The following is a 51,749-nucleotide window of genomic DNA, read 5'->3' as shown; positions in this document are numbered from 1 at the left end:
GTTGATAGGCCAGATGTGGAAGCCCGGTAACGGGTGGAGCTGACTGGTACTAATAGGCCGAGGGCTTGTCCTCAGTTGCTCGCGTCCACTGTGTTAGTTCTGAAATAACGAACGGCCGTGTTTTGTTCCGGTGTTGGTTAATTTCATAGTGTTTCGGTGGTCATTGCGTTAGGGAAACGCCCGGTTACATTCCGAACCCGGAAGCTAAGCCTTTCAGCGCCGATGGTACTGCAGGGGGGACCCTGTGGGAGAGTAGGACGCCGCCGAACTCCTTTTGATAGTTAAGCCCCGTGCCCTTGTGGCACGGGGCTTTTCTGCGTTCCGACCGTTTAAGGTCATGACATGCGCTACGAACTGGTCATCTTCGACAACGACGGTGTGCTCGTGGACAGCGAGCCGATCGCCAACACCATCCTGGCCGGCTACCTCACAGAGCTCGGACACCCCACCTCGTACGAGGAGTCCCTCCGCGACTACATGGGCTCGGCCGTGCACCGGGTGCACGACCTCGTCGAGGAGCGGGGCGGCGAGAAGCTGCCCGCGGACTTCGACGACACGCTCCACTCACGGATCTTCGCCGCGTTCCAGCGGGAGCTGGAACCCGTTCCCGGTGTGGAGGAGGTACTGGGGGAGCTCGTCGCCGAGGGGATTCCCTACTGTGTCGCCTCCTCCGGCAGCCACGAGCGGATCCGGGTCAGCCACCGCAAGACGGGGCTGGACCAGTGGTTCGAGGAGGAGTGGATCTTCTCCGCGGAGGACGTGGGCCGTGGGAAGCCGGCGCCCGATCTGTTTCTCCTCGCCGCCGAACGGATGGGCGTGGCTCCCGAGCGGTGCGTCGTCATCGAGGACAGCCCGCTCGGGGTGGAGGCAGCCAGGGCCGCGGGTATGGATGTGTACGGGTTCACGTCGATGATGCCGGCGGACCGGCTGGCCGGGGTGACCGGGCATTTTTCCGACATGGGACAGCTTCGGGAATTGCTTGCCTGACGTCTCTACCCATGGGTAGAGACTGGCTCTACGCTCGCGCACATGACAGATGCACGTTTGCGGCACGGCAGAGCTTCCCTTGCGTTGAGCTTCTTCGTGCAGGGCGTCACCTTCGCTCTCCTCGTCACCCGGATCCCCGCGATTCAGGACCGGTACGGGATATCCGACGGCCTGCTGCCCGTGTTCCTCGCCGCCGTGCCGATCCTGGCGGGCGTGGGCAGCGTGGTCACCGAGAAGGTGGTCGCGCGCGTACGCCCGAGGGTGGTCCTGCGGTGGGCGCAGCCGGTCGTGCTGCTGGCGCTGCTCGGCGTCGGCGCCGGGAGCGAGCTGTGGGAAGCGGCCCTGGCGCTCGGTGTGTTCGGGCTGTCGGTCGGTGCGCTGGACGCCTCCATGAACATGATGGGGGTCAGTCTCCAGCGGGCGTACGGGCGCTCCATCATGCTGGGCTTCCATGCCGCGTACAGCCTGGGCGGGATCGCCGGGGCGTCCATGGCGTGGGCCGGGGCGCACTGGGATCTGTCGCTGCTGGTCTCCTACCTTCCGGTGGTTGTGGTGCTGCTGCCCGTCGCGTTCGCCGGGAGCCGGTGGTACGTGGAGGGGAAGCAGGAGGAGGAGCTGGGCGCGGAGCGGGGCAAGGCCGGCTCGGTCTCCTTCAAGCTGCTGATGCCGCTCTGTCTGGTGATGTGCTTCGCGTACATCGGGGATTCGACGGTCTCCAACTGGAGCGCGAAGTATCTGCAGGATGTGCTGGGAAGCTCGGAGCAGCTCTCGACCGTCCCGTACAACGTCTACATGGTGACGACGCTGCTGGGGCGGACCGTGGGGGACTTCGGGGTGCGGCGGTTCGGCGCCGTGGCTGTGGTGCGGTCCGGGAGCGTGCTGGCCGCGGCCGGGTTCGGGGTGGTGGCCGTCGCGGGCGGGGCCTGGGTGGGGATGCTCGGGTTCACGATGCTGGGGCTCGGCCTCTGTGTGATCGTGCCGCAGACGTTCGCGGCCGCGGGGCGGATGTTCCCCGGGGCGAGCGACACCGCGATCGCCCGGCTGAACATCTTCAACTACGTGGGATTCCTGGTCGGCTCGCCGCTGGTGGGGGCTCTCGGGGACGCGTGGAGCTACCGGGGCGCGATGCTCGTCCCGATGGTGCTGGTGCTCGCGACGCTCTTGTACGCCAAGTCGTTCGGCGCGGAGCCTGCCCGATACGGTGGCGGGCATGAGCGGCCGCGCACAGTTGATGTGGGATGACGCAGTAACGGGATACGACTTCGGGGACAGTCATCCCATGGACCCGGTCAGGCTCGCCCTGACGATGGGGTTGGTGCGGGCCTTCGGCCTCGACCGGGCTGTGGACGTCGTGGCGGCCAAGGTGGCCGGGGACTCGACGCTGCGGCTGGTGCACCGGTCGGACTACGTGGCGGCCGTGCGGGCCGCGTCCGCCGATCCGCGGGCCGCGGACCAGAGCTACGGGATCGGCACGACGGACGATCCGGCGTTCGCCGGTATGCACGAGGTGTCGGCGCTGATCGCCGGGCAGTCGGTGGCGGCGGCCGAGGCAGTGTGGCGGGGTGAGACCGGGCATGCCGTGAATTTCGCCGGCGGGCTCCATCACGCCATGCCCGGCGGGGCTGCGGGTTTCTGCATCTACAACGATCCGGCGCTCGCCATCGCGCGGCTGCTGGAGCTGGGGGCGGAGCGCGTCGCGTACGTCGATGTGGACGTGCACCACGGTGACGGGGTGCAGGCGGCCTTCTGGGAGGACCCGCGGGTCCTGACCGTCTCGCTGCACGAGCACCCCAGGACGCTCTTCCCGCAGACCGGCTGGCCCGAGGAGACCGGGGCGGGGGCCGGTGAGGGCGGTGCGGTCAATGTGGCGCTGCCGGCCGGGACGGGCGACGCGGGGTGGCTGCGGGCGTTCCACGCGGTGGTGCCCGAGCTGCTGGCGGACTTCCGGCCGCAGGTGCTGGTGACGCAGCACGGGGCCGATACGCACTTCGAGGACCCGCTGGCCCATCTGGCGGTGTCGCTGGACGCGCAGCGGGCCGTGATGGCCGCCTGCCACGACCTGGCGCACGAGTACGCGGACGGTGGGCGATGGGTGGCGCTCGGCGGGGGCGGTTATGCGGTGGTGGACGTGGTGCCGCGGTCCTGGACGCATCTGGTCGGGATCGCCGCGCACGCGCCGGTGGACCCCGAGTCGGTGATCCCGTCGTCGTGGCGGGACGAAGTCTACGCCCGGACCCGGCAGCTCGGGCCGGCCCGGATGACGGACGGGCGCACCCCGTCGTGGAAGGCCTGGGAGGACGGTTACGACCCCGCGGACCGGCTGGACCAGGCGGTGCTTGCGACCAGGCGCGCGGTGTTTCCGCTGCGGGGGCTGCTGACCTGAGGCCGGTCCGGGTACTGGTGTTGCGCCCGGGGTTACGCCAACTGTGGGGCGTAACCCGGGTTTTGGTCCCTGGGGGCGGCCGGTCGGGCAGCATCGGCAGGGTGTTGAGTACCGGAGCGCTGCGTGCGCATCTGCTGGCGGCCCGGCTGGCCGGGCCTGTGGCCACTTCGCGGGAACTGAGTCTGCGGAGCTATCGGCTGTTCGCGGCCAGGGATCCGCGGGTGACGCTCGGCCTTGATCCCGGACGGGTGTGGGGGGAGCGGGACCTGCTGCGGCTCATGGCCGACAAGTGCGGGGTCTCGGACGATCCCGCGCATGTATCGGGTCCCGATGTGATCGATCCGGAGCGGACGCTGGCGGGGCTGGAGGCGTTTGCCGAGCGGTTGTCCGAAGCCGCGGTGCGGCGGGCGCCGGTGCTGTTCGGAACGGGGCATCCGCACCGTCTGCTCGGTTTCTACGCTGCGTTGGCAGACGCCTTGTCGGCGGTGGGGTGCACCGTGCTCACTCCCGCGCAGGGGCGACGTATCGACATAACGACCCGGTTCGGCGTACGCACGTACAGCCTCGACTACGTACGGGGAGTTGCGATGGTGCGCGAACCCGGCGTGCGGGTGCCCGGTGGTGGCACCGGCGCACACACCCACTCGCCGCTCCCGCTGAGGGTGGCGCTGGAGGCTGCCGCGAATGCCCGGGGGCCGTTGCCGGAACTCGTCGTGGGGGACCACGGCTGGGTCTGCGGGGCAGGTCAGCTGGGCATCGAGGCGATCGGGCTGGCCGATACGGACGATCCGGCGCTGTTCGTCGGGGAGGCGGAGGGCCGGGTGGCGGTGGCCGTTCCGCTCGACGACGCCGTGCAGTCCGCGTACTACCTGCCGCTGACGCGCTATGTACTCAATCGGGCGTGTCTGTCACAGTAGGCGGCCGATCGTCTCTCCTCTTCCCCACTCGCATCACCCGCCCCTAATCTGGGGAGTGAGCGCACAACGACGAAGAGTCACCGGAGGGGAAGCCGGTGCGCGTCTCGTGCGGAAGGTACAGGTGGGTCATGGCTGCTGACAGCGAGAGGCCTCTCAACGAGGTCAAGTTTCTGACTGTGGCGGAAGTTGCCTCGGTCATGCGAGTGTCGAAGATGACCGTGTACCGCTTGGTGCACAGTGGTCATCTGCCGGCGATCCGGGTGGGCAGGTCCTTCCGGGTGCCGGAGCAAGCGGTTCACGAGTATCTCCGCGAGTCCTTCGTGGGGGTGGGGACGGCCTGACGTTCCCCTCGGATTACGTACCTCACCCGGTGGCGGGTAGGCTAGGCCGACGTAGGTCGTGTGGGCCCAGACGCCCCGCACCAGTGAAGAAGAAGTGAGCGAGGGTAGTCGTGGGCTCTGTTATCAAGAAGCGGCGTAAGCGGATGGCCAAGAAGAAGCACCGCAAGCTGCTCAAGCGCACGCGCGTTCAGCGTCGCAACAAGAAGTAAGCGAACGCAGTTCGTGAAATCCGCAGCCCTCCCGCCGATCAGGCGGGAGGGCTGCGGTGCTGTACGGGGGGTGTGCGTGAAGGTTGCGCACATTCGGGCCAAGACGCGGGAGAAGGCCGCCGCGCAGTCGCCACGGGGCGGCATCCACCCGCTACGGTGACGACCGGGGGAGTGCCCTTCGGCGGGCGCCCCTTTCACTCACCTCACTCACCTCACTCACCTCACGGGAGACCGACGGAAGGCGCTGATCTTGGGGAAGGTCGTGCTCGTCACGGGAGCTGCCCGGCAGCTGGGCGGCCGGTTCGTGCGGCATATCCAGCGTGATCCGGAAGTGGACCGGGTGATCGCCGTCGACGCGGTCGCGCCCGGGCACCAGTTGGGTGACGCCGTCTTCGTCCGCGCGGACATCCGCCAGCCCGCCATCGCCAGGGTCCTCGCCGAGCACGCGGTCGACACGGTCGTCCACCTGGACGTCAGCGCCAAGACGCTCGGGGCCCAGGGGCGTACCGCGGTCAAGGAGACCAACGTCATCGGCACCATGCAGCTGCTCGGCGCCTGTCAGAAGGCGCCGTCGGTCCGGCGGATGGTGGTCAAGTCCAGTACGGGGGTGTACGGCTCCGCGCCCCGTGACCCGGCGGTCTTCCACGAGACGACTCCGCCCAAGTCCCTGCCCGGCGGGGGCTTCGCGAAGGACGCGGTGGAGGTCGAGGGGTACGTACGGGGCTTCGCGCGCCGCCGGCCGGACGTGGCCGTGTGCGTGCTGAGGTTCGCGAACATCCTGGGGCCCGATCCCGACTCGCCGCTGGCCGACTATCTGTCGCTGCCGGTGCTGCCGACGGTGTTCGGGTACGACCCGCGGCTCCAGTTCGTCCACGAGGACGACGTCATCGACGTGCTGGGCATCGCGGCGAGCGAACCGCGGCGCGGGACGCTGAACAGCGGCACGTTCAACATCGCGGGGGACGGGGTGCTGCTGCTGTCGCAGTGTTCGCGGCGGCTGGGGCGGCCCACGATGCCGCTGCTGCTGCCCGCGGTCACCTGGGTCGGGCAGGCGCTGCGTACCGTCGGCATGACGGACTTCTCGCCGGAACAGATCCGGCTGCTCACCCATGGCAGGGTGGTCTCCACGGTCCAGATGCGCGAGACCCTGGGCTTCCGTCCGCGGTTCTCCACGGCGGAGACCTTCGCCGAGTTCGCGCGCAGCCGCGGGCCGGGGCTGCTGCCGCCCGCGGCGGTGGGCCGGGCCGTCGACAGACTGGCCGCGATGCCGTTCGCCGGTGGGGCCACCGGGGACGGCGGCGGCACACACCCGACTCCGAGCGTCAGGTAGAGGAGCGCACCGACGATGGCGGATGCCAAGGTCATTCCGTTCGACGACGACCGTTCGCGGTCGGGGGGTATGTCGCGCGCCGCGCGCCGACGGCCCTCGGGACGCGGCACAGGGTCCGTCAGCGCCCTGCCGGGGCAGCCGACGGCAGGGCTGCCGCCGGAGGGGCAGGAGGAGGCCGTGGTGGCCGCTGAGGACGCGGGAGGCGGTGGCTGGGACCGGCGGATCGCGGGCGGGCTCGCGTTCCTGCGGCGCCGGGTCACGGGCGATTACGAAGTCGACGAGTTCGGCTACGACGAGGAGCTCACCGACCAGGTCCTGATGTCGATGCTGCGGCCGGTGTACGAGAAGTACTTCCGGGTCGAGGTGAAGGGCATCGAGAACATCCCGGCGGACGGCGGTGCGCTCATCGTGTCCAACCACTCGGGGACGCTGCCGCTCGACGGGCTGATGCTCCAGGTCGCGGTGCACGACAACCATCCGGCGGGGCGGCATCTGCGGCTGCTCGCCGCGGACCTGGTCTTCATGCTGCCGGTCGTGAACGAGCTGGCCCGCAAGGCCGGGCACACGCTGGCCTGCGCGGAGGACGCGGAGCGGCTGCTGCGGCAGGGCGAGGTCGTCGGGGTGATGCCGGAGGGCTTCAAGGGCATCGGCAAGCCGTTCGGCGAGCGGTACAAGCTGCAGCGCTTCGGGCGGGGCGGGTTCGTCTCGACCGCGTTGCGTGCCGGGGTGCCGATCGTGCCGTGCTCGATCGTGGGCGCGGAGGAGATCTACCCGATGATCGGCAACTCGAAGACGTTGGCGCGGCTGCTGGGTGTCCCGTACTTCCCGATCACGCCGACGTTTCCCTGGCTGGGGCCGTTGGGCGCGGTGCCGTTGCCGACGAAGTGGACGATCCAGTTCGGTGAGCCGATTCCCACGGACGGGTATCCGCTGGAGGCGGCGGAGGATCCGATGCTGATGTTCAACCTGACGGATCAGGTGCGGGAGCAGATCCAGCACACGCTGTACAAGCTGCTGGTGCAGCGGAGGTCGGTGTTCTTCTGAGCCGGGCCGGGGCGCCCCTGGCTGGTGTTCTGTCCTCAATGGCCGGACGGGCCCGGGTCTGCCCGTCCGGCGATCGCGTCAGTTCCTGTCGTCCTCGGCGTCGATTCCGAGGCCGCCGATCAGGCCGGGGATCAGGGGCGGAAGGGTGATGTCCGGCGACGGGGTGGCGCTCGGTGTTTCCTGTGCCGGCGTGGTGGTGCCGGGCGACGGCGGGTCGAAGAGCCCGTCCGTGCCGCCGTTGATCAGGCCGTCCGCCGGGGTGCTGCCCGAGCCCGACGGCTCGGGCCGGGAGCTGGTGCCCGTACTGCTGTCCTGCGTGCCTGAGGGGGACGAGGGCGACGGGGCCTGCGAACGGGCGGACGGGGCGGAGCCGGCGCCGGTGCCCGAACCGGTGGTGCCGGACTCCTGGGATCCGTTGCTCGTCTCCGGGGTGCGGGGGAGCAGCGACTGCAGCGGCCCGACCTCTTCGTCTATGGCGGCGAAGACCGAGCTCACCTGGTCGCCGACGTCGGTCAGCTGCAGGGGGAGGCGGTCGCGGAGGCTGCTCCAGCTCTCGCGGTGCGCGCGGGAGAAGGTGTCGAGGGTCTGGATGGGGCCGATCGCGCCGTCCCGTTCGTAGGCGGCGTGGAGGAGGCGGTGGCCCTCGGTGGCGTCGTGGGTCATGCCGTTGAGCGTGCGTCTCACCTCGCCGAGCTGCTCGTGGTCCAGGTCGCCGGAGCGCGCACGCTCCATCAGCCTGCGGGCTTCGCTGAGCCGGGTCGAGGCCTGGTCCAGGTAGACCTCGCCGCGGTCCGCGTCACCGTCGGCCAGGCCGAGGTGGATGTCCTCCATGCCGCGCTTCAGCCCGTAGAGGGAGTCACCCGGCAGGGCGTCGGAGCTGGCAGCCGCCACTCCGCCGAAGGCCCCGGCGGCCACACCGACGGTGAGCCCGCCGGCTGCGAGGCCCTTCGTCCAGCGCGATCTGGGGCGCAGTTTCCGGAGTGGCGAGGCCCGGTGGGCCCCCTTGCCCCGTTGTTCGGGCACCGTAGGGTCCGCGGCTGCGCCGCCCTCGGCGAACATGGCCTCCATGGCGGCGACGAGCTGGGCTCGCTGCACCACTTTGACCTCGGGATCCAACTCCGGCTTCGGTAGCTCACCGAGGCCGTTCGCCAGGGCCAACAGCGGTCCGGGGACGGCCTGTTCGGCCGGGTCCTCGGGCTGTACGGCCGCCGCACCGTGGAGCGACTGCTCCTCCAGGGCCTGGGCGAAGGCGTTCGCCCGCCGGTGTGCCGAAACGTTTGCGATCACTGGCGGCACCTCCTCTCGTCATGACGGTCGACTCCCCTGTGGGTCCGGAAGGTTGCACACCTTGAGCGCATCCACACGAATGAGTGAGTGTCAGCGGACAGGGGGTGACGACAGGGGGCCTGCAACCGGCACAACGAGCGGTGCGGCACTTGGGTTACGCACGAAGGATGATCGGACCAGTGGGTGATGAACATATCGCCGGGAGTAGGGGTGGGGTCAGCGGGCATCGTCCGGAAGGAGCCGGGCAAGGGTGCGGACGGCGCGGTACTGCAGGGTCTTGATCGCGCCCTCGTTCTTGCCCATCGCCCGGGCGGTCTCGGCGACCGAGAGGCCCTGCAGGAAGCGCAGGGTCACGCACTCCTGCTGCTGCGGGTTGAGTCGGCGCACGGCTTGGAGCAGTGCGGCATTGGAGAGGGACTCCAGGACGGAGTCCTCGGGGCTGCGCTCGACCTCGTTGGCGTCGAGCATTTCGCCGGTGGTCACTTCCAGTCGGAAGCGACTGGATTTGAAATGGTCGGCGACCAGGTTGCGAGCGATGGTGACCAGCCAGGCGCCGAAGTCGCGGCCCTGCCAGGTGAACGTGGAGATGCGCCGCAGGGCGCGCAGGAAGGTCTCACTCGTGAGGTCCTCCGCCGTCGCCTTGCCGCCCACCCGGTAGTAGATGTAGCGGTACACGGTGTCGCTGTACTGGTCATAGAGGCGGCCGAAGGCGTCAGCCTCACCGGCCTGTGCGCGCTCGACGAGATCCATCATGCGCGCGCTGTCGCTGTCGGCGGTCGGCCGACGAACGGTGGACGTGGTCGTTGCGCCGCGGTTGCTGCGTCTTCCGACCGCCGCGCTACGTTCAGCCAGGGCGTAGCAGGGGCCGGCAGGTGCAGGGGTGGCAAAGGCGGGTACGGCGTACGCGGTGGGGACGAAGCCGCGCAAGCGGTCGGCGACCGTTGCGCGCAGCGTAGCCAGGCCCGAGGCGTCAACCCCGACGTGTGGGTACACGGGACTCCCAGAGGCAGAGCTTCCATCACGTGCAGTGCGAAACCGTCACTCGTCGTAGTGAGTGGTGGGTTCCGGAATGCGTCTGAGGAGAATAACGCTTCGTACAGGCAGTGCTACACCCAGTTGCTCAAATCACCGATTACGTCGCTTCTGTAGCGACTATGCGGCGCATCAAGTGGCACATCGTGACCGGTTGTTGATCGAATTACTTCGAGATCTGCCTGGAGCCGCGACAGGTTGTGGTCGAGTGCGGGTAACCCGACTGGCCGGAGCGGTCGGTGGGCAAGGGGTCCCGATTGGCGGCACGGGCCGGGCGTGGCCCGGTCGCGGCGGGCAGCCCGGAGGCCGGACCGTCCGCAGGGCGGCCTCGCGGCCTCGCGGACGGTTGGACTGTCGGCCTCGCGGCCGGTCGTGCTGTCGGACGGTCGGGCTGTCGGGTTGTCTCCGGCCGGGGCCGCCCGGGAGCCCCTCAGCGGCGACGGCGGTGCAGGGCAACGGCCGCAGCGGTGCCGCCGGCGGGGGCGCCCACGCCGGCGGCGGCCGGGATGCCGACCTTGGCGGCCTTGCGGCCGGTCCGGTAGTCGCGCAGCCGCCAGTCCCGGGCGCGCGCGTGCTTGCGGAGCTTGGTGTCCGGGTTGATCGCGTACGGATGTCCGACCAGGGACAGCATCGGGATGTCGTTGTGCGAGTCGCTGTACGCCGCGCAGCGGGCGAGGTCCAGGCCCTCGGCCGCGGCCAGGGCGCGTACCGCCTCGGCCTTCGCGGGGCCGTGCAGCGGTTCGCCGACCAGGCGCCCGGTGTAGACGCCGTCGACCGATTCGGCGACGGTGCCCAGCGCCCCGGTCAGGCCGAGCCGGCGGGCGATGATCGTGGCGGTCTCCACCGGTGCGGCGGTGACCAGCCAGACCTTCTGGCCGGCGTCGAGGTGCGCCTGGGCGAGCGCGCGGGTGCCGGGCCAGATGCGGTCGGCCATGTACTCGTCGTAGATCTCCTCGCCGATCGACATCAGCTCGGAGACGCGGTGGCCCTTGACGATGGACAGGGCGCTGTCGCGCGCGTCCTGCATGTGCTCGGGGTCCTCGACGCCGGCCAGCCGGAACCAGGCCTGCTGCCAGGCGAACCGGGTGAGTTCGCGGCGCTCGAAGAACTTCCGTTTGTACAGCCCGCGGCCGAAGTGGAAGATCGCCGCGCCCTGCATGACGGTGTTGTCGAGGTCGAAGAAGGCGGCGGCCCGGTCGTCGCCGACGACGGGGAACTCGGGTTCTCCCTCTTCCGCGGCGGACAGTGCGCCGGGGGCGGTGCCGTCCTCCGTGCCGGCGGACTGCTCGGCGTCGAGTGAGGACTTCCGTGCTGCCTCCGCCGCCGCTTCGCCTGCCAGCACGCTGCGTGCTGTCGCGGAACGCCTACGCGGTGTGAGCCATCCAAGAGCGGCCATGCCGTGAGCATAGCCAGTCACCCCGCCCCTTCCCGACCTGCCGGGATGCGGTGGCGTGAACTCTCGGAGGCCGACACGTTAAACGGGTGATTCCGGGCGTACCGCGTCAAGGCCCGATCGCGACCGGAAAGGGCCCGGGGGCGGCGCAGAATGAAGGTATGAGTGCCTTGCTGCGTCGTACGAAGAAGAAGCCCGCCGACCGCGTGGTGACGCTGGTCGGAAAACCGGGGTGTCACCTCTGTGACGATGCCAGGGTGGTGGTGCGGACGGTCTGCGAGGAGGCCGGCGTGTCCTGGGAGGAGAAGGACATCACCCAGGACGAGGAGCTGTACCGGGAGTACTGGGAGCAGATCCCCGTCGTCCTGGTTGATAACGAACAGCACACGTTCTGGCGCGTGGACCCGGCAAGACTGCGCAGCGCGCTGCTTTCCTGAGTGAAACCCGGTTACCATCATGGGCGTTTTGAGTGGTCTCGGGGGCGTGGCTGTGAGGAGTGTGTTCCGCTTTGCCCCCTTCGGGCCCGCAACGGGCTGATGCGAACCCTGGTTCCTGGATCGCGCGAGGAATGCGCGTGACCCCGGTCACTTTGACCGGACAAAACGGACACTATCTTTGTGCACGCGTTCACAAAGACATAGCCTGCATTCGACGGGGCGGTCTTGGGACATACGGCCGCCTGCAGCCCCGCTCATCCCGCAGGAGCACCGTGGCAACTGGCCGAAATCACCGACCGGCGACCCGTAGCCGAGGAATTCCCGAGGCCACCGTCGCCCGACTTCCGCTGTATCTCCGAGCGCTGACCGCGCTCTCCGAGCGCTCGGTCCCCACGGTCTCCTCCGAGGAGCTCGCCGCGGCGGCGGGGGTCAACTCCGCGAAGCTCCGCAAGGACTTCAGCTATCTCGGCTCGTACGGGACGCGCGGCGTCGGCTACGACGTCGAGTATCTCGTCTACCAGATCTCGCGGGAACTCGGCCTCACCCAGGACTGGCCGGTCGCCATCGTCGGCATCGGCAACCTCGGCGCGGCGCTCGCCAACTACGGCGGTTTCGCCTCCCGCGGGTTCCGGGTCGCGGCGCTGATCGACGCCGATCCCGCGATGGCCGGAACGCCGGTCGCGGGGATCCCCGTCCAGCACGCCGACGACATGGACCGCATCATCAGCGAGAACGGGGTGTCGATCGGTGTGATCACCACTCCGCCCGGCGCCGCCCAGCAGGTCTGTGACCGGCTCGTCGCCGCGGGTGTCACCTCCATCCTGAACTTCGCCCCGACCGTGCTCTCGGTGCCCGACGGCGTCGACGTGCGCAAGGTCGACCTCTCCATCGAGCTGCAGATCCTCGCCTTCCACGAGCAGCGCAAGGCCGGCGAGGAGGCCGCTTCCGCCGACAGCGGCCCGGACCCGGCCGCGCCGCCCGTGCGCGCCACGACCAGCAGCCGGAAGGGACCCGACGGGGACATGCCCGCCGTGATGCCGGCATGAGCCTCCTCGTCGTAGGCCTGAGCCACCGCAGCGCCCCCGTCTCCGTGCTGGAGCGGGCCTCGCTGTCCGCCGAAAGCCAGGCCAAGCTGCTCCAGGACACCCTTGCCGCGGAGCCCGCGGTCGAGGCCGCCGTCCTCGCCACCTGCAACCGCATCGAGCTGTACGCCGACGTGGACAAGTTCCACGCGGGCGTCGCCGAGCTGTCCACGCTGCTCGCCCGGCACAGCGGCGTCGGTCTGGACGAGCTCACTCCGTATCTCTATGTGCACTACGAGGACCGGGCCGTCCACCACCTCTTCTCGGTGGCCTGCGGACTGGACTCGATGGTCGTGGGCGAGGGCCAGATCCTCGGCCAGATCAAGGACGCGCTGGCGCTGGGGCAGGAGCTCCACACCGCGGGCCGGCTGCTGAACGACCTCTTTCAGCAGGCCCTGCGGGTCGGCAAGCGCGCCCACAGCGAGACCGGGATCGACCGGGCCGGGCAGTCGCTCGTCACCTTCGGCCTCGAGCAGCTCGCCGACGGGCGCGACACCGGGGTCTGGGCGAAGGGCAAGCGCGCCCTGGTCATCGGCGCGGGCTCGATGTCCTCGCTGGCCGCCGCGACCCTGGCCCGTACCGGTGTCGCCGAGATCGTCGTCGCCAACCGCACCCGCGCCCGCGCCGACCGCCTGGTGGAGATCCTCAACCAGGCCGACGGCACGGGGGTGGCCGCCCACGCCGTGGAGATGGCCGCGGTCTCCGACGAACTGACACGTGCCGATGTCGTCGTCTCCTGCACCGGTGCCACCGGTCTCGTGCTCAGCGCGGAGGCCGTCGCCGGAGCACTCGGGCTGGACTTCGACCCCGTGGCCGAGGCGCCCGCAGCGCCGGTGCCGGCGCCGGCCGCCGAGCCGGACGAGCAGCACGCCGCGTGGGTGGAGAACGGTTCCGCCACCGCGATCGCGCAGGCCCGGGCCGTGCGTCGGATCCCGGCCCAGTCCACCGGCCCCGTCCGCCTCGCCCTGCTCGACCTCGCGATGCCGCGCGACATCGACGGCGGCGCCGCCCGCCTCGACGGTGTGCGCCTCGTCGACATCGAGTCGCTCGCCGAGGCGTCCGCGGACGCCCCGATGGCCGCCGATGTGGACCAGGTGCGCACCATCGTCGCCGACGAGGTCGCAGCCTTCGGCGCCGCCCAGCGCGCCGCCCATGTCGCTCCCACCGTCGTCGCCCTGCGCACGATGGCCGCCGGAGTGGTCGCGGGCGAGATCGCACGGCTGGACGGCCGCCTCCCCGACCTGGACGAGAAGCAGCGCGCCGAGATCTCGCAGACCGTGCGCCGCGTCGTCGACAAGCTCCTGCACGCGCCCACCGTGCGGGTCAAGCAGCTCGCCAGCGAGCCCGGCGGCGCCGGGTACGCCGATGCGCTGCGGGAACTCTTCGACCTCGACCCGCAGACGGTCGCCGCCGTCTCCCGGGCAGACCTGAACGACCCGAATCGAGGGCGGTCATGACCGACAACTCACCCCTGGGCGCGGGGGCCACCAAGCCGCTGCGGCTGGGGACCCGGCGCAGCAAGCTCGCCATGGCGCAGTCCGGCCTCGTGGCCGACGCGGTCAGCGAGGTGACCGGGCGCGCCGTCGAACTCGTCGAGATCACCACGTACGGGGACACCTCCCGCGAGCACCTCGCACAGATCGGCGGGACCGGCGTCTTCGTCGCCGCGCTGCGCGACGCGCTGCTGCGCGGCGAGGTGGACTTCGCCGTCCACTCGCTCAAGGACCTGCCGACCACGCCGCACGAGGGCCTCGTACTGGCCGCCGTGCCGGTGCGCGAGGACCCCCGCGACGCGCTCGTGGCGCGCGACGGGCTGACCTTCGAGCAGCTGCCGTCCGGTGCCCGCATCGGCACCGGTTCGCCGCGCCGCATGGCGCAGCTCAACGCGTACGCCCGCAGTCACGGCCTCGACATCGAGACCGTGCCGATCCGCGGCAACGTCGATACGCGTATCGGATTCGTACGAAGCGGTGAACTGGACGCGGTGGTACTCGCCGCGGCCGGCCTCAGCCGCCTCGGACGGAGCGGTGAGGTGACCGATTTCCTGTCGGTCGACACCGTTCTGCCCGCTCCCGGCCAGGGAGCACTGGCGATCGAATGCGCTGCCAGCAGCGCCGACCTCGCCGCCGCGCTCGCCGAGCTCGACGACCCGTACACCCGGGCCGCCGTGACCGCCGAGCGTGCCCTGCTCGCCGCCCTGGAGGCCGGCTGCTCCGCACCTGTGGGTGCGCTGGCCGACCTCCTGGCCGACGGTCAGGCTGTCAACGAACTGCGCCTGCGCGGTGTCGTCGGTTCCACCGACGGTTCCTCGCTGGTTCAGCTGTCCACCACCGGTCCCGTCCCCACGTCGCACGACGACGCGGCGGCCCTCGGTCGCGAACTCGCGGCCGAGATGCTCGCCAAGGGTGCGGCCGGTCTTATGGGGGAGCGAGCACTTTGAGCCCCACCGGCCACGCCGCATCCGAATTCCCGGTCCTGTCCGCAGGGCACGTCACCTTCCTCGGCGCCGGTCCCGGCGACCCGGGACTGCTGACTCTGCGCGCCGTCGAGGCGCTTGCGAGCGCGGACGTTCTTGTCGCCGAGCCGGACGTCCTCGGCGTCGTCCGCTGCCATGCGCGGGCAGGCGTAAGCACGCCTGAGCTGACGGTTGTTGACGCACAGTCAACAGCCGCCGGTGTTCCCGTTCTCAGGGATGCGGTCAATCTTGTCATGGAGGCCGCGAAGGGCGGCAGGCGGGTCGTCCGTGCCGTCTCCGGTGATCCGGGCCTGGACGGCAACGCGGGCAGCGAGATGCTGGCCTGCGCCGCCGCGGGCATTCCCTTCGAGGTCGTACCGGGTGTCGCCAACGTCGTGGGCGTGCCCGCGTACGCCGGGGTGCCGCTGCGCGACGCGCAGGGCGCGGACGTCCGCTTCATCGACGCCCGTACCGCCTCGGACCGCTGCTGGAGCGAGGTCGGCGCGAGCGATTCCACGTGCGTCATCTCGACGTCGCTCGACGCGGTGGCCGCGGCCGCCGGCGAGCTGGTCTCGGCGGGCCGTAAGCCCGACACCCCGCTGACCGTGACCGTCGCCGGTACGACGACGCGCCAGCGCACCTGGACGGCGACGCTCGGCACGATCGCCCAGGTCTTCAAGCAGGGCAAGGTCCTGCCGTCGCCGGACGGGCACCAGCCCGTCATAGCCGTGGTCGGGGAGCGAAGCTCTGCCGCCCAGCGCGACCAGCTGGCGTGGTTCGAGTCCAAGCCGATGTTCGGCTGGAAGGTGCTCGTACCGCGGACGAAGGAGCAGTCGGCCTCTCTCTCCGACCAGCTGCGTTCGTACGGCGCGGTGCCGCACGAGGTCCCGACGATCGCCGTCGAGCCGCCGCGTACGCCCCAGCAGATGGAGCGCGCGGTCAAGGGCCTGGTCACCGGCCGTTACGAGTGGATCGCCTTCACCTCGGTCAACGCCGTGAAGGCGGTCCGGGAGAAGTTCGAGGAGTACGGGCTCGACGCCCGTGCCTTCGCCGGGATCAAGGTCGCCGCGGTCGGCGAGCAGACCGCGGCCGCGCTCGTCGACTTCGGTGTGAAACCCGACCTGGTGCCCTCCGGTGAGCAGTCCGCCGCGGGCCTGCTGGAGGACTGGCCGCCGTACGACCCGGTCTTCGACCCGATCGACCGCGTCTTCCTGCCGCGCGCCGACATCGCCACCGAGACGCTGGTGGCCGGACTCATCGAGCTCGGCTGGGAGGTCGACGACGTCACCGCGTACCGCACGGTCCGCGCCTCGCCGCCGCCCGCCGACACGCGTGAGGCCATCAAGGGCGGCGGTTTCGACGCGGTGCTCTTCACCTCGTCCTCGACCGTGCGCAACCTGGTCGGCATCGCCGGCAAGCCGCACAACGTGACGGTCATCGCGTGTATCGGCCCGGCCACGGCGAAGACCGCCGAGGAGCACGGTCTGCGCGTCGACGTCCTGTCGCCGGAGCCCTCGGTGCACAAGCTGGCCGCGGCTCTCGCCGAGTTCGGCGCGCAGCGCCGGGACGCGGCGAAGGAGGCCGGTGACCCGGTGACGCGGCCGAGCGAGCGCCGTCCGGGTGCGCGGCGGCGTCGTACGACGACCTGATCCGGTGTGACGTGTGCGGGGCCCGGCTGCTTCTTCGTGAAGCGGCCGGGCCCCTGTCCGTTCCGCGGCGCCCTTTTCCCGGCAGAGGTGTCGGTAAGAGCGTGATGTGTACGGGTCTAGTCTCGAAGGATGACTGTGTACGGAAACTTCCCCGGCTCTCGCCCCCGACGGCTGCGGACGACCCCCGTCATGCGGCGGATGGTCGCCGAGACACGGCTCGACCCGGCGAACCTGATCCTGCCCGCGTTCGTGCGCGAGGGCATCGACACCCCTGTCGCCATCTCGGCCATGCCCGGCGTGCAGCAGCACACCCTGGACACCCTGCGGAAGGCCGCGGTCGACGCGGTCTCGGCGGGCGTCTCCGGGATCATGCTGTTCGGTGTGCCGCTGGACGAGAAGAAGGACGCCCGGGGCACGGCGGGCACCGACCCCGACGGCATCCTCCAGGTCGGTCTGCGGGCCGTGCGCGAGGAGGTCGGCGACGATCTCGTCGTCATGTCCGACCTCTGCCTGGACGAGTACACCGACCACGGCCACTGCGGTGTGCTGACCGAGGACGGCCGCGTCGACAACGACGCGACGCTGGAGCGGTACGCGGAGATGGCCCAGGTCCAGGCCGACGCGGGCGCCCATGTGGTCGGCCCCAGCGGCATGATGGACGGCCAGGTCGGCGTGATCCGCGACGCGCTGGACCAGACCGGGCACGAGGACGTGTCGATCCTCGCGTACACGGCGAAGTACTCCTCCGCGTTCTACGGCCCCTTCCGCGAGGCCGTCGGCTCCTCGCTCAAGGGCGACCGCAAGACGTACCAGCAGGACCCGGCCAATCTCCGCGAGTCGCTGCGTGAGCTGGCGCTCGACCTCGCCGAGGGCGCGGACATGGTCATGGTCAAGCCGGCCGGGCCGTACCTCGACGTCCTGGCGAAGGTCGCCGAGTCGGTGGACGTGCCGGTCGCCGCGTACCAGATCAGTGGTGAGTACTCGATGATCGAGGCCGCCGCGGAGAAGGGCTGGATCGACCGGGACGCGGCGATCCTGGAGAGCCTGACCGGCATCCGGCGGGCGGGCGCGCAGATGATCCTGACGTACTGGGCGACCGAGGTCGCGCAGCGGCTGGGGCGCGCCGGCTCCTGAGGCGGGTACGCGAAGTGCGTGGGTGGTCCCGCCCGGCCCGTGACGGACTCCGGGCCGGGCGGGACTTTCGCGTAACGGGTCCGGTCCGCCGGGCCGGTGGGCCTACTTCCCGGTGGCGTACGAGGTCCAGATCCGGAGCGGGAGGGCGTTGCCGCGCTCCGCGCCGGCGCCGCCCACGCCCTGCATTCCCAGCAGTTGAGGGGTGCCGGGTCTGTTGCGGAACACCGTCACGGCCGTGGTCAGTCCCCGGGCGTGGCCGATGAACCAGGCCGACCTCATCCGGTCGTCCTCATCGGTCGCGCCGCCCGAGAGGTCGTCGAGCGCCGTGGAACCGGACAGCGCGTCGAACTGCCTGTCCCGCGCCAGCGCCGTCCAGGCCGCGATCCCCAGGGTGTTGCTCACATCGTTCGCCACCGAGGCGTCCATCGCGCGTTGCGGTTCCGGCCTCCCGAAGCCCTCGACCGTCTCGCCGTCCCGCGTCATGCTGGTCACCGAGTAGGGATCGGCCCTGATGCCCTCGTTGCTGAAGGCGCCGTACGCGTCCGCCATCCTGACCGCGCTCGGCGTGGACGTGCCGAGGGTGAAGGACTTGTCCAGGCGGGCCAGGCTCTCCTCGTGCAGCCCGGCCGCGACCGCCATCTCCTTCACCTTCTTCAGCCCGATGTGCTTGCCGAGCCGTACGAAGGTGACGTTGGCCGACCTGATCAGCGCATCGCGCAGGGTCGTCGGCACCGTCATCGGTACCGGTACCGCGGTGGCACCGCCGTCCGGCCGGTCCGTGGGCGTCACCGTGGGCGGGCCGTTCGTGATCAGACGCCCGGTGCTGTCGTAGCCGCTGTCCAGGGTGATCCCGTCGCCGTTCTGAAGTGCCGCGGCCAGCACGAAGGGCTTGAACGCGGATCCGACGGGGACGCCGGCGGTGTCGGCGTTGTTGGCGAAGCGGGTGATCGCGTCGGCTCCGCCGTACACCGCGACCACGGCCCCGTCCTCGGGCCGCACGGATGCGGCGCCGACCTCGACGTACTTGTCCGCGGGGCGCTTCTCGGGGTCGAGGTCGCGCTTGCGCACGCTCCGCACAGCTCCCTCCAGCTGTTGCACCCTGGCCTTCTCGAAGGTGGTGTGCACCCGGTAGCCGCCCCGGGCGAGGTCCTTGGCGGTGAGGCCCGAGCGCTTCTTGATGTACTTGTTGGCGATGTCGACGAGATAGCCGGTCTGGCCGCCGAGGCTGGTCGGCTTGACGGCCTTGCGCGGCTCGGGAAACTTCGTGTGGGTGGCCCGTTCGGCCTTCGTCATCATGCCGATCTCGACCTGCCGGTCCAGGACCCACTTCCAGCGGTCGACGGCGCGTTCGTGGTTGGCCCTGCCGCCCGCGGGGTCGTACTGCTCCGCGCCCTTGAGCAGCGACGCGAGCATCGCGGTCTGGCTGGGGTCGAGCTTCTTCGCGGGGATTCCGTAGTACGCGACCGCCGCTGCCTGGATGCCGTAGGCGCCGCGGCCGAACCAGCTGGTGTTCAGATATCCCTGGAGGATCTGTTCCTTGCTCTGCTTGTTGCTCAGCTTGAGCGAGATGAAGAACTCCCTGAACTTCCGGGTCGCCGACTGCTCCTGGCTGAGATAGGTGTTCTTCACGTACTGCTGGGTGATGGTGGAGCCGCCCTGGGTCTCACCGCCCGTGACCATGCTGGCGGCCGCGCGGGCGATCCCCGGCACCGATACTCCCGAGTCGGAGTAGAAGTTCTCGTTCTCGGCGGCGATGACCGCGTGCTCCATCGAATCGGGTATGTCGGCGAGTGTGACGTTCTGCCGGTTGACCTCGCCCACACTCACCAACTGGGTGCCGTCCGCCCAGTAGTAGACGGTGCCCTGCCTGCGCGCTTCGAAGTTCTCGTCGGGTATGTCGACGGACGAGTACATCACGGCGAACAGCCCGGTCAGCGCACCGATTCCCAGCAGTACCCCGCTCAGCGCCTGTCGCCACGAGGGGATCCAGCGGAGCCAGTTGGTTCTCCCCCGGCGGGGGTAGTCGACCCGGCGGCCGTGTGGGAGTTTCGCGCGGATGGCACGGATGGCACGGATGGCACGGATGGCGCGGATGAGGCGTCGGGGCATACTTCAGCTCCTCGTTCACCGTCCGCAGCGGGGGGTGCGGACTTGTGAGAGGAGATGTTCCGGATCACGGGCAGGTTGTCCGGACCTGACAGGAATCCGGCGGAGCAGGCCGACGCCCGGACTGGTGCCCGGTCCTCGGCCGGCCGGTGCAGCACGGCCGGCGGCGCGTGGGCGGCCTGCCGCAGATGCGCCTCAGTCCCACCAGAAGGACCAGGTCTCCTGGCCCAGCAGGGCTTCCTCCGCGTACTTCTCCAGGCTGTCCAGCGCGGACTGGTGGATGTTGTCCGGGCAGAACGCGAAGTGCTCGGCGGCCAGGGCGAGGGCCTCCGCCCGCGTGGTGGGCGGTCGCCCCACGGAGACGGTCAGGGTGTCGAAGCCGAGCGCCACGACCCGTATGCCGAAGCGGTCCTCCCAGGAGCGCAGGACCGCGCAGAGCCGGGCGACGTCGTTCTCGTGGTTGAGCGGTCCGCTCCAGCCGATCGCGGCCGGGATGTCCGCACTGCGTCTCGCCGGCACGAGCGCCAGGCGTGCGTCCTCCAGCACCATGCCGTCATCCGTCAGCACGTCCGCCATCTCGGCGGCCAGCTTCTCCGGGCTGTCCGGACCGTCCGCGACGGGAGTGGGCGCAAGGCCCGGCCAGGTGTTCTCGGTGTCGAGTTCGTCTTCCGCGTACGCGTCCCAGACCTCGCTCAGGACGACCTCGGCGTCATGGTCGCCGGGGTACGACGTGCCGTCCGGGTCGAGGTCCCAGGCCTCGGGCCCCTGGTCGCGGCTGCCGCGGTCGATGAGCACGGGGAGCAGCCCGAGGGCCCGCCCCGCGTCGCGCAGCGAGGCCCAGTCGCCGGGGGCCGCGGGCCCGTCCGCGTACCAGAGCAGGGGGTCGTGCCACGGCTCGTCGATCGTGGCGTCCACGAGGGTGCCGGGCGGGAGTTCGAGCCCTGACGTGGCCAGGGACGGGAGCGGGTTCGGAAGCGTCGCCATGTCGAGGAGAGTACGGGCGGCCACTGACAGCCGGCCGCCCGGCCGGTCGGTCCGCCGGTCGGTTCGATGGTCGGTTCGGCGGTTGCTCCGCCGGTCGGTCCGGCGGTTGCTCAGGATCCGATGTGCGCGGCGAAGGCCGACCAGGTGGTGGGGGCGAGGGTGAGCGTGGGGCCCTCGGGGTTCTTGGAGTCCCGGACGTGGACGGCGGCGGGGTGGGCGGCGATCTCGACGCACTGTCCGCCCTCGCTGCCGCTGTAGCTCGACTTCTGCCAGTCGTAGGCGACTTCGAGGCACTGGCCGCCCTCGTCGCCGCTGTAGCTGGACTTGAACCAGGCGCGTGCAGTGCTCATTGCTCTCCCAGCAGGCTGTCCAACAGGCCCACGGTGTCTTCGGGGTTGAGGGCCTGAGCTCGCAGCATTGCATATTTCTGAGCGAGGATGCTGACGTCATCGGGGTCGGAGACGAGCAGGCTGCCGCGTTGGGTCTCGGAGTAGGCGACGTGCTGGTAGTCGGGTGTTTCGAGCAGTGTGAAGGGACCGTCGAGCCCAGCGTGCGTGCGGTGGCTCAGAGGGAGCACCTGGAGACAGATGCCGGGGAGTGCGGCGCACAGGCGCAGGTGCCGCAGTTGCTCCGCATGGTCCTCGTCGTCGACGAGTTGAAGTCTCACGACCGGCTCCCAGATCACGAAGCTGATCGTCGGTGGCTGGTCGCGTCGCAGGATCTCTTGCCGCGCGAGGCGCCCTGTGGTCTGGTCCCCGATCTTTTCCTCGCTGAAGACCGGGACCCTGTTGCGGAACACCGCACGCGCGTACGCCTCCGTCTGGAGGAGCCCGGGAACGACCTGGTTGTCGTACCAGGACAGTGCGAGTGCCTCCCGCTCCAGGTCCATGTACTCCTCCGCCCACGCCGGGATCAGGTCCACCTCCGGCATGTTCTCCACCGCCGTCGCCAGCGTCCCCTTCGTGTCCAGCAGGGTGTCCATGCGGCAGGCCAGCGGCAGTTGGAGGGCGCGTCTGCCCTGCTCGACGGAGGCGATGGTCTCCGGCTGGGTGCATGTGTGCTCGGCCAGTTGCCGCTGGGTCATCCCGGCCGCGGTGCGGAACCGGGCGACCAGCGCGCCCACGAGCCTCATCGCCGACGCGTTCTTGCGCTGCCGCTTCCTCGGTTGCATACGGTCCCCAATTCCCACCCGCATTCGTACTTCACGCGCGCGCGGCCCGTACAAGAAATCTGTACGGGCCCGCACACTGCGACAGCGTAGTCACCGAGTGTGACGCTCGCTCCATGAACGAGACGATGCAACTCCCACTGCTGCGCGAGCGGTTCTTCCGGCGGGAGCGCCGGTCGGTCCGCGAGGCCCGGGAGTTCGTGCGGGACGCGCTGGCCGACTGGGGGTTCGGCGGGGTGCGGGCGGACGACGTGGTGCTGTGTGTCAGCGAGCTGGCCACCAACGCGTTGGTGCACGGGGTGCCGCCGGGGCGTGGGTACCGGCTGATGCTGTGGCTGCGGGACGAGGAGCAGGTGCGGGTCGAGGTGCACGACAGTGGCGACGGGGAGCCCGGGGTGCGTGAGCCCGGCGGGGAGTCGGGGCGGGGGCTGGTGATCGTGGACGCGCTCGCGGACCGGTGGGGCGTCGGGGAGCGGGTGCCCGGGAAGGTCGTGTGGTGCGAGTTCGGCTGAGGGTGTTCGGGGCGGCCGGGTCAGGCCGGGGTCAGCCGGTCCGTGAAGTCGACGGCCTCGCGTACGTCCTCGTCCGGGTCCTTGGCCAACTGCCGCAGCAGCGCGTCGACTCCGGGGGTCCGCCAGCGGGCCACGGCCTCGACCAGGGCCACGCGGACCGTGGGGTCGGGATGGTCCGCGAGGTGGGCCAGTCGGGTGAGCGGTCCCCGTCGCCGGAAGCCGAACCAGTGCAGGGTCGCGCACAGTTGTCCGGCGTCGCCGGGGTCGCCGGCTTCGGCGATCCGGGTGAGCAGGACGGGCGTCGCGGGCGCCGGGCCGTCGAGCGGGTGCGGCCGGCGGCGGCGCAGGCGCTGCGAGCCGTACTCGCCGCGTACCCGGCAGCCGTAACAGGTGCAGGGCGGTTTGCCGTTGGATTCGGGGAAGTAGCGCCAGCCGGTGACCTGGCGGACCGCTCGCACACGGTGGATCTCGGACCGGGTCGCGGCCCGGGGGACGAAGACCTCCCAGCCGCGCGGGTCCTCCAGCGCGGCCACCCGGCGCACGGCGTCGACGGCCGTGGTGGCGGTGTGGGCCCGTCCCGGACGGTTGCTGAAGTGGCCGACGGTGACGGGTTCGTCGTCAGGCAGCCGGAGCTGGACGGCGACGAGGCCGCGCGGGCCGCCGTGGCGGGCGAGCTCGCGCAGCCACTGGTGGGTCAGGGTGTAGGAGGGCAGGACCGGGAAGCAGAACAGGCCCTTGTCGCCGTCGCGGCCGTGACTGACAGCCCGTATCCCGGACTTCCGGATGCGGGCCGCGTTCGCGGCGGGTGTCAGGTGCACGAACATGGCCATGGCGCCGATCGTAGGGGAGCGGAAGGGGCGTGCTGCGGGTGAATGCCGTCTCGGCCCGCTGTTCTCGGCCGGATGTCCGAGGGTCTCTCTACGATCGACGCCATGAGAGCTTCCGGAACCTTCACCGTCACCTCGTTCGTCCCGTCCGATCTGAAGCCCGTTCCCGAGGTCGACACCCGTCTTCCGATGGGTGTCGCGACCATCGTGAAGAGCTTCGAGGGTGAGATCACCGGGCGTTCGACGACCCTGTTCACCGCCGCCTTCGACCAGACCGCCGGCGTGGGCACGTACGTGGCCCTGGAGGCCTTCGACGGTGCGGTCGGCGGGCGCGAGGGCACGTTCAACTTCGTGCACTCGGCCGCGACGAGCGGCGACGACCGCGTCAACGAGTTCTTCGCGATCGCGCCGTCGAGCGGAACCGGCGCGCTTGCCGGGATCCGTGGGGGCGGCGGGCTGGCCGTCGACGGGGACGGCACCCATCGGATCTGGTTCGACTTCGACTTCGACGCCGTGCCCGCGGACGGGGCTCAGTAGGTGAGCGCGTCGGCCATGTCGGTCTGCCAGTAGGTGACGAAGCCGTTGTCGTCCCAGTAGGTGTCGGCCGGGAGCGTCGGCGCGGCCGGGGAGCCCGTGGAGCCCTCGGGGCTCCTGCCGGAGAAGTGCACCTGAAGGCTGGTGGCCTTGCGCGGGGCCGGGCCGGCGCCGGGCTCGCCGGTCAGGCCGATGGCGGCGTACGCGGACTGGCCCGGTTCGAGTGTCACGACGGCCTGCGGCCGGCTGTCGTCCAGGATCGGGAAGACGGCCTGCGCGTCGTCGAACCGGAGCTGGGGCGCGTAGTACGCGTAGCAGGGGCGGCCGCTCGTGTTGGTCAGGGTCAGCAGCAGGTGGTTGATGGGGCGGCTCACCTTGGTGACGCCGGTCCTGGTGTTCTTGCCGTCGCAGGTGACGGGCGTGCGGTTGGTGGTGCTGCCTGCCCGGTTCGTGGAGCCGGTGGTGTTCTTCCCGCCGGTCTTCCCGTCGGTCCCGGCGGGGGGCGCGGGGTTCTCGGGCCTGCTGCCGGTGCCGGTGCCGGTGCTGGTGCCGGTGCCGGTGCTGGTGTCGGCGTCGGCGTCCGTGTCCGTGTCGACGTCGGTGGTGTTCTTGTCCGGCGCGGCGGCAGGGGGCGGGGACTGCTTGACGGCGGTGTGTGCGGCCGGAGCGGCCGAACCCGCCTCGGCGCTGCCGCTGCTGCCGTCGTCACTGCTGCACGCGGTGAGGGAGAGGGCGGCAAGTAGGGCGGTGGCGGCGAGGACGGTGGTGCGGATGCGGTTGTTGCGCATGGTGGTACTCCCCGTGAAATGCGGTGGTGTGGTCTGTGGCGTTCAGCGGAGGTGGATCGGGGCCACGACGAAGGAGCCGGTCGTGCTCACTGCGTCGATGGCCGTCCGATCCTCCGGGCAGTTCAGTACTGGAGTGCGTCGTTCATGCTCATCTGCCAGTAGGAGACGGTCAGGCTGCTGTCCACGTAGGCGCTCTTGGAGAGCGGCACGCCGACCGACGAGCCGGTGTTCTCGGAGTTGCCGTCGCGGTTCTGGAAGCTGACGCTCAGGTCCTTGGTGGAGTATCCGTTCGAGCCGCTGCCGTCGGCGGAGGACGTCATGACGCCGGCGTAGGCGGACTCACCCGGGTTGATGGTCGTGACAGCCTGCGGCTTGCTGTCCTCGAAGGTGTTCGGCACGGACTGGGCCTCGCCGAACTTCAGGTACGGGTAGGAGTAGGCGTTGCAGGCCTTCGAACCGGTGTTGGTCATCGTGAGCAGCATGTGGTTGACGGGGCGGTTCACCTCGGTGATCGACAGCTTGGTGTTCCCTCCGGTGCAGGTCACCGTGGCCTGGTTGCCGCTGTCACCGCTGTCGTCCTTCGGCTTGGCCGTGGACGTGCCGCCGGAGCCGGAGCCCGAGCCCGAGCCGGAGCCGGAGTCCGAGCCGGTGTTCGAACCGGCGGTGTCCTTGCCCTGTTCGCCGGCCGGGTCCGTCGCGTCCTTGTCACCGGAGGCACCGGCGCTCTCCGCCGGGGTCTGGGTGGCGGAGCCGGGCGAAGCGGAGGCGAGGGCGTCGTACGGCGCGGGGTCGTCGCCCTGGCAGGCCGTCAGGGAGAGGGAGGCGATGAGTGCGGCTGCGCCGAGGGCGGAGGTGCGGGCGGCGCGGCGGAAGTTGAGGGTACGCATGAGAGGTATTTCCGTTCGTCAGTTGGTGCGGAGTGTGGGGCGCCGCTTTGGCGCACCGGCACCCGGCCGATGTACTGGACAATGACGTGTGGTCAGAGGCTCCACAGGAGTGCGATGACGGTCGCGACAGAGGCGATCAGAACTCCTGTGGCCACTGCATCGGTCAGGCTGAGTTGAGGACGAGTACGCACGGCGGCTCCCGGGGACGGGCAACTGGTGGGTGTACGAGTCGCGCTGCTTGCCCTTGCCGGGGGTGCTGCTGCGGTGTGTTCCAACATCGTGTCCGGTCCTCGGATCCGGTGGCAACGATTGCCAGTGGGTACGGGACGCTGGAACGGAAACATGGCCTCTGACCTGCGATGACATCACCTGCCTGGGACGCCGTTCCGGGAGGGCAGCAGAGGGGAACGGTCAGGGTGGGCACGGAGATCCAGGACTTCGCCGCATTGCTCAGGGGGCTGAAGCAGCGCTCGGGGCTGAGCTACGGAGCGCTCGCCCAGAAGCTGCACATGAGCACCTCCACGATCCACCGGTACTGCAACGGGGAGGCGGTCCCGCACGACTACGCGCCGGTCGAACGCTTCGCGCGTGTGTGCCGTGCGCCGTCGGACGAGCTGGTCGCGTTGCACCGGCAGTGGATCCTCGCCGACGAGGCGAAGCGGCGGGGAGCCCGGAAGACGGAGGCTGCCGGGGCGTTCGAGCCGCCGACGGCGACGTCGGAGCTCGTGGCCCCGCCGCCGGAGCCGGTGAAGGAGCATGAGTCGGGACCGGGGCCGGAAGCCGGACGAGGACCGGAAGCCGGACGAGGACCGGAAGCGGAACCAGCACCGGAAGCGGAAGCGGATACGGCCCCCGGCTCGGCGGCGGCCGAGGACGTGACGCCGGAGGCGCGCAGCACCGGTGCCGCGCCGGCCCCGCGCCGGTTGTCCGGCAAGCGGCTGCGTGTCCTGCTCGCGGCCGTCGCGGTCGTGGCGCTCACCGTGCCCACCGCGTTGGCGATCAGCCACTACTCGGGCGAGCGCACCCGCGAGGAGGGTATGGACACGCCCCGCAGCAGCGCACCGGTGACTCCGAGCCGTAGCAGCAGCACGTCTCCGTCGCCGAGCCCTTCGAAGCCCTCGCCGTCAGCGACCAGCGGCTCCGCGTCACCCTCCGCCACGGCCGCGAAGTCCACCGCCCCCCAGGGGACGGACGGGAAGGGTGCGAAGGGCGCCACGTCCCAGGGGGTGCCGGTGACCGCCACCCTCAGTGCTTACAACTGGGACTGGCCCTGCGGGCAGTACTTCCTGCTCGACCGGGACCCCAAGGGAATGCCGCCGGTGCCGGACTCCGCGGACCGGGCCAGGCGCAGCTGGGCGGCGCAGCTGGGCGGGGTGGACGGGGGGAAGATGCTGCTCGAACTCACCCTGCAGGGAGCGTCGCAGGAGGCGGTCGTCCTGAAGGCGCTCCATGTCCGGGTGGTGAAGCAGGAGGCCGCGACCGACTGGCCCGCGTACTCGATGGGGGAGGGCTGCGGGAGCGGCATCATGCCGCAGACGTTCAATATCGACCTGGACGACGGTCAGCCCGTATCGCGGCCGGTCGCCGGTGAGGACGCCGGCAAGGTCGTACCGGCGAAGAACTTCCCGTACCGGGTGAGTTCCACCGACGTGGAGGTGTTCCGCCTCGACGCGCACACCGAGGACCACGATGTGACCTGGTACCTGGAGCTGGAGTGGTCCAGCGGGGACCGGAGCGGGACGTTGCGCATCGACGACAACGGCAAGCCTTTCCGTACGGCAGGTATGAGGAACCGGCCCGTGTACGAGTACCGGTCCGACACGGCCGAGTGGGAGGACATCTCGGAGTCGCTGGAGGGGCAGGGAAACTGACGACGGCCGGTCCGGCTGCCTGGATTGGACTGGACCAGATGGTGAAGCGGTCTTGTCAGGGCCTGCACGCTTCGGCAGACTCCTTCACGCAATCTCCTTTCTTTCGAGGGGGGTTGCTACTCCGCGACCGTTTTCCTGTCGGGCGCGCGCAGGCCGTTCAGGGGGCTGCGCGTCGCGGAGGGCCGTGTCCGGCGGGCGGAGCCGGGACGGATTCGTCTGACCGTTCCACCCGTACGGACGGGCCGTCGGACGGCGGCCCGGAGCGACCTCTCTCGAGGCCGGACCAAGGAGTCCCATGTTCAGGAAGCGCAGTGTGATCGGCACCGCCGCCGTTGCCATGACCGCCGTAGGTACGCTGCTGGCCGCGGCCCCCGCCGCCCAGGCGGCGCCCGACAACTGCACGATCTCCTCCGCGAGCACCGTGACCAGCCTGTGCACCGGCGGAACCGGGCACCACCGGATCCACGCGGTGCTGAGGGCTCTGGACCCGCGGCTTCCGCAGCGGATCGTTCTCGGTGACTGGGCCTTGCCGGGGCAGACGTCCGTCGCCACGAACCCGTGGGGACCGGGATACGTCGTCTCGATCTGGGTCGACACCGTCGACTGGTGACGGGCGGCGCCCCGCCGCGCAGGCGGTGAGGGGCGCCGAAATGGTTCCGGCACACGTCGACCGGATCCGGGACCGGGGCGCCGGGCGCGGTGGATCCGCGCCCGGCGTGTGTCGTACGGGGGTGTGCCGTACGGGGTGGGTCAGGCCTGCTTGCGGCGGCGGGCCATCACGACGAGGCCGGCGCCTGCGGCGAGTACCGCCGCGCCGCCGATGACGATGGGGATCGTGCCGCTGCTGCCGGTCGAGGCCAGGTCGCCGCCACCGTCGCCGTCACCGGTGGTGCCCGGCGTGGAACTGCCGGACGGGGACGGGGTGCCGGGCGTCGCGGATCCGGACGGGCTGTCGGACGGAGCGGCGCTCTCCGAAGGCGAGGTCACCGGGGCTGACGGGGTTGCCGTCGCGGGCGGCGTCGTTCCAGGGGTCTCGCCCGGGGTCGTGCCGGGCGACGGGGTGTTTCCGCCGGGGACCTCGGGGAGGCAGCCGGTGAAGGGGAAGTGGTGCGTCTCGGCACCGCCCGAACCGTGCAGGGAGGCCACCCACACCGAACCGTTGACCGGTGCCGCCGTTCCCAGCTCCAGGTGGGCCCCGGGGGCGAGCACGCTGCCGGGCCAGGCGGCCTGGCTGTTCTTCGTGACCTTGGTGGCGTCGGGGAAGTTCCACAGCAGCTTCGCCCGCACCTTGCCATCGGACGCGCTCTGCAGCTTGTCGTCCAGGACGAAGTCCTGACCGCCCGACAGGAAGAAGCCCGTGGTGCCGGCGGCCGCCATGTCGTAGTCCTGGCCGGCGACGTTGACGATCGTCGTCGCCCCGGCCGGAACCTTGATGAAGACCTCCTTGGCCTTCTCCAGCTGGTCCGCCGGTACGGAGAAGACGTTACGGCCGCCGGCGCCGCCCTCCAGCGTCAGCCGGTTCCCGTCGAGCCGGACCTGGGCGCCGGAGGTCGTGGGCTCCTCGGCCAGCGTGGCGGAGTAGGACCTGAGCTTGGCGAACTCCGCGTCGAAGTCGATGAGGTCGGCCTTCTGGCCGAAGGTGCCGCTGTGCAGTTCGACGGCGCGGTCCGTGACCTTGCCGCCGACGGCCGCGTTGCCCTTCATCACGACGGTGGCCGAGCCGCCGTTGAGCAGGTCGCCGCGGACGACGAGCGACGCCCGGCCGGGCAGGGCGTCGACCTCGGCGGCCGACAGCTCGTTGGCGACGCTGAACCCGCCCCGGAAGTCGGCGTTGCCGCCGACGGCCACAGCGCCTTCCGCGTCGGGGGAGTGGACGTCGTCCCCGAGGACGAACTCGCCGTACTTACCGGCGATCCCGAAGGCATCGGTGGTGCAGTCCGTCGGAGTGGGCGTGGCCTGGGCGGCCGGAGCGACGGTGAGCCCGAGTACCAGGGCACCGCCGAGTGCCGCGAGGGCAGCAGTGGTGGGTATACGCATGATGCGTGGTTCTCCTGCGGAGCAGTTATGAAGGTTCTGTGGCGACTCCGGTCATGATTTTCATACATTCGAAAATTGGTCAAGTCCAATGTCGGATTCCGCTCGATGTTGCCGCGGAGGGGGTCGCGGCGACATCGACGCACACACCGCCCTCGTTGCAGGCACAGCCGGACTTCCGCGAGTCGTACGCGACTTCGATGCGTGCTGTCCCTTCCTCGGGGAAGGTGAGCGGGACCAGACCATCCGGTTCGCGCGGATCTCCTTCCGGGCGCGCCGCGGCGAAGGGAACAGCTCATGAACGAGTCCGCAGGCCCCGCACCGGACTCGACTGCGGTGATCATCGAGCCGGTACCCGACCTCCAGCTCCAGCTGCTGGTCCAGTTGCTCGACAGGGAGATGCGCTCCGGGCTGCCGCTCACGCTGACCATCCCCGCCGGTGTGCTGCACGGCGACGTGATCGGGCACGAGGAATGGAAGGCGGAATGGACCAGGAGCCTGCGGCAGGTCGAGGGCGAAGGGGCCGATCTCATCGCCGAGTTCCCCGAGACGGTGGACCAGGGAATCAAGGAGCTGCGCGCCGACGAGGACACCCGGCGGCTGCCCCGGTGGATCCATCTGCGGGACGCCACGCTGATGTTCGGCGGCGGGGCTCCGCTGCGCCTTCCGCTGTGGCGCGGCCGGCTGTCGGACGTATCGGGGTGGGCCCTGGGGCGGCCCCAGTAGCGGCGGCCCGGGTCGGCTCCCGGAGCGTGGGCCCGGGGCGGCTCCCGGAGTGGGGCTCCACCTCGGCTCCCGAGGCGGGGTCCGCCTCGGCCGAGGGACGCTGCCGGCCGAATCGGGCTGTGTGACACCGCTCCGCCACCGGCACCCCTGGGCCGTACCCGCACCAGCCGCCTCGGGTACGTCGCCCTGCCCACCGCTGGATCGGTGAGGTGAAGCGAGCCGGCCCCGGACCTGCCAACAGCGTCCGGTCGTCGCCACGGGCCTGCGCCGTAAGCGCGGACTGCCTTTCCCGCAGCGCTCGTTGGTAGCTTGCCCTACGCCGTCGGCAACCGCAGGCCCTGAGCACGCATACGCGCAACAGCCCGCATCCCCACCGGTGTCCGGTGCGGGTGCGGGCCATGTGCGGGCGAAGCCGCAGCTCGTAACGTACGCGTGCGGCCGGGCTCCGTGCCGCGAGAGGTCAGAGCCGCTCGGGGGTCTTGATGCCGAGCAGCGCCATTCCCCGGTGCAGGGTGCGGGCGGTGAGCTCGACGAGGAAGAGCCGGTTCTCGACGACCTCGGCCGGGTTGTCGTCGCTCAGGACGTGGCACTGGTCGTAGAACGTGGTGAGATGCGAGGCGAGCTGGTAGAGGTACGCGGCCAGCTTGTGGGGCTCGTACCCCTCCGCCACCTCGGACAGCACCTCGCCGAACCGGTCCAGGTGCAGACCCAGCGCACGCTCGGCCGGGGCCAGTTCCAGCTCCGGGTGCGCGACCGGCTCGGCGTCCCCGGCCTTGCGCAGGATCGACCGGATCCGCGCGTAGGCGTACTGGAGGTACACCGACGTGTCGCCGTGCAGCGACACCATCTGGTCCAGGTCGAACTTGTAGTCCCGCACGGCGGAGGTCGACAGGTCCGCGTACTTCACGGCGCCGACACCGACGTACCGGCCGTTCTCGATGATCTCGTCCTCGGACAGGCCGATCTTCTCGGCCTTCTCCCGGACCACGGCCGTCGCCCGCTCGACCGCCTCGTCCAGCAGCTCCTCCAGCCGGACCGTGACACCCTCACGGGTCTTGAACGGCTTGCCGTCCTTGCCGAGCACGGTGCCGAACGCCAGCTGGTGCGCCTTGACGCCGTCGTTCAGCCAGCCGGCCCGCCGGGCCGTCTCGAAGACCATCTTGAAGTGCAGGGACTGCCGCACGTCCACCACGTACAGCAGGCTGTCCGCCTTGAGGTTCTGCACCCGGTCGCGGATCGCGGAGAGGTCGGTGGCCGCGTAGCCGTAGCCGCCGTTCGTCTTCTTGACGATCAGCGGGGTCGGGTTGCCGTCCGGGCCCTTCACATCGTCGAAGAAGACGCACAGCGCACCCTCGGAGCGGACGGCGACGCCCGTCTCCTCCAGGATCCGGCAGGTCTCCTCCAGCATGTCGTTGTAACCGGACTCGCCGACGATGTCGGGGTCGCTGATCTCCATGTCGAGCTTGTCGAAGACGGAGTAGAAGTAGATCTTCGACTCGTCGACGAACCGCTGCCACATGGCGAGCGTCTCCGGCTCACCGGCCTGGAGCGCGACCACCCGGTCCCGCGAGCGGGCCTTGAACTCCTCGTCGGAGTCGAACAGGACCCGCGAGGCCTTGTAGAGCCGGTTCAGCGAGGACATGGCGGCTTCGCCGTCGCCCTGGCCGCCCTCGTGGTTCAGCTCGTCGGGGTGCTCGATCAGGTACTGGATGAGCATGCCGAACTGGGTGCCCCAGTCGCCGATGTGGTGCCGCCGGACGACGGACTCGCCGGTGAACTCCAGGATCTGCGCCATCGCGTCGCCGATCACGGCGGACCGCAGGTGACCGACGTGCATCTCCTTGGCCACGTTCGGCTGGGCGTAGTCGATGACGGTGGTGCCGGCGGAGGCGTCGTACGGCACGCCGAGCCGGCCCTCGTCGTCCGCGGCGCGCGCGGCGAGCGTCTCGATGATCGCCTTGTCCGAGAGCGTGATGTTCAGGAAGCCGGGCCCGGAGACCTCGATGTCCTTGATCAGGTCCGTCGCCGGGAGGGCGCCGGTGACCTGGGCGGCCAGCTCGCGCGGGTTGCCCTTGAGCTTCTTGGCGAGCGCCAGGATGCCGTTGGCCTGGAAGTCGGCCCGGTCGCTTCGGCGCAGCAGCGGGTCCGCGGTGCCGGCATCCGGCAGGGCTGCCGTCAGGGCGTCCGCCAGCTGCTGCTGGAGCGTGGAAGCGAGGGAGTGGACCGAGGCCATGGGCTGGCTGCCGTTTCCGTAGAGGTAACAAGGGATGACCCCAAGTATCCCATGCCCCGCAAAGCCGTTTTCGCGCTGTGGGTGGTACCTGGGAGAATGGTGCACGCCCCTATGAGTCCTACAAGAGAGAAGGACGTGCCGACCGTGGCTCAGAGTCAGAGCAGCACCGAGACCGACTGGGTCTCCCGCTTCGCGGACGAGGTCATCGCCGAATCGGAGCGTCGTGCGCCTGGCAAACCGGTCGTCGTCGCGTCCGGCCTTTCCCCGTCGGGCCCGATCCACCTGGGCAACCTCCGCGAGGTCATGACCCCGCACCTCGTCGCCGACGAGATCCGCCGCCGCGGCCACACCGTCCGGCACCTGATCTCGTGGGACGACTACGACCGCTACCGCAAGGTCCCGAACGGTGTCGAGGGCGTCGACGCGTCCTGGGCCGAGCACATCGGCAAGCCGCTCACCTCGGTGCCCGCCCCGGCCGGGTCGGCGTATGCGAACTGGGCCGAGCACTTCAAGGCCGCCATGACGGCTGCCCTGGACGAGCTGGGCGTCGAGTACGACGGAATCAGCCAGACGGAGCAGTACCTGGCGGGGACGTACCGCGAGCAGATCCTGCACGCGATGCGCCACCGCGCGGACATCGACGCCGTCCTGGACCGCTACCGGACCAAGAAGGACCCGGCGGCAGGCGCCAAGGGCGGCAAGAAGCCGCAGCAGAAGAAGGTCGACGAGGCGGAGCTGGAGGCCGAGGCGGGCTCCGGCGCGGCGAGCGAGGACGACGGCAGCGGCGGCTCGGCCGGCTACTTCCCGTACAAGCCCTACTGCGGCAACTGCGAGAAGGACCTCACCGCGGTCACGTCGTACGACGACGAGAGCACCGAGCTGAACTACACCTGCACGGCCTGCGGCTTCGCCGAAACGGTCCGGCTGAAGGAGTTCAACCGCGGCAAGCTCGTCTGGAAGGTCGACTGGCCGATGCGCTGGGCGTACGAGGGCGTGATCTTCGAGCCGAGCGGGGTGGACCACTCCTCGCCCGGGTCGTCGTTCGTCGTCGGCGGCCAGATCGTCCGCGAGATCTTCGACGGCGTGCAGCCGATCGGCCCGATGTACGCCTTCGTCGGCATCTCCGGCATGGCGAAGATGTCCTCCTCCAAGGGCGGTGTGCCGACCCCGGCCGACGCGCTGAAGATCATGGAGGCGCCGCTGCTGCGCTGGCTGTACGCGCGCCGCAGGCCCAACCAGTCCTTCAAGATCGCCTTCGACCAGGAGATCCAGCGGCTCTACGACGAGTGGGACTCGCTGGGCCGCAAGGTCGCCGACGGTTCCGTGCTGCCGGCCGACGCCGCCGCGTACGCCCGGGCGATCGGCACGGCCGCCGGTGAGCTGCCCAGCACGCCGCGCCCGCTGCCGTACCGGACCCTCGCCTCGGTGGCCGACATCACCGCCGGGGCCGAGGACCAGACGCTGCGCATCCTCAGCGAGCTGGACCCGGAGGACCCGCTGACCTCGCTCGACGAGGCCAGGCCGCGGCTCGACCGGGCCGAGAACTGGATCACCACCCAGGTCCCGGCCGAGGCCCGCACCATCGTCCGCGACGAGCCGGACAAGGAACTGCTCGGCTCGCTGGACGAGCAGGGACGCGAGTCGCTGCGCCTGCTCCTCGACGGGCTGGACTCGCACTGGTCCCTGGACGGGCTGACCACGCTCGTCTACGGCGTGCCGAAGGTGCTGGCCGGGCTGGAGGCCGACGCCAAGCCGACGCCGGAGCTGAAGACGGCACAGCGGTCGTTCTTCGCGCTGCTGTACCGACTGCTCGTCAGCCGGGACACCGGCCCCCGCCTGCCCACGCTGCTGCTCGCGGTGGGGGCGGACCGGGTGCGCAGGCTGCTCGGCGCGTAGCCGCCGGCGCCGGGCCTCGTGCCCGCGCACACGTATGACGAAGGGCCGCCACCCGGTGATGCGGGTGGCGGCCCTTCGTCGTCGCTTCGGGTTCCGCCGGTTCCTGCCGGCCCGGCTCGGCGGATCACGCGATGTGGTCGGCCTCGAGTTCGGCGTGGTAGCGGTTCTTGAAGCCCTGGATCAGCTGGCGGAGCAGCGCCACGCTGCGCGGGTGCCGCACGTTGTGGCCGTCCGACAGGTGTATGTCGAGGACCTCGATGCTGGGGTAGGTGCTGTGCTGCGTCACGAACGCCGCGAAGACCTCGTAAGCGATCTCGCTGAACTCCGCGTCCTCCTGCGCCCACTCCTCGGCCCACTCGTCGGCGGCCTCGACGACGGGCAGCGGCTGCTGCTGCTCCCGGACCTCGGCCTGGAGCGGCTGCTGCTCCCGGACCTCGGCCTGCTCCTGCGCCGGGATCTGCTCCTGCACCGGGATCCGGACCTGCCCCGGGCCCTGCGCCCCGTCGGCCTCGGGGGCCAACGGCATCTGCTCGGTGCGGGGACCGGGCACCGCACCGATCGTGCCGACATTGCCCAGCGGCCGGGTGCGGCCACCGGGGCCCGACGGGATCATGACCGGAGTGGGTTCGAGCCCGTCGACGAACGTCGGGTTGTACGAACCCTCGTACGCCCCGTCCGGAGCCTGCGCCGCGAACCACGGGCTCTCGTGCGTGCCGGGGCCCTCCGCGGGCTGCTCCTCCTCGGCCCATTCGCCGGGGACCGTCCTGGCGTACTGCTCCTGCTGGGGGGCGTAGGCGAGTTCGGGCTGAGGGGCCGACTCCACGGCGACGGCTGCCGCAGGGGCGGCGGCTTGGGCGGGGGCCGGGGGCAGCAGGGCGGGTTCGATGCCGGCCGCGGCGAGTCCGGCGGGGCCGGTGTCGGCGAGCGGGACGCCGTACTTGGCGAGGCGGAGCGGCATCAGGGACTCGACGGGGGCCTTGCGGCGCCAGCTGCGGCCGAAGCGGGCCTGGAGGCGGGCCTGGTAGATCAGCCGGTCCTGTTCGAGCTTGATGACCTGCTCGTACGACCGCAGCTCCCACAGCTTCATCCGCCGCCACAGCCGGAACGTCGGCACGGGCGAGAGCAGCCAGCGGGTGAGGCGGACGCCCTCCATGTGCTTGTCGGCCGTGATGTCGGCGATGCGGCCCACCGCGTGGCGGGCGGCCTCGACGGAGACGACGAACAGCACCGGGATCACGGCGTGCATGCCGGTGCCCAGCGGGTCGGGCCAGGCCGCGGCGCCGTTGAACGCGATCGTCGCGGCGGTCAGCAGCCAGGCCGTCTGACGCAGCAGCGGGAACGGGATGCGCAGCCAGGTCAGCAACAGGTCCAGCGCGAGCAGGACACAGATACCGGCGTCGATACCGATCGGGAAGACGACCGAGAAACTGCCGAAGCCCTTCTGCTCGGCGAGCTCGCGCACGGCCGCGTACGAGCCCGCGAAACCGATCGCTGCGATGAGCACCGCACCGGCGACCACGAGCCCGATGAGTATCCGGTGCGTGCGTGTCAGCTGCATCGCGGCCACCCGCGACCCCTCCCCAATTCTTTGTCTCCGACGTCCGGACCAGCGGGACGACTTCGAGTTCTGGCGGGCACAGCCTGGCACATGCCTGCGCGGTGCGTCGCGCGGGGAGGGGCGAAGCCCGGTCCTCGGGTGAGGGCCGGGCTTCGCAAAACCGCTTCTGCGCAGGAGGGTTGAGGCCACCGGCTGCCTCGCCCACTGCTGCGCGGGCCACTTCGCGGGCCGTCCGCCGCCGGGGTCCGGGACCGGCGGGCGGGGGCGGTCAGCTCGTCTTCTTGGCCAGGGCCTTGCCGGTCGCCTTGCCGGTCGCGCTGCCGGTCTCCTTGGCCGAGGCCTTTGCCTTGGCGGACTGGGAGGGCTTCGGCGAGCTGCTCGACGGTGCCGGCTCGTTGGCGGTGGCGACCGAGGCGACCGCCTCCTTGGCGGCCTTCTGGGCGCCCTTCAGGATGTCGGCGGCGGACGGGGTCTTGGCTCCCGCGTAGCCCGCGCCGTTGTAGTTGAGGGTGACGACGACGTTCCCCGTACGGGCGACGATGGTCGCGTACTTGAAGTCCTCACCCGTCTTGGTGAGGTCGTACGTGATCTGGGTGGCCTGGTCGCCGAGGGAGCTGACGGGGACCGTGGCGAGCTTCTTCGCACCGTCGGCCGCCTGGGCCTTGGCGACCTGCTTCGTGTAGTCCGCCTGGGCGCGGTCGGCACCGCTGCCCACGCCCTGGTCGGACGTGAAGCGGGTGAAGCCGACATCGAGCCAGCGGTACTGGGAGCCCTTGACGCCGTTGTCGTCGAGGCCGTTCCACGAGCAGCCGCCTCGGGCGGAGCTGTCGCTGGACTTGCCGCGGGTGCCGCTCTTGGTCTTGGCCGAGGGGACCAGGGACTTGACCGTCTTCGCGGTGATCGACTTGCACGGGTCGGGCAGCGCGGCGAACTTCGCCGGCGCGACGGCCGCTTCCGTCTTCGTCGCGTCCGGTGCGGCGGACGAGGACGAGGCGTCGTCCTTCTTGCCGTCGGAGTCCGACGAGCAGCCGGCGACGACGAGCATCACCGGGACGGCGGCGCAGGCGAGTATGCGGGTGAGTCGCGGGGCTGATCGGTGCATGGTTCCTTCACTCGGGTGGCGCGGCGGTCGGGCTGCCAGACGGTCGGTGGGCGTGGTCGGTGGGCGCGGTCGTCGGGTACGACACGTCCGGTGTGCGCGGTCGGTGGGCCCGGGGCGGCGCTCGGCCGACGGGCGGTTCCGGAGGGCCACGGTACGACGGACGGGCGCCGGATGCCGCCTCGGCCGGGAGGCCCGCGGAGCGGCGGACGCCCCGTCCGGGACGGCCGGGGGCGGGACTATTCGCTGAGCCTGTCGACCAGCTTCTCGCCCAGTGCCTGGGCCTTCTCCTGCAGTTCCTTGCTGTCGGGGACCTCGGTGGAGACGGCCGGCTGCGCGGTGTACTCGATGGTGACGATGACGTTCGATGTGCGGAATACCACGCTCACCGTGCGGTGCTGTGCGGTGGAACCTGCCCGGGTGAGCAGATCGTCCAGAAACGCACTGTCTCCGAGGGTGTCGAGGACCCGGGGCTGGAGGTTCTCGGCGTCGCTGCCGGCCGTGCCGCCGTTCGCGGCGTCATCCGTGTCGCCCGTCGCGCTGCCGGTCGGGCCGGTGCCGGTGTCCGGCGTCGCGTCCGTCTTTCCCGCGGTTGCGCCGTCGCTCTTGGCTCCGTCTTTCGCGGTCCCCGCGGGGGAGCCCTCGGGCGAGGCCGACTCCTTCCCCGCGTCCTCGCTCGGGAGGGAGGACGCGGGGAGGTCCGCGGCGTCCTCCTTCTTCGCGTACACCTCGCGGGCGCGGTCGTCGTCGCTCACGGCCGGGTCGTACGAGACGACGCGCTCGAAGTCGATGGCGATGCTGCGGGAGGCGTCGGGCGAGTCGGAGGTCCAGCGGCAGCCGACGCGGCGGTCCGTGTCGAAGGTTCTGGCGGGCGTGCCCTCGTACACCTTGTCCTGCTGGGCCTCGGGCAGTTGCGCGGCGCCGGGCAGGAGGTCGTTCAGGGTGGCGAGGGGGATGGCCCGGCAGGCCTCGGGAAGGGTGAGGTACTTGCCCGGGGGTGCGGCGGAGGTGGTCAGCGTGCCGGGTTTGCTGTCGCCGGCGGATGCGCCGCCTTCGGTGCCGGCACTGCAGCCGGCGACGAGTGCTGCGATCAGCACGGTGCCGGGTACGTACGCCATTCGTCGCACGGTCCTGGGCTCCCTTCGCGCGAAAAACGGTTGCCGCTCGATGGCGGCCGGTGGACACAATGTGTATCGCACGCGCCGCTGTGAATGCCGGTCGGCCGACCTGTTTGCCGATCTTGGCACCGGTTTTGCGTTTTCAGACTTTTCGGGGGAATCGAGGAACTATGTCGTATGTAGAGGTACCGGGTGCGAAGGTCCCCATCCGGATGTGGGCCGACCCTGCTTCGGTCGAGGACGGCGCGATGCAGCAGCTGCGCAACGTCGCCACCCTGCCCTGGATCAAGGGGCTCGCCGTGATGCCGGACGTCCACTTCGGCAAGGGTGCCACCGTCGGCTCGGTGATCGCGATGCACGGTGCGGTCTGCCCGGCGGCGGTGGGCGTGGACATCGGCTGCGGAATGTCCGCGGTGAAGACCTCGCTGACCGCCAACGACCTGCCCGGGGACCTGTCCCCGCTCCGGTCGAAGATCGAGCAGGCCATTCCGGTGGGCCGCGGCATGCATGACGATCCGGTGGACCCGGGCCGGCTGCACGGTCTTGGGGCGACCCGTTGGGACGACTTCTGGGCGCGGTTCGACGGGGTGGCCGATGCGGTCAAATTCCGTCAGGAACGTGCCACGAAGCAGATGGGAACGCTTGGATCGGGAAACCACTTCATCGAGTTCTGTCTCGATGAGGAGGGTTCGGTCTGGCTGATGCTGCACTCCGGGTCCCGGAACATCGGCAAGGAACTGGCCGACTTCCACATCGGCCAGGCGCAGAAGCTGCCGCACAACCAGGGACTGGTCGACCGCGACCTCGCGGTCTTCCTCGCGGACACCCCGCCCATGCAGGACTACCGCAACGACCTCTTCTGGGCGCAGGAGTACGCGAAGCACAACCGTGCGGTCATGATGGCGCTCTTCCAGGACGTGGTCCGCAAGGAGTTCAGGAAGGCGAAGGTGACCTTCGAGCCGGTCATCTCCTGTCACCACAACTACGTGGCGGAGGAGCGGTACGAGGGCATGGACCTGCTGGTCACCCGCAAGGGGGCCATCCGGGCCGGCTCCGGCGACTTCGGGATCATCCCGGGCTCCATGGGCACCGGTTCGTACATCGTGAAGGGCCTCGGCAACGAGAAGTCCTTCAACTCGGCCTCGCACGGAGCGGGCCGGAGGATGAGCCGGAACGCGGCCAAGCGGCGCTTCTCGACGAAGGACCTGGAGGAGCAGACGCGGGGCGTGGAATGCCGTAAGGACTCCGGCGTCGTCGACGAGATTCCGGGTGCCTACAAGCCGATCGAGAAGGTCATCGACCAGCAGCGCGACCTGGTCGAGGTCGTCGCGAAGCTGAAGCAGGTCATCTGCGTGAAGGGCTGAGCGCGCGAGCCGGTGGCGCGGTGAGCCGGTTGCGGGGTGGGCCGAGCCGGTGGCGGGGTGAGGCTTACGGGGGGAGCCTCACCCCGCACGTTCGGCTGCGCGGGCTCCGTCAGACGGTGCGGTGGACCTTGGAGTTGGAGGCCTGGGCGCGGGGGCGGACCACCAGGAGGTCGATGTTCACGTGGCTGGGGCGGGTGATGGCCCAGGTGATCGTGTCGGCCACGTCGTCCGCGGTGAGGGGGGCGTCGACGCCCGCGTAGACCTTGGCGGCCTTCTCGGCGTCGCCGCGGAAGCGCGTGGTGGCGAACTCCTCCGTCTTGACCATGCCGGGGGCGACCTCGATGACGCGGACCGGGGTGCCGACGATCTCCAGGCGGAGGGTCTCCGCCAGGACGTGCTCGCCGTGCTTGGCGGCCACGTAGCCGCCACCGCCCTCGTAGGTGGAGAGGCCGGCCGTCGAGGTGAGGATGACCACCGTGCCGTTCCCGCCCGCGGTGAGGGCGGGGAGCAGGGCCTGGGTGACGTTGAGCGTGCCGATCACGTTGGTCTCGTACATCTGGCGCCAGTCCGCCGGGTCGCCGGTGGCGACGGGGTCGGCTCCGAGCGCGCCGCCGGCGTTGTTGACGAGGACGGCGAGGCTGCGGAACGCGGTGGCGAACTCGTCGACCGCGGCGCGGTCGGTGACGTCCAGGGCGTAGGCCGTGGCCTCGTGGCCCGCCTCGGTGATCTCGGCGGCGAGCGCCTCGATGCGGTCCTTGCGGCGGGCGGTCAGCACCACGCGGAAGCCGGCGGCGGCCAGCTGCCGGGCGGTCGCGGCACCGATGCCGCTGCTCGCTCCGGTGATGACGGCGATGGGGGATGCGGCCATGACGGGCTCCTCGGGCAGCTGATCGGTAGGGGGCCAGGATAGGCAGGGGCGCGGTCAGTGGTTGCGGGGGGCATACATGATCACGGCCATGCCGGCCAGGCAGATCAGCGCGCCCGTCACGTCCCAGCGGTCGGGCCGGTAGCCGTCGGCCGCCATGCCCCAGGCGATCGACCCCGCGACGAAGACCCCGCCGTACGCGGCGAGCACCCGCCCGAACTCGCCGTCCGGCTGGAGTGTGGCGACGAAGCCGTAGGTGGCCAGGGCGATGGCGCCCGCGCCGATCCAGGCCCAGCCCCGGTGTTCGCGGACGCCTTGCCAGACGAGCCAGGCACCCCCGATCTCGAAGAGGGCGGCGACGACGAAGAGCGCGAGGGAACGGACTACTGACATGGGGGGCAGCGTGCCACGGGCGCGGGCCCGGGGACGCGCCGAACCAGTGGGTAAATATGGATAATTCATGATGATCTGTATCTTCAGGACATGGTAGTGACGCGTAAGGCTCTGCTGGTGGTGTCCGCTGCGGCGGCAATGGCGTCGACGGTGGCGCTGGGTGTGGGCGGGACGGCCGCGGCCGTCGGTGCGCCCGTCGGTACGCCTGTGGGGCGGAACATCAACATCGCACCGGAGGCGGATGTGTCGCACCACGGGCATGTCTCGCTGTGGGGCACCGGGCTCGGCATCTGGCTGCGCAGCGAGAACCGCGGGCCGGCGGATCTGGCCGGGGTCACCGTGCGGCTGCGGGTCTCCGTACCGCTGGCGGGCCGCCAGGAGCTGCCCCAGGAGTGCCTGCAGGCCGATCGGGCGACCGTGTTGTGCCGGACGGGTGCGTTGCACGCGGACGGTTCCGAGCAGCGGCAGCTCGCCCTCGAACTGCAGCTCGCGAGCCGGCCGGCGGAGGTGGTCGTCCGGATCGACACCGTGTGGAACGGCGGGGCGACGGACCGGTATGCGAAGAACAGCGAGCACGAGGTACTGGCGCCCGCCACGGGGGACGAATACGTCTTCTGAGCCGCGGGGGGGACGGGCGCGTGCGGGCGTGCGGGCGTGCTCCCGCGTCTCCCGCGCCTCCGGGCCGCTGGGCCTCCCCGGTCTCCCGCGCCTCCGGTGCCTCCGGCTCGGAGAAGTGGTCGTGGGCGGCGAGGGGCCGTGCCGGTCATGGCTGCTTCGTACACTCTCTGCATGCCGCAGAAGTCATCCGTCCCGCGCCGCAGCGTGCTGCTGGCCGAGCTGGCCGTCACGTCGCGCCGCCACATGGCCTCGTACGCCCTGTTCAACCAGGCCGTCGCCGACCATCTGCGGCTGCACCCCACGGATCTGCAGTGCCTGAACCTGCTCGGCCTGGAGGCCGAGCCCGTCACCACCGGCCGGGTCGCGGAGCTGACCGGGCTCACCACCGGGTCGGCGACCCGGCTCGTCGACCGGCTGGAGCGGGCCGGATATGTGACCCGCGCGCGGGACACCGCGGACCGGCGGCGGGTGCTCGTCGCGACCGTGCCCGGGCGGATGGCGGAGTTCGGTGCTGTCTGGGAGCGGCTCAACAGCGGTTGGGCCGAGCTGTTCGAGGCGTACGGAGACGACGAGATCGCTTTCCTCATCACCCATATGCGGCGCACCGTGGAGCTGAGCGCGGTACAGGTCGAGAGGCTGCGCGACAGCGACAGCGACGCCGCCCGGCGGCAGTGACGGGGCTTCGGTCCTGAGGGGTGTGCGGGTTCAGCCGCCCGAAGGGCCCGGTCCGGCCAGGGCGTTGCCGAACTCGCGGACCGCTTCGGTGACGATCGCCTCCAGGCGGGCGTGGTGGGCGCCGCGCCAGTACACCCGGTCGCACTCCGTGCACTGGGCGAAGACGTCGTACGACCGTTGGGTGCCGTGTTCCAGGTGCGCGCTGACGGAGTCCTTGTCGGCCGCCGCCAGCGGTCCGTTGCATGCCGTGCACCGCGTCCACGGGGCGAGGTCCGGCGCGAACCGCTCCAGTACGTCGCGCAACTGCGCCTCGGGGCGGTCGCTGTAGACGTACGCCCCCGCCCAGAGTTCCCGCCGGTGCAGCAGCCCCCGGTCCCGGGAGAGCAGGACCCGCTGCTCCTTCGCCGACCGGGTGGCCAGCGCGGGGTCGCCGATGTCCTCGCTCTCGTACGCCGCATCGACGCCCAGCAGCCGCAGTCGGCGCGCCAGCGTCCCGAGGTGGACGTCGAGGAGGAAGCGCAGGGGTGCGCCCGGCACGTTCTGCGGCCGCCGAACGGCCCGGACCTCGACCGTCTCGCCCGCTGCGGGGATGTGCGAGACCGGCACGGGGTGCCCGTCGACGATGAGCTCGCCGGCCTCGGTCAGCGGGACTCCGAGCGACTCCACGACGTGACCGAGGGTGGACGAGCCGTCGGTGGTCACGGTCGTCAGGCCCCGGCGCCGTTCGTGTGCGACGAAGAGGCGCAGTCCGGGGGCGACTTCGAGGTGGATCTCGGGTCCGTTCACCTGGTCAGGATGCCATCGGGGCGGGGCGCCGGCCACGGGATTCGGGATCGCGGCGTGAGGGCCGGGGCGCGAGGTGTCAGGCGCGGAAGGCGGCGGCGTGCCCGGCGGCCCAGGCCGCGAACGTACGGGCCGGACGGCCGGTCAGCTTCTCCGTGTCGCCGGTGACTTCGGCGGCGGAACCGTCCGTGGCGGCCCAGTGGTCGAGCAGCGCCTCGGCGATCTCCTCCGGGACGAAGGGGGACACGGACTGCTTCCAGGCGGTCCTGCTCACGGATTCGACGGTGACGGGGCTGCCCGACGCCGCGGCCAGGAGCTCGACCTGCTCGGCGGCGGTCAGGGATTCGGGGCCGGTCAGGTGGTACGCCGAGCCCTGCAGGCGTACGTCGGTGAGGACGGCGAGTGCCGCTTCGGCGATGTCGGTCTCGTCGACGGGGCTGGTCCGGCTGTGCGGGTAGGGCAGTGCGACGGGGCGGCCCGACCGGAAGGACTCCGACCACTGGTGGGCGTTGCCCGCGAAGGCGCCGGGGCGCAGCAGGGTGGAGGTGAGGGGGGAGTCGCGCAGCGCCTGTTCCACCGCGTGGTGGGAGGCGGCGATCGGGTTGGACCCGGGGTCCGGGGCGAGGACCGAGCTGGAGGAGAGCAGGGCGATGTGCGCGACGCCGGCGGTCCGGGCGGCGGCGAGGAATTCGGTGATGTGGGAGGGCTCGGCGTAGAGGAAGACGGAGCCGACGCCTTCCAGGGCGGCCGCGAAGGTGCCGGGGTCGCCGAGATCGCAGGCCACGGACGGGACGCCGGCCGGTAGGGAGAGTTCGCCGGGGTTCCGGGAGGCGGCACGCACGGCGTGGCCGTCGCGGTGGAGGAGCGATACGAGCGCGGAACCTACGCGGCCGCGGCAGCCGGTGACGAGGGTGGGCATGGAGGGGTCTCCTCGGTGAACGGGTCCTGATGGGCCTGGACGGATGATGCCGATTAATTGCGGAACGCATAAGCTGCGTGGCGCAGATGAATATCCAGGAGGTGGCGACCTCCGTCAAACGCTTTACGCATCCCGGCCATCCAGCCGTATCCAGCCGTATCCCGGCGCAGGCGCAGGCGCTGCGGCCGGGCCGGCCGCAGCCCCGTCGGTGCTCCGGCCCCGGGCCCGGTCAGCGCTCCGGATGGAGGTCCAGCCGCCAGTCGTGGGTCAGCAGCGGGTGTCCCGGCGGGTACTCGACCTCGCACTCGCCGATCAGCAGGAAACCGGCTTTGCGGCACACCCCGTTCGACGCGCCGTTGTCCACCGACGGGTAGGCGTGCAGGTAGCGGTGCTTGTGCTCGGCACGCGCCTGCTCGGCCACGGCTTTCGTCGCGGCCGACGCGATGCCCCGGCCATGGAACTCCGCGAGAACGGCCCACCCCGTCTCGTAGACCTCCCGGCCCTGCCAGGTGCGCTCCCAGAAACCGATGGTGCCCACGCCGCCGGCCTCGCCGGGCAGCGTGATGCGGAACATCCTTCCCCGGCCCGTCCGGTCCGCGCTCAGCGCCACGTAGCGGGCATGACGCCCCAGGAGTTGCTCCTCCGACTCGGGGCCGCCCAGGTGGTCCATCAGCTCAGGTGCGTTGGCCAGGCGGAGCAGCGCCAGGTCGCTCTCCGACCAGGGCTCGATCCCCACGGGTGCTGCTTCGGTCCGCTCCACACCGGAACTGTAGGACAGGCCTCTGACAGTCAGCGGGTACCGAGCACGGTCGGCGGCACGCCCACCGTCGCCGTGAAGTCTCTGACCAGGTGCGCCTGGTCGCTGTAACCGAGATCCGCGGCGAGCCCCGCCCAGTCCACCGCCGGGTCCGATTCGGCGCGCTCCAGCGCCTCGTGGATGCGGTAGCGGAGGATGACCCACTTGGGGCCCACGCCCACGTACGTGGCGAACAGCCGTTGCAGGGAGCGCACCGACAGGCCCTCGGTGCGGGCCAGTTCGTCGACGCGGCGGACCGTGCGGTCGGTACGTACCAGGTCGACCAGGGCCATCGCCCGCTCGGCCTGCGGATCCGGTTCCGGGCCGAGCGCCAGCAGGTACGCGTCGAGTGCCGCGACCCGCGCGTCCTCCTGCCCGGGGTCGAGCACGGCCGACGGCGGGCAGGGCGGCGCGAACACCTCGGGCGCCGGGACCCGGCGCCCCGTCCACTCGGACACCGGCCGGTCCGGTGCGAACGGCCGGAAGCCGCCGGGCCGGAACTGCACACCGCAGACCCGCCCCCGTCCCTCCAGCTTCTGCGTGAAGAGCTCCAGCCCGATGCCCGAGACCTCCGCGTACCCGGCGTCCTCGTCTCCGCAGCCCGCGTACCGCTCGAAGACGAGGTTGACGCTGGGGTGCGGGACCAGGTGGGAGGCGTACGGCTCGCGCAGGTCCCAGTCGATCAGCCAGTAGTGCTCGAGGTAGGGGCGCAGGGCGGGCGCGGGCTCGCGGCGCCGGAAGCGTACGTGTGTGAACAGCTCGGGGGCGTCGACGATGCCCCGGGTGTCGCGGCGGGGACCTCGGGAGCCGGGCATGGCTGCCGATCCTATGACGCGGTCGCTTCCGTGTCTCATGTGTCGCGTTTCTTCAAGCCCCCCAGCCGTCGCCGGATGCATGGTCGAGGCATGAGGAAGATCAGTGAATTGCTGGATGCGGCGACCGACAGCGCGCTGCCCGTGGTGCGTGGGATCGACGACAGCCGGCTGGACGACCCCACACCGTGCGCGGAGTACGACGTCCGTGCCCTGATCAGCCACCTCGTCCAGGTGGTCGTCAACTTCACCGCGCTCGCGGCCCGACAGGACGCGGACTTCGGCAAGACCCCGGATGCGGTCACCGGGGACTGGCGGAAACGCTTCGGCGAGGAGACGGCCGCGCTGGTCGGGGCGTGGGCGGCACCGGGCGCGGAGGAGGGAACCGCGGGCTCCATGGGGTTCCCCGCCCGGACGGTGGGGCACATGGTGCTCGGTGATCTGACCGTGCACGCGTGGGACCTGGCCCGGGCCACCGGTCAGGAGTTCGTGCCGGACGCGCACGTGGTGAAGGAGATCGGGCCCGCCATGGAGGGGATGGCGCCGAAGGCCCGCGAGGCCGGGATGTTCGGCGAGCCGTTCCCCGTACCGGAGGGGGCTAGCCCCTTTGCGCGGGTGCTGGCGCTGACCGGTCGTGATCCTGAGTGGCAGCCGCCCCGGGCCTGACGCCGATGGCCGGAACCGCCGTGTCCGCCGCCGTCGGGCCGTCGTAGAGCGTGCCGAGGGCCTCGTAGGAGCCGTCCACGATCCGCTCGGCGTCCACGAGCATTGCGCGCTCGGCGAGGCGGGCCGCCTGATGTGTGTACGGGGACGGTGGCGCCGGGTGACGGCGCCGCCACCAGCCCTCACATGCTGCGTAGATGCCGCTGGCGAAGACCAGTACGGGAATGGACAGGGCCAGCAGAGTGTCGCCCACGACAGCCCCCCTTCAGAGTCGATGCCTCCTGCATCGGCAGGTTCGACAGGTCACCTGAAGATCATTCTTCGGCCAATGAATGGCCTGATACGGCTGGCTGGCAGAAGCCCTTCGTGCAGGTGGGCGCCCGGGTCGGCGCTGCTGGGCCGTGTGTTCGGCGACAGGCCGCTCAGCGGGGTGTGTGTTCGGCGGGAGTGTGTCCAGAGGGGGAGGGGACGCCGTGGCGGACGTTCTCGAACTCGACCGCGGAGCCGGCGGGCGGGGGGTGCGGGGCCCGGAAGGTGAAGGCGCCGGGGCCTTCACCGATGTCACGGATCAGGGCGATGCGGTCCATCGCCTCGCCGATGTCCGGGCGGTGCCCCGCGGGGACCCACCACATTGCGTGGTGGAGGTCGGCGAGGCGCTCGAACCATTCCCGGCGGCGGGCCAGCACCTTGAGGTGCTCGCTGCGGTACGTGAAGTTGCGCAGCGCTTCGGCCGACTCCCAGACCGAGCAGTTGATCAGGAGCATGTCGTCGTTCCCGGGGCGCAGGTTCGTCGCGTCGGTTCCGCTGTCGTCGACCATGCGCCAGACGAAGCCGGGGGCCTGATCGGCGACAGCGTTGATCTCCGGGAGCTGGGCGACGAAGTCGGCCAGCTGGGGGCTGTCGAGTGGGGCGAGGATGCGCCCGACGTTGACCTGGGCAAGGTGGAATTGGCTCACGGGGGCAAGCGTGCCCGGGTGAGCCTTCTAAAGTCAACGACAGCTTTTTTAGACTTCGGGTGCGGCCTCGGGTGTGGCGTCCGGCGTCGCCGAGGGGGCGGCGCCCGATGCGGCGTCCTGCGCCGCTCGGGGTTCGGTGTCCGGTGCGGCTTCAGGTGCTGCGTCCGGTGCGACTGCGGGTCCCGCCTCCGGCGTGAACCCCTTCCGCTCCGCGACTTCGAGGGCCACGCAGCAGCCGCGCGGGAGCGGGTCCATCGACGCGGTCCAGTCCCGACCGCCCGGCAGTCCGGCGAGCAGGCCCTCGATCCCGGCCAGGTTCATCCCGCAGACCAGGGCGGGGAACTGATCGGCCAACGCGTGGAACGGGCAGTTGTTCAGCCGCAGCGTCCCGTCGTCCCAGAACGGCTCGTAGCCGCGTGACCGCAGGACCTCGACCGGATCCTCCTCGCCGTCCGGGGCGCCCCCCTCGGCCTCTCCGGCCGCCCTTGCCGCCGCCTGCAGTTCCCCGTCGAGTCCGGCCTGTTCCACCACCTCGGCCAGCAGCCGGCTCGCCGTGTCGTAGGACCGGGGCGGCACCGACACCGTGCGCTCGCCCTCGGCCCTCCGGTACAGCTTCGAGGGCCGCCCGGCCCCCGGACCGCTGCGGCCCGAAAGGCGCCGGAAGCAAACCTCCAGCAGGCCGGCCTCGACCAGCTTGTCCAGGTGGAACGCGGCCAGCGAACGCGAGACCCCGACCGCTTCGGCCGCCGCGTCCCGCCCCACCTCGCCCGGCGTCCCGGTGACGTGCCGATACAGTCCACGCCGCACGGGATCCCCCAGTGCGACCAACGCCTCCAGGGCGACATCCTCGCTGCTCACGGCACGATTCTATAACTAATGGCGATTGATGAAATCGCGAATCGGACAGCAGTGGGAAGCCGTGCGGTACGTCGGACCGGGTGAGTCGATCATGGCCCGTTGCGCATCGCGCAAATCAGCGCCCGGGTCCGCCGCGTAACAGGCGTGAGCGGTCAGTACGCGGATTTCGTCCGGCCGAAAGGCTGAGATTCACGATCGATCATGACTGTCCGTAATGGATCTGGTGCGCTGAGTGACGATCCCTCTAGGGTCATGGCGTCACCGACACCGCATTTCTGGAGGATTCGTGCCAAGCGTCCGTACTCGACTCGCCGTACTCGGCTCCGCCGTGGCACTCGCCGCAGGTGCCCAGGTCCCCGTGCAGCTCGCCAACGCGCCCCAGGCGGCCGCAGCGGCGGCCCATGAGTGGGTGGCCCTGGGCGACTCGTACACCGCCGGGGTGATCCCGGCCGCGGGCGACACCTTCGAAGTCCCCCGCGACGGCTGCGAGCGCACCGACCTGTCCTACCCGCAGGTCATCGACCGCGACCTCGGCGGGCTCATCGAACTGACCAACGTCAGCTGCGGCGCCGCCACGATCGAGGACGTCACCTTCAGGGCGCAGGAGCCGATCGGCCGTCACCTGCCGCCCTTCTCCGAGGACCCGGACTACCCGTTCCCGCCGGTGCCGCCCCAGTCCGCCGCGGTGGGCGACGGGACCGACGTGGTCACGGTCGGGGTGGGCGGCAACACCCTCGGGTTCGAAGGCATCCTGCGCACCTGCCTGGAGCTCGGTTCGGGCAGCGGCGGCGTGGGCACCCCGTGCCGGGACGCGCTGGCCGACGGCATCCCCGACCGGCTGGCCAAGGTGAGCAAGGACTACGACGCCATGCTCGCCGTACTCCACGAGCGGGCTCCGGGCGCCAGGATCCTGGCCGTCGGCTACCCGACGGTCATCCCCAAGGACACCTCCAAATGCCGGTACAACGACCTGGAGCAGTTCGGGCCGATCACCCAGGGAGACCTGGACTGGCTGCGCCAGGACGTCATGGAGCCCCTCAACAAGGCCATCGAGAAGTCGGCCGGCAGCCATGACGCGACCGGTTTCGTCGACCTGTACGACTCCTCGCGGAACCACAGCGTCTGCGACGGCGGCAAGTGGGTCGAGGGCATCCTCGCCGACGGCTTCCAGCCCGCCCTCGTGCACCCCAACGCCCGCGGCCATCGCAACGCCTCCGATCACGTCACGGCGGCGATCCTGGACAGCATCGGCGTGAACTGACACCCGCGCCCCGCGCCCCGCGACCCCGCCAGGAACAGCGCCGGCGGTCCGGCCGTCACCCGCTCCCGCCGCTGACGGCCGGTCCGCGGGCGGACGGAGCGGCCCCTCGCTCGTTGCCGCACACCGGCCAGGTGTGCGGCCCGCGGTGCACCTCGACATCAGGCCCGTACCGCTCAGGGCCGAGGAGGGAGCCCGGTCCGCCGACGCGGTTCCCGGCCGTCGGCGCCCCGCGAGAGCCCGGAGGCCGGCGACGGGAACTGCGTACCCCGTCCCGTTCGGACGCCGGACTGTTCACCCGAACGCCCGCGCCACTGGCAGACGGGGCGGACTCTGCGAAGAGTGGCGGGATGAGCGACGATACGCGGCGCGACGCCGGCACACGGGTCCTGGACAGGCTGAACGAGATCCACCCGCGCCTGGAAGCGCTGTACAAGGACCTGCACGCGCATCCGGAGCTGTCGTTCGCCGAGACCCGGACGGCTGGTGTGGTGGCGGCCGACCTGGAACGGCTCGGGTTCGAGGTCACCACCGGCGTCGGACGTACCGGGGTGGTGGGTGTCCTGGCCAACGGCGAGGGGCCGAGGGTGTTCCTGCGCGCCGACTTCGACGCGTTGCCGGTGGAGGAGCAGACAGGGCTCGACTACGCCAGCAAGGCGACCGGCACCGACTCGGAGGGCCGCCGGGTACCGGTGATGCACGCCTGCGGGCACGACATGCACGTCGCCTGCCTGATCGGTGCGCTGGACCTGCTCGCCGGGGCGCGGGAATCGTGGTCCGGGACGGTCGTGGCGGTGTTCCAGCCGGCCGAGGAGCTCGGCTCCGGCGCGCAGGCCATGGTCGACGACGGGCTGTTCGACAGGGCGGGCACCCCTGACGTCGTCCTCGGCCAGCACGTGGCACCCGTCCCGACCGGGATGATCGCCTGCCACCCCGGGCCGGCCCTGGCGGCCACCGACGCGCTGCTGGTGCGGATGTTCGGCCGCGGCGCGCACGGAGCACGTCCCGAGGCGTCGATCGACCCGGTGGTCATGGCCGCCGCCACGGTGATGCGCCTGCAGACGGTGGTCTCGCGCGAGATCGCCGGCGGCGACACCGCCGTCGTCACCGTGGGCGCCCTCAACGCGGGGACGAAGGACAACGTCATTCCCGACGAGGCCGAACTCAAGCTCAACATCCGCACCTACACCCCCGAGGTCCGCGCCACCGTCCTCGGCGCGGTCACCCGCATCGTCAACGCCGAAGCCGCGGCCGCGGGAGCCGAACGCGACCCGGAGATCACCCCTGTCGACACCTTCCCCGTCCTGGTCAACGACCCGGCAGCCGTCGACCGCACCACCGGGGCGCTGCGCGCACACTTCGGCGAGCACACCGTCGTCGACATGGGACCGGCCACCGGCAGCGAGGACTGCGGAGTCCTGGCCACGGCCTCCGGGGCACCCATGTGCTACTGGTACTTCGGCGGCACCGACCCGGCCGCCTTCGAGACCGCCACGAAGAACGGGACCCTGGGGCGCGACATCCCCTCCAACCACTCCCCGCACTTCGCCCCGCTCATCAACCCCACCCTGGACAACGGCGTCCGGACCATGACCGTGGCAGCACTTGCCTGGCTCAGGACCCGCTGACTCCCCGGGGAACCCGGTCAGGGCCACGCCAGACCGGGGAACCGGGTCAGGGCCACGCCAGACCGGGGAACCGGGTCAGGGCCCGGACCGGGAAGCCGGTCAGGGCCACACCAGGCAGTAGGCCTGATGTCCCGCGTCGTGCAGGCGATAGCTGAAGTCCTGCCACTCGTGCAGCAGTTGGTAGACGTTGAACGCGTCACGCGGGCCACCGCGGTCCGGCACCGTCGACCAGATGAAGGCCGCGGCACCCACGGACTCCTCGCCCACGTCGCGCAGCGGGTCCACGACCGTCATGGGGAGCTTGACCACGGCGTAGTCGGGGTGCAGGACGACCAGCTCCAGCGGCGGGACCTTGTGCAGGGGTATGCCCTGTATGCCGGTGAGGACCATCGCGGCCACCGTCTCCGGCTTGATCTTGGTGAACATGCCGCCCATGCCCAGTTCGTCGCCGCCGAGCTCCTCGGGGCGCATGGAAATGGGCACGCGTGCGGCAGTGGCCCCGTCGGGAGCCCCGAAATACTTGTAGGTCACCCCCACCCGGCCACCACTCCTGCTTCCGGCTCCGATCTGAGCGCCGGCCTGTATGCCCTGCTTGCGCTCAGCCTCGCGCCGGTGCCGACCCCGCCGGGCAGGCTCGGGCCCCAGGTCGTCGGTCCCTTCGCCCACTCCGCCACCGCGATGCATATCTCATCCACCCGACTACTAACTAGGAGACACAGCCCCCGCCGCGCAACCCGATCATCGTGTCAGTGACCTCCCCCACGGGCGTGCGGTGAAACACCTGTCCGCAATACCGTCCGTGGCTCTGACACCATGGCATGTGTGAGCTTTCCCTATGACGCCCCAGTTTCGCAGACGCTTTTCGACCGCGCGTCCCTCGTGACGCCCGGTGGCGTGAACTCTCCTGTACGTGCCTTCCGGGCCGTGGGCGGTACGCCCCGCTTCATGGTCTCCGGTGCCGGTCCGTACCTCACCGATGCCGACGGTCGTGAGTATGTCGACCTCGTATGCTCGTGGGGGCCGATGATTCTCGGCCATTCCCACCCCGATGTCATCGCCGCAGTCCACGAGGCCGTCGCCCGCGGCACCTCGTTCGGTACGCCCGGCGAGGGCGAGGTCGCGCTCGCCGAGGAGATCGTG

At 70.7% G+C, this 51,749-nt stretch carries 51 protein-coding genes, 2 rRNA genes and 1 pseudogene (1 of these 54 cut by a window edge); 29 read left to right on the top strand and 25 right to left on the bottom strand.

Translation table 11 applies throughout. The annotated features are described in order from the left end of the window. From ABT025_RS09670 to ABT025_RS09625, 10 genes are all read left to right on the top strand, one after another. Positions 1–73 (top strand): 23S ribosomal RNA (locus ABT025_RS09670); the annotation flags it as partial. Between the two features lie 79 nt (positions 74–152). After that, positions 153–269: ribosomal RNA gene (gene rrf, locus ABT025_RS09665) — 5S ribosomal RNA — on the top strand. A 73-nt stretch (positions 270–342) separates the two neighbouring features. Beyond that, complete coding sequence (locus ABT025_RS09660) at positions 343–987, top strand: HAD family hydrolase (RefSeq protein ID WP_350991769.1); 645 nt, start codon at positions 343–345, stop codon at positions 985–987. A gap of 42 nt (positions 988–1,029) precedes the next feature. Next, a complete protein-coding gene (locus ABT025_RS09655; protein ID WP_350991767.1) occupies positions 1,030–2,229 on the top strand; it encodes an MFS transporter in 1,200 nt (399 codons plus the stop codon). Next, a complete protein-coding gene (locus tag ABT025_RS09650) occupies positions 2,198–3,370 on the top strand; it encodes an acetoin utilization protein AcuC (RefSeq protein WP_350991762.1) in 1,173 nt (390 codons plus the stop codon). The genes ABT025_RS09655 and ABT025_RS09650 overlap by 32 nt, the downstream gene beginning before the upstream one ends. A gap of 101 nt (positions 3,371–3,471) precedes the next feature. After that, positions 3,472–4,287: a phosphatase gene (locus tag ABT025_RS09645; RefSeq protein WP_350991760.1), complete on the top strand. Its 816-nt coding sequence runs from the start codon at positions 3,472–3,474 to the stop codon at positions 4,285–4,287. Positions 4,288–4,415: 128 nt separating this feature from the next. Continuing rightward, positions 4,416–4,628 carry a helix-turn-helix domain-containing protein gene (locus ABT025_RS09640; RefSeq protein ID WP_123460011.1) on the top strand — a complete coding sequence of 71 codons (213 nt, stop codon included), beginning with the start codon at positions 4,416–4,418 and terminating at the stop codon, positions 4,626–4,628. Between the two features lie 110 nt (positions 4,629–4,738). Continuing rightward, positions 4,739–4,837: a 30S ribosomal protein bS22 gene (locus ABT025_RS09635; RefSeq protein WP_003948845.1), complete on the top strand. Its 99-nt coding sequence runs from the start codon at positions 4,739–4,741 to the stop codon at positions 4,835–4,837. A 250-nt stretch (positions 4,838–5,087) separates the two neighbouring features. After that, positions 5,088–6,167 carry an NAD-dependent epimerase/dehydratase family protein gene (locus ABT025_RS09630; protein ID WP_350991757.1) on the top strand — a complete coding sequence of 360 codons (1,080 nt, stop codon included), beginning with the start codon at positions 5,088–5,090 and terminating at the stop codon, positions 6,165–6,167. 15 nt (positions 6,168–6,182) lie between these two features. Then, entirely contained in the window at positions 6,183–7,211 is a 1,029-nt protein-coding gene (locus tag ABT025_RS09625; RefSeq protein ID WP_350991755.1) for a lysophospholipid acyltransferase family protein, read from the top strand. Positions 7,212–7,289: 78 nt separating this feature from the next. Here the strand turns inward: ABT025_RS09625 and ABT025_RS09620 are convergent, their stop codons facing one another. The 3 genes from ABT025_RS09620 to ABT025_RS09610 all read right to left on the bottom strand — a co-directional run bounded on the left by ABT025_RS09620 (position 7,290) and on the right by ABT025_RS09610 (position 10,926). Further along, the gene (locus ABT025_RS09620; RefSeq protein ID WP_350991753.1) at positions 7,290–8,498 is read right to left on the bottom strand and encodes a DUF5667 domain-containing protein; all 1,209 of its coding nucleotides are present in this window, start codon (positions 8,496–8,498) and stop codon (positions 7,290–7,292) included. Between the two features lie 216 nt (positions 8,499–8,714). After that, on the bottom strand, positions 8,715–9,491 hold the full coding sequence (locus tag ABT025_RS09615) for an ECF subfamily RNA polymerase sigma factor, BldN family (protein WP_350991751.1): 777 nt from the start codon (positions 9,489–9,491) through the stop codon (positions 8,715–8,717). A 469-nt stretch (positions 9,492–9,960) separates the two neighbouring features. Then, a complete protein-coding gene (locus ABT025_RS09610) occupies positions 9,961–10,926 on the bottom strand; it encodes an HAD family hydrolase (protein ID WP_350991749.1) in 966 nt (321 codons plus the stop codon). Positions 10,927–11,084: 158 nt separating this feature from the next. Here ABT025_RS09610 and ABT025_RS09605 point away from each other — a divergent pair, with 158 nt between their 5' ends. From ABT025_RS09605 to hemB, 6 genes are all read left to right on the top strand, one after another. Further along, positions 11,085–11,360, top strand: coding sequence for a glutaredoxin family protein (locus ABT025_RS09605; RefSeq protein WP_350991747.1), 276 nt, complete (start codon positions 11,085–11,087; stop codon positions 11,358–11,360). Between the two features lie 272 nt (positions 11,361–11,632). Further along, positions 11,633–12,406, top strand: a complete 774-nt coding sequence (locus ABT025_RS09600; protein WP_350991745.1) for a redox-sensing transcriptional repressor Rex — start codon at positions 11,633–11,635, stop codon at positions 12,404–12,406. Continuing rightward, a complete protein-coding gene (locus tag ABT025_RS09595; protein ID WP_350991743.1) occupies positions 12,403–13,899 on the top strand; it encodes a glutamyl-tRNA reductase in 1,497 nt (498 codons plus the stop codon). Before ABT025_RS09600 ends, ABT025_RS09595 begins: the two co-directional genes overlap by 4 nt. Next, positions 13,896–14,882, top strand: coding sequence for a hydroxymethylbilane synthase (hemC, locus tag ABT025_RS09590; protein ID WP_350991741.1), 987 nt, complete (start codon positions 13,896–13,898; stop codon positions 14,880–14,882). Before ABT025_RS09595 ends, hemC begins: the two co-directional genes overlap by 4 nt. Then, the gene (locus ABT025_RS09585; protein WP_350991739.1) at positions 14,879–16,546 is read left to right on the top strand and encodes a bifunctional uroporphyrinogen-III C-methyltransferase/uroporphyrinogen-III synthase; all 1,668 of its coding nucleotides are present in this window, start codon (positions 14,879–14,881) and stop codon (positions 16,544–16,546) included. Before hemC ends, ABT025_RS09585 begins: the two co-directional genes overlap by 4 nt. 129 nt (positions 16,547–16,675) lie before the next feature. After that, on the top strand, positions 16,676–17,680 hold the full coding sequence (gene hemB / locus ABT025_RS09580) for a porphobilinogen synthase (protein WP_350991737.1): 1,005 nt from the start codon (positions 16,676–16,678) through the stop codon (positions 17,678–17,680). A gap of 102 nt (positions 17,681–17,782) precedes the next feature. Here the strand turns inward: hemB and ABT025_RS09575 are convergent, their stop codons facing one another. The 4 genes from ABT025_RS09575 to ABT025_RS09560 form a co-directional block, all read right to left on the bottom strand. Beyond that, the gene (locus ABT025_RS09575; protein WP_350991735.1) at positions 17,783–19,789 is read right to left on the bottom strand and encodes a transglycosylase domain-containing protein; all 2,007 of its coding nucleotides are present in this window, start codon (positions 19,787–19,789) and stop codon (positions 17,783–17,785) included. 192 nt (positions 19,790–19,981) lie between these two features. Further along, a complete protein-coding gene (locus tag ABT025_RS09570) occupies positions 19,982–20,770 on the bottom strand; it encodes a DUF4253 domain-containing protein (RefSeq protein WP_350991733.1) in 789 nt (262 codons plus the stop codon). 110 nt (positions 20,771–20,880) lie between these two features. Then, positions 20,881–21,120: a DUF397 domain-containing protein gene (locus ABT025_RS09565; RefSeq protein WP_350991731.1), complete on the bottom strand. Its 240-nt coding sequence runs from the start codon at positions 21,118–21,120 to the stop codon at positions 20,881–20,883. Further along, a complete protein-coding gene (locus ABT025_RS09560; protein ID WP_350991788.1) occupies positions 21,117–21,902 on the bottom strand; it encodes a helix-turn-helix domain-containing protein in 786 nt (261 codons plus the stop codon). Before ABT025_RS09560 ends, ABT025_RS09565 begins: the two co-directional genes overlap by 4 nt. 152 nt (positions 21,903–22,054) lie before the next feature. Here ABT025_RS09560 and ABT025_RS09555 point away from each other — a divergent pair, with 152 nt between their 5' ends. After that, positions 22,055–22,450, top strand: a complete 396-nt coding sequence (locus ABT025_RS09555; RefSeq protein WP_350991729.1) for an ATP-binding protein — start codon at positions 22,055–22,057, stop codon at positions 22,448–22,450. Positions 22,451–22,470: 20 nt separating this feature from the next. Here ABT025_RS09555 and ABT025_RS09550 read toward each other — a convergent pair whose 3' ends face one another. Further along, a complete protein-coding gene (locus ABT025_RS09550) occupies positions 22,471–23,280 on the bottom strand; it encodes a HEAT repeat domain-containing protein (protein WP_350991727.1) in 810 nt (269 codons plus the stop codon). Between the two features lie 102 nt (positions 23,281–23,382). Here ABT025_RS09550 and ABT025_RS09545 point away from each other — a divergent pair, with 102 nt between their 5' ends. Continuing rightward, positions 23,383–23,814, top strand: coding sequence for a DUF3224 domain-containing protein (locus tag ABT025_RS09545; RefSeq protein WP_350991725.1), 432 nt, complete (start codon positions 23,383–23,385; stop codon positions 23,812–23,814). Here ABT025_RS09545 and ABT025_RS09540 read toward each other — a convergent pair. Together ABT025_RS09540 and ABT025_RS09535 are read right to left on the bottom strand one after the other, a co-directional pair. Further along, on the bottom strand, positions 23,808–24,599 hold the full coding sequence (locus tag ABT025_RS09540; RefSeq protein WP_350991723.1) for a DUF4232 domain-containing protein: 792 nt from the start codon (positions 24,597–24,599) through the stop codon (positions 23,808–23,810). The genes ABT025_RS09545 and ABT025_RS09540 overlap by 7 nt on opposite strands. 122 nt (positions 24,600–24,721) lie before the next feature. Next, complete coding sequence (locus ABT025_RS09535) at positions 24,722–25,486, bottom strand: DUF4232 domain-containing protein (protein ID WP_350991721.1); 765 nt, start codon at positions 25,484–25,486, stop codon at positions 24,722–24,724. A 416-nt stretch (positions 25,487–25,902) separates the two neighbouring features. On the opposite strand from ABT025_RS09535, the gene ABT025_RS09530 reads away from it, so the two are divergent. Further along, complete coding sequence (locus ABT025_RS09530) at positions 25,903–27,357, top strand: helix-turn-helix domain-containing protein (protein ID WP_350991719.1); 1,455 nt, start codon at positions 25,903–25,905, stop codon at positions 27,355–27,357. Between the two features lie 295 nt (positions 27,358–27,652). Further along, complete coding sequence (locus ABT025_RS09525; RefSeq protein WP_350991717.1) at positions 27,653–27,967, top strand: hypothetical protein; 315 nt, start codon at positions 27,653–27,655, stop codon at positions 27,965–27,967. 140 nt (positions 27,968–28,107) lie between these two features. Here the strand turns inward: ABT025_RS09525 and ABT025_RS09520 are convergent, their stop codons facing one another. Continuing rightward, positions 28,108–29,394, bottom strand: coding sequence for a choice-of-anchor A family protein (locus tag ABT025_RS09520; RefSeq protein WP_350991715.1), 1,287 nt, complete (start codon positions 29,392–29,394; stop codon positions 28,108–28,110). Positions 29,395–29,688: 294 nt separating this feature from the next. Between ABT025_RS09520 and ABT025_RS09515 the strand changes: the two genes are divergently transcribed. Continuing rightward, positions 29,689–30,117 carry a GvpU-like protein gene (locus tag ABT025_RS09515; protein ID WP_350991713.1) on the top strand — a complete coding sequence of 143 codons (429 nt, stop codon included), beginning with the start codon at positions 29,689–29,691 and terminating at the stop codon, positions 30,115–30,117. 460 nt (positions 30,118–30,577) lie between these two features. Here ABT025_RS09515 and argS read toward each other — a convergent pair whose 3' ends face one another. Continuing rightward, positions 30,578–32,350, bottom strand: coding sequence for an arginine--tRNA ligase (gene argS / locus ABT025_RS09510; RefSeq protein ID WP_350991711.1), 1,773 nt, complete (start codon positions 32,348–32,350; stop codon positions 30,578–30,580). Positions 32,351–32,485: 135 nt separating this feature from the next. On the opposite strand from argS, the gene lysS reads away from it, so the two are divergent. Further along, positions 32,486–34,246 carry a lysine--tRNA ligase gene (gene lysS / locus ABT025_RS09505; RefSeq protein WP_350991786.1) on the top strand — a complete coding sequence of 587 codons (1,761 nt, stop codon included), beginning with the start codon at positions 32,486–32,488 and terminating at the stop codon, positions 34,244–34,246. A gap of 124 nt (positions 34,247–34,370) precedes the next feature. Here lysS and ABT025_RS09500 read toward each other — a convergent pair whose 3' ends face one another. The 3 genes from ABT025_RS09500 to ABT025_RS09490 form a co-directional block, all read right to left on the bottom strand. Further along, positions 34,371–35,804 (bottom strand): DUF2637 domain-containing protein, encoded by a 1,434-nt coding sequence (locus ABT025_RS09500; protein ID WP_350991709.1) that lies wholly within the window; start codon positions 35,802–35,804, stop codon positions 34,371–34,373. Between the two features lie 268 nt (positions 35,805–36,072). Continuing rightward, a complete protein-coding gene (locus tag ABT025_RS09495; RefSeq protein WP_350991707.1) occupies positions 36,073–36,906 on the bottom strand; it encodes a DUF3558 family protein in 834 nt (277 codons plus the stop codon). Positions 36,907–37,142: 236 nt separating this feature from the next. Beyond that, positions 37,143–38,021 carry a DUF3558 domain-containing protein gene (locus ABT025_RS09490; protein WP_350991705.1) on the bottom strand — a complete coding sequence of 293 codons (879 nt, stop codon included), beginning with the start codon at positions 38,019–38,021 and terminating at the stop codon, positions 37,143–37,145. A 170-nt stretch (positions 38,022–38,191) separates the two neighbouring features. On the opposite strand from ABT025_RS09490, the gene ABT025_RS09485 reads away from it, so the two are divergent. Further along, positions 38,192–39,385 carry an RtcB family protein gene (locus ABT025_RS09485; RefSeq protein ID WP_350991703.1) on the top strand — a complete coding sequence of 398 codons (1,194 nt, stop codon included), beginning with the start codon at positions 38,192–38,194 and terminating at the stop codon, positions 39,383–39,385. Between the two features lie 109 nt (positions 39,386–39,494). Here the strand turns inward: ABT025_RS09485 and ABT025_RS09480 are convergent, their stop codons facing one another. Together ABT025_RS09480 and ABT025_RS09475 are read right to left on the bottom strand one after the other, a co-directional pair. Next, complete coding sequence (locus tag ABT025_RS09480; protein ID WP_350991701.1) at positions 39,495–40,253, bottom strand: SDR family NAD(P)-dependent oxidoreductase; 759 nt, start codon at positions 40,251–40,253, stop codon at positions 39,495–39,497. Between the two features lie 54 nt (positions 40,254–40,307). Further along, a complete protein-coding gene (locus ABT025_RS09475) occupies positions 40,308–40,643 on the bottom strand; it encodes a YnfA family protein (protein WP_350991699.1) in 336 nt (111 codons plus the stop codon). Positions 40,644–40,733: 90 nt separating this feature from the next. On the opposite strand from ABT025_RS09475, the gene ABT025_RS09470 reads away from it, so the two are divergent. After that, positions 40,734–41,261 carry a hypothetical protein gene (locus ABT025_RS09470; RefSeq protein WP_350991697.1) on the top strand — a complete coding sequence of 176 codons (528 nt, stop codon included), beginning with the start codon at positions 40,734–40,736 and terminating at the stop codon, positions 41,259–41,261. Between the two features lie 171 nt (positions 41,262–41,432). Further along, positions 41,433–41,936: a MarR family winged helix-turn-helix transcriptional regulator gene (locus ABT025_RS09465; RefSeq protein WP_350991695.1), complete on the top strand. Its 504-nt coding sequence runs from the start codon at positions 41,433–41,435 to the stop codon at positions 41,934–41,936. Positions 41,937–41,966: 30 nt separating this feature from the next. Here the strand turns inward: ABT025_RS09465 and ABT025_RS09460 are convergent, their stop codons facing one another. The 4 genes from ABT025_RS09460 to ABT025_RS09445 all read right to left on the bottom strand — a co-directional run bounded on the left by ABT025_RS09460 (position 41,967) and on the right by ABT025_RS09445 (position 45,249). After that, a complete protein-coding gene (locus ABT025_RS09460; protein ID WP_350991690.1) occupies positions 41,967–42,722 on the bottom strand; it encodes a Mut7-C RNAse domain-containing protein in 756 nt (251 codons plus the stop codon). Positions 42,723–42,798: 76 nt separating this feature from the next. Further along, the gene (locus tag ABT025_RS09455) at positions 42,799–43,638 is read right to left on the bottom strand and encodes an NAD(P)H-binding protein (RefSeq protein ID WP_350991688.1); all 840 of its coding nucleotides are present in this window, start codon (positions 43,636–43,638) and stop codon (positions 42,799–42,801) included. Positions 43,639–43,867: 229 nt separating this feature from the next. Then, on the bottom strand, positions 43,868–44,398 hold the full coding sequence (locus ABT025_RS09450; protein ID WP_350991686.1) for a GNAT family N-acetyltransferase: 531 nt from the start codon (positions 44,396–44,398) through the stop codon (positions 43,868–43,870). Positions 44,399–44,427: 29 nt separating this feature from the next. Continuing rightward, the gene (locus ABT025_RS09445) at positions 44,428–45,249 is read right to left on the bottom strand and encodes a DUF6597 domain-containing transcriptional factor (RefSeq protein WP_350991684.1); all 822 of its coding nucleotides are present in this window, start codon (positions 45,247–45,249) and stop codon (positions 44,428–44,430) included. A gap of 90 nt (positions 45,250–45,339) precedes the next feature. On the opposite strand from ABT025_RS09445, the gene ABT025_RS09440 reads away from it, so the two are divergent. After that, on the top strand, positions 45,340–45,912 hold the full coding sequence (locus ABT025_RS09440; RefSeq protein ID WP_350991682.1) for a TIGR03086 family metal-binding protein: 573 nt from the start codon (positions 45,340–45,342) through the stop codon (positions 45,910–45,912). Here ABT025_RS09440 and ABT025_RS09435 read toward each other — a convergent pair. From ABT025_RS09435 to ABT025_RS09425, 3 genes and pseudogenes are all read right to left on the bottom strand, one after another. Next, complete coding sequence (locus ABT025_RS09435) at positions 45,845–46,162, bottom strand: hypothetical protein (protein WP_350991680.1); 318 nt, start codon at positions 46,160–46,162, stop codon at positions 45,845–45,847. The two genes, ABT025_RS09440 and ABT025_RS09435, sit on opposite strands and share 68 nt — an antisense overlap. A 169-nt stretch (positions 46,163–46,331) precedes the next feature. Next, positions 46,332–46,865: a DUF3291 domain-containing protein gene (locus ABT025_RS09430; protein ID WP_350991678.1), complete on the bottom strand. Its 534-nt coding sequence runs from the start codon at positions 46,863–46,865 to the stop codon at positions 46,332–46,334. 207 nt (positions 46,866–47,072) lie between these two features. Beyond that, positions 47,073–47,723, bottom strand: a pseudogene (locus tag ABT025_RS09425) (helix-turn-helix transcriptional regulator); the annotation flags it as partial. Positions 47,724–48,009: 286 nt separating this feature from the next. On the opposite strand from ABT025_RS09425, the gene ABT025_RS09420 reads away from it, so the two are divergent. Further along, the gene (locus tag ABT025_RS09420) at positions 48,010–48,984 is read left to right on the top strand and encodes an SGNH/GDSL hydrolase family protein (RefSeq protein ID WP_350991676.1); all 975 of its coding nucleotides are present in this window, start codon (positions 48,010–48,012) and stop codon (positions 48,982–48,984) included. A gap of 347 nt (positions 48,985–49,331) precedes the next feature. Next, the gene (locus ABT025_RS09415; protein ID WP_350991674.1) at positions 49,332–50,609 is read left to right on the top strand and encodes an amidohydrolase; all 1,278 of its coding nucleotides are present in this window, start codon (positions 49,332–49,334) and stop codon (positions 50,607–50,609) included. A gap of 99 nt (positions 50,610–50,708) precedes the next feature. Here the strand turns inward: ABT025_RS09415 and ABT025_RS09410 are convergent, their stop codons facing one another. Continuing rightward, positions 50,709–51,293, bottom strand: coding sequence for a hypothetical protein (locus ABT025_RS09410; RefSeq protein ID WP_350991672.1), 585 nt, complete (start codon positions 51,291–51,293; stop codon positions 50,709–50,711). Positions 51,294–51,422: 129 nt separating this feature from the next. Here ABT025_RS09410 and hemL point away from each other — a divergent pair, with 129 nt between their 5' ends. Beyond that, on the top strand, positions 51,423–51,749 hold the start of the coding sequence (gene hemL / locus ABT025_RS09405) for a glutamate-1-semialdehyde 2,1-aminomutase (protein ID WP_350991670.1). The gene runs 990 nt beyond the window's last position; the window shows 327 of its 1,317 coding nt (coding positions 1–327); the start codon lies at positions 51,423–51,425; its stop codon lies off the right edge, out of view.

The sequence above is a fragment of the Streptomyces sp. NPDC002809 genome, from assembly GCF_040295435.1.
Classification (GTDB): Bacteria; Actinomycetota; Actinomycetes; order Streptomycetales; family Streptomycetaceae; genus Streptomyces.
This window is presented reverse-complemented; position numbering and strand designations above follow the sequence as displayed.

What these genes read in the sequence shown, in the direction of transcription:
- ABT025_RS09660 (WP_350991769.1), top strand. Translation starts at nt 343, where the DNA reads ATGCGCTACGAACTGGTCATCTTCGACAACGACGGTGTGCTCGTGGAC.
- ABT025_RS09655 (WP_350991767.1), top strand. Translation starts at nt 1,030, where the DNA reads ATGACAGATGCACGTTTGCGGCACGGCAGAGCTTCCCTTGCGTTGAGC.
- ABT025_RS09650 (WP_350991762.1), top strand. Translation starts at nt 2,198, where the DNA reads ATGAGCGGCCGCGCACAGTTGATGTGGGATGACGCAGTAACGGGATAC.
- ABT025_RS09640 (WP_123460011.1), top strand. Translation starts at nt 4,416, where the DNA reads ATGGCTGCTGACAGCGAGAGGCCTCTCAACGAGGTCAAGTTTCTGACT.
- ABT025_RS09625 (WP_350991755.1), top strand. Translation starts at nt 6,183, where the DNA reads ATGGCGGATGCCAAGGTCATTCCGTTCGACGACGACCGTTCGCGGTCG.
- ABT025_RS09610 (WP_350991749.1), bottom strand. Translation starts at nt 10,926, where the DNA reads ATGGCCGCTCTTGGATGGCTCACACCGCGTAGGCGTTCCGCGACAGCA.
- ABT025_RS09605 (WP_350991747.1), top strand. Translation starts at nt 11,085, where the DNA reads ATGAGTGCCTTGCTGCGTCGTACGAAGAAGAAGCCCGCCGACCGCGTG.
- ABT025_RS09595 (WP_350991743.1), top strand. Translation starts at nt 12,403, where the DNA reads ATGAGCCTCCTCGTCGTAGGCCTGAGCCACCGCAGCGCCCCCGTCTCC.
- hemC (WP_350991741.1), top strand. Translation starts at nt 13,896, where the DNA reads ATGACCGACAACTCACCCCTGGGCGCGGGGGCCACCAAGCCGCTGCGG.
- hemB (WP_350991737.1), top strand. Translation starts at nt 16,676, where the DNA reads ATGACTGTGTACGGAAACTTCCCCGGCTCTCGCCCCCGACGGCTGCGG.
- ABT025_RS09575 (WP_350991735.1), bottom strand. Translation starts at nt 19,789, where the DNA reads ATGCCCCGACGCCTCATCCGCGCCATCCGTGCCATCCGTGCCATCCGT.
- ABT025_RS09570 (WP_350991733.1), bottom strand. Translation starts at nt 20,770, where the DNA reads ATGGCGACGCTTCCGAACCCGCTCCCGTCCCTGGCCACGTCAGGGCTC.
- ABT025_RS09565 (WP_350991731.1), bottom strand. Translation starts at nt 21,120, where the DNA reads ATGAGCACTGCACGCGCCTGGTTCAAGTCCAGCTACAGCGGCGACGAG.
- ABT025_RS09560 (WP_350991788.1), bottom strand. Translation starts at nt 21,902, where the DNA reads ATGAGGCTCGTGGGCGCGCTGGTCGCCCGGTTCCGCACCGCGGCCGGG.
- ABT025_RS09555 (WP_350991729.1), top strand. Translation starts at nt 22,055, where the DNA reads ATGAACGAGACGATGCAACTCCCACTGCTGCGCGAGCGGTTCTTCCGG.
- ABT025_RS09550 (WP_350991727.1), bottom strand. Translation starts at nt 23,280, where the DNA reads ATGGCCATGTTCGTGCACCTGACACCCGCCGCGAACGCGGCCCGCATC.
- ABT025_RS09545 (WP_350991725.1), top strand. Translation starts at nt 23,383, where the DNA reads ATGAGAGCTTCCGGAACCTTCACCGTCACCTCGTTCGTCCCGTCCGAT.
- ABT025_RS09540 (WP_350991723.1), bottom strand. Translation starts at nt 24,599, where the DNA reads ATGCGCAACAACCGCATCCGCACCACCGTCCTCGCCGCCACCGCCCTA.
- ABT025_RS09535 (WP_350991721.1), bottom strand. Translation starts at nt 25,486, where the DNA reads ATGCGTACCCTCAACTTCCGCCGCGCCGCCCGCACCTCCGCCCTCGGC.
- ABT025_RS09525 (WP_350991717.1), top strand. Translation starts at nt 27,653, where the DNA reads ATGTTCAGGAAGCGCAGTGTGATCGGCACCGCCGCCGTTGCCATGACC.
- ABT025_RS09520 (WP_350991715.1), bottom strand. Translation starts at nt 29,394, where the DNA reads ATGCGTATACCCACCACTGCTGCCCTCGCGGCACTCGGCGGTGCCCTG.
- ABT025_RS09515 (WP_350991713.1), top strand. Translation starts at nt 29,689, where the DNA reads ATGAACGAGTCCGCAGGCCCCGCACCGGACTCGACTGCGGTGATCATC.
- argS (WP_350991711.1), bottom strand. Translation starts at nt 32,350, where the DNA reads ATGGCCTCGGTCCACTCCCTCGCTTCCACGCTCCAGCAGCAGCTGGCG.
- ABT025_RS09500 (WP_350991709.1), bottom strand. Translation starts at nt 35,804, where the DNA reads ATGCAGCTGACACGCACGCACCGGATACTCATCGGGCTCGTGGTCGCC.
- ABT025_RS09495 (WP_350991707.1), bottom strand. Translation starts at nt 36,906, where the DNA reads ATGCACCGATCAGCCCCGCGACTCACCCGCATACTCGCCTGCGCCGCC.
- ABT025_RS09490 (WP_350991705.1), bottom strand. Translation starts at nt 38,021, where the DNA reads ATGGCGTACGTACCCGGCACCGTGCTGATCGCAGCACTCGTCGCCGGC.
- ABT025_RS09485 (WP_350991703.1), top strand. Translation starts at nt 38,192, where the DNA reads ATGTCGTATGTAGAGGTACCGGGTGCGAAGGTCCCCATCCGGATGTGG.
- ABT025_RS09480 (WP_350991701.1), bottom strand. Translation starts at nt 40,253, where the DNA reads ATGGCCGCATCCCCCATCGCCGTCATCACCGGAGCGAGCAGCGGCATC.
- ABT025_RS09475 (WP_350991699.1), bottom strand. Translation starts at nt 40,643, where the DNA reads ATGTCAGTAGTCCGTTCCCTCGCGCTCTTCGTCGTCGCCGCCCTCTTC.
- ABT025_RS09470 (WP_350991697.1), top strand. Translation starts at nt 40,734, where the DNA reads ATGGTAGTGACGCGTAAGGCTCTGCTGGTGGTGTCCGCTGCGGCGGCA.
- ABT025_RS09465 (WP_350991695.1), top strand. Translation starts at nt 41,433, where the DNA reads ATGCCGCAGAAGTCATCCGTCCCGCGCCGCAGCGTGCTGCTGGCCGAG.
- ABT025_RS09455 (WP_350991688.1), bottom strand. Translation starts at nt 43,638, where the DNA reads ATGCCCACCCTCGTCACCGGCTGCCGCGGCCGCGTAGGTTCCGCGCTC.
- ABT025_RS09445 (WP_350991684.1), bottom strand. Translation starts at nt 45,249, where the DNA reads ATGCCCGGCTCCCGAGGTCCCCGCCGCGACACCCGGGGCATCGTCGAC.
- ABT025_RS09440 (WP_350991682.1), top strand. Translation starts at nt 45,340, where the DNA reads ATGAGGAAGATCAGTGAATTGCTGGATGCGGCGACCGACAGCGCGCTG.
- ABT025_RS09415 (WP_350991674.1), top strand. Translation starts at nt 49,332, where the DNA reads ATGAGCGACGATACGCGGCGCGACGCCGGCACACGGGTCCTGGACAGG.
- ABT025_RS09410 (WP_350991672.1), bottom strand. Translation starts at nt 51,293, where the DNA reads ATGCATCGCGGTGGCGGAGTGGGCGAAGGGACCGACGACCTGGGGCCC.